This window comes from Tissierella sp., from assembly GCF_031460495.1.
Taxonomy (GTDB): domain Bacteria; phylum Bacillota; class Clostridia; order Tissierellales; family Tissierellaceae; genus JAVKTS01.
Genome location: NZ_JAVKTS010000002.1, coordinates 517255 through 574594 on the forward strand (window position 1 = coordinate 517255; position 57340 = coordinate 574594).

At 30.9% G+C, this 57340-nt stretch carries 76 protein-coding genes and 1 pseudogene (2 of these 77 running past the window's edge); 1 reads left to right on the plus strand and 76 read right to left on the minus strand.

Annotation, left to right across the window (positions count from 1 at the left end; genetic code table 11):
* From RIN63_RS06500 to RIN63_RS06700, 41 genes and pseudogenes are all read right to left on the minus strand, one after another.
* Positions 1 to 84 carry the 5' portion of a FapA family protein gene (locus tag RIN63_RS06500; RefSeq protein ID WP_310443895.1) on the minus strand. The gene continues 1293 nt to the left of window position 1, outside the view, so the window shows 84 of its 1377 coding nt (coding positions 1–84); it begins with the start codon at positions 82 to 84; the stop codon falls past the left edge of the window.
* Positions 85 to 94: 10 nt separating this feature from the next.
* On the minus strand, positions 95 to 844 hold the full coding sequence (locus tag RIN63_RS06505; RefSeq protein WP_310443896.1) for a FliA/WhiG family RNA polymerase sigma factor: 750 nt from the start codon (positions 842 to 844) through the stop codon (positions 95 to 97).
* Between the two features lie 20 nt (positions 845 to 864).
* The gene (locus RIN63_RS06510) at positions 865 to 1353 is read right to left on the minus strand and encodes a chemotaxis protein CheD (protein WP_310443897.1); all 489 of its coding nucleotides are present in this window, start codon (positions 1351 to 1353) and stop codon (positions 865 to 867) included.
* A gap of 1 nt (position 1354) precedes the next feature.
* On the minus strand, positions 1355 to 1969 hold the full coding sequence (locus RIN63_RS06515; RefSeq protein ID WP_310443898.1) for a chemotaxis protein CheC: 615 nt from the start codon (positions 1967 to 1969) through the stop codon (positions 1355 to 1357).
* Between the two features lie 11 nt (positions 1970 to 1980).
* Positions 1981 to 2412 carry a chemotaxis protein CheW gene (locus RIN63_RS06520; RefSeq protein ID WP_310443899.1) on the minus strand — a complete coding sequence of 144 codons (432 nt, stop codon included), beginning with the start codon at positions 2410 to 2412 and terminating at the stop codon, positions 1981 to 1983.
* An 11-nt stretch (positions 2413 to 2423) separates the two neighbouring features.
* On the minus strand, positions 2424 to 4439 hold the full coding sequence (locus tag RIN63_RS06525) for a chemotaxis protein CheA (protein ID WP_310443900.1): 2016 nt from the start codon (positions 4437 to 4439) through the stop codon (positions 2424 to 2426).
* Between the two features lie 2 nt (positions 4440 to 4441).
* Entirely contained in the window at positions 4442 to 5488 is a 1047-nt protein-coding gene (locus RIN63_RS06530) for a chemotaxis response regulator protein-glutamate methylesterase (protein ID WP_310443901.1), read from the minus strand.
* Positions 5489 to 6154 carry a flagellar brake protein gene (locus tag RIN63_RS06535; RefSeq protein ID WP_310443902.1) on the minus strand — a complete coding sequence of 222 codons (666 nt, stop codon included), beginning with the start codon at positions 6152 to 6154 and terminating at the stop codon, positions 5489 to 5491.
* Positions 6155 to 7045, minus strand: coding sequence for a MinD/ParA family protein (locus RIN63_RS06540; RefSeq protein WP_310443903.1), 891 nt, complete (start codon positions 7043 to 7045; stop codon positions 6155 to 6157).
* The gene (locus RIN63_RS06545) at positions 7029 to 8126 is read right to left on the minus strand and encodes a flagellar biosynthesis protein FlhF (RefSeq protein WP_310443904.1); all 1098 of its coding nucleotides are present in this window, start codon (positions 8124 to 8126) and stop codon (positions 7029 to 7031) included. Before RIN63_RS06545 ends, RIN63_RS06540 begins: the two co-directional genes overlap by 17 nt.
* Entirely contained in the window at positions 8127 to 10154 is a 2028-nt protein-coding gene (gene flhA, locus RIN63_RS06550; RefSeq protein ID WP_310443905.1) for a flagellar biosynthesis protein FlhA, read from the minus strand.
* 11 nt (positions 10155 to 10165) lie between these two features.
* Entirely contained in the window at positions 10166 to 11254 is a 1089-nt protein-coding gene (gene flhB, locus RIN63_RS06555; protein WP_310443906.1) for a flagellar biosynthesis protein FlhB, read from the minus strand.
* Positions 11255 to 11268: 14 nt separating this feature from the next.
* Positions 11269 to 12036 (minus strand): flagellar biosynthetic protein FliR, encoded by a 768-nt coding sequence (gene fliR, locus RIN63_RS06560; RefSeq protein WP_310443907.1) that lies wholly within the window; start codon positions 12034 to 12036, stop codon positions 11269 to 11271.
* Positions 12037 to 12047: 11 nt separating this feature from the next.
* Positions 12048 to 12317, minus strand: a complete 270-nt coding sequence (gene fliQ / locus RIN63_RS06565; RefSeq protein ID WP_310443908.1) for a flagellar biosynthesis protein FliQ — start codon at positions 12315 to 12317, stop codon at positions 12048 to 12050.
* 10 nt (positions 12318 to 12327) lie between these two features.
* Complete coding sequence (gene fliP, locus RIN63_RS06570; protein WP_310443909.1) at positions 12328 to 13089, minus strand: flagellar type III secretion system pore protein FliP; 762 nt, start codon at positions 13087 to 13089, stop codon at positions 12328 to 12330.
* The gene (locus RIN63_RS06575) at positions 13070 to 13570 is read right to left on the minus strand and encodes a hypothetical protein (RefSeq protein ID WP_310443910.1); all 501 of its coding nucleotides are present in this window, start codon (positions 13568 to 13570) and stop codon (positions 13070 to 13072) included. Before RIN63_RS06575 ends, fliP begins: the two co-directional genes overlap by 20 nt.
* 4 nt (positions 13571 to 13574) lie before the next feature.
* Positions 13575 to 13937, minus strand: a complete 363-nt coding sequence (locus RIN63_RS06580; RefSeq protein WP_310443911.1) for a response regulator — start codon at positions 13935 to 13937, stop codon at positions 13575 to 13577.
* 15 nt (positions 13938 to 13952) lie between these two features.
* A complete protein-coding gene (fliY, locus tag RIN63_RS06585; protein WP_310443912.1) occupies positions 13953 to 15167 on the minus strand; it encodes a flagellar motor switch phosphatase FliY in 1215 nt (404 codons plus the stop codon).
* On the minus strand, positions 15157 to 16155 hold the full coding sequence (fliM, locus tag RIN63_RS06590; RefSeq protein ID WP_310443913.1) for a flagellar motor switch protein FliM: 999 nt from the start codon (positions 16153 to 16155) through the stop codon (positions 15157 to 15159). The genes fliY and fliM overlap by 11 nt, the downstream gene beginning before the upstream one ends.
* Before the next feature lie 13 nt (positions 16156 to 16168).
* Positions 16169 to 16585, minus strand: coding sequence for a flagellar basal body-associated FliL family protein (gene fliL / locus RIN63_RS06595; RefSeq protein WP_310443914.1), 417 nt, complete (start codon positions 16583 to 16585; stop codon positions 16169 to 16171).
* 22 nt (positions 16586 to 16607) lie between these two features.
* On the minus strand, positions 16608 to 17330 hold the full coding sequence (locus RIN63_RS06600) for a flagellar motor protein MotB (RefSeq protein WP_310443915.1): 723 nt from the start codon (positions 17328 to 17330) through the stop codon (positions 16608 to 16610).
* The gene (locus tag RIN63_RS06605; RefSeq protein ID WP_310443916.1) at positions 17330 to 18115 is read right to left on the minus strand and encodes a motility protein A; all 786 of its coding nucleotides are present in this window, start codon (positions 18113 to 18115) and stop codon (positions 17330 to 17332) included. Before RIN63_RS06605 ends, RIN63_RS06600 begins: the two co-directional genes overlap by 1 nt.
* A 3-nt stretch (positions 18116 to 18118) precedes the next feature.
* Positions 18119 to 18331, minus strand: coding sequence for a flagellar FlbD family protein (locus tag RIN63_RS06610; protein WP_310443917.1), 213 nt, complete (start codon positions 18329 to 18331; stop codon positions 18119 to 18121).
* Positions 18332 to 18388: 57 nt separating this feature from the next.
* Positions 18389 to 19762 carry a flagellar hook protein FlgE gene (locus RIN63_RS06615; RefSeq protein WP_310443918.1) on the minus strand — a complete coding sequence of 458 codons (1374 nt, stop codon included), beginning with the start codon at positions 19760 to 19762 and terminating at the stop codon, positions 18389 to 18391.
* 78 nt (positions 19763 to 19840) lie between these two features.
* A complete protein-coding gene (locus RIN63_RS06620; RefSeq protein ID WP_310443919.1) occupies positions 19841 to 20221 on the minus strand; it encodes a TIGR02530 family flagellar biosynthesis protein in 381 nt (126 codons plus the stop codon).
* A 35-nt stretch (positions 20222 to 20256) separates the two neighbouring features.
* On the minus strand, positions 20257 to 20649 hold the full coding sequence (locus RIN63_RS06625) for a flagellar hook capping FlgD N-terminal domain-containing protein (protein WP_310443920.1): 393 nt from the start codon (positions 20647 to 20649) through the stop codon (positions 20257 to 20259).
* Between the two features lie 12 nt (positions 20650 to 20661).
* The gene (locus RIN63_RS06630) at positions 20662 to 21999 is read right to left on the minus strand and encodes a flagellar hook-length control protein FliK (RefSeq protein WP_310443921.1); all 1338 of its coding nucleotides are present in this window, start codon (positions 21997 to 21999) and stop codon (positions 20662 to 20664) included.
* Positions 22000 to 22033: 34 nt separating this feature from the next.
* Positions 22034 to 23281: a hypothetical protein gene (locus RIN63_RS06635; RefSeq protein ID WP_310443922.1), complete on the minus strand. Its 1248-nt coding sequence runs from the start codon at positions 23279 to 23281 to the stop codon at positions 22034 to 22036.
* A 14-nt stretch (positions 23282 to 23295) separates the two neighbouring features.
* Positions 23296 to 23739, minus strand: a complete 444-nt coding sequence (gene fliJ, locus RIN63_RS06640; RefSeq protein WP_310444106.1) for a flagellar export protein FliJ — start codon at positions 23737 to 23739, stop codon at positions 23296 to 23298.
* 9 nt (positions 23740 to 23748) lie between these two features.
* Entirely contained in the window at positions 23749 to 25080 is a 1332-nt protein-coding gene (gene fliI / locus RIN63_RS06645) for a flagellar protein export ATPase FliI (protein WP_310443923.1), read from the minus strand.
* Positions 25081 to 25084: 4 nt separating this feature from the next.
* Positions 25085 to 25864 (minus strand): FliH/SctL family protein, encoded by a 780-nt coding sequence (locus RIN63_RS06650; protein WP_310443924.1) that lies wholly within the window; start codon positions 25862 to 25864, stop codon positions 25085 to 25087.
* Complete coding sequence (fliG, locus tag RIN63_RS06655; RefSeq protein WP_310443925.1) at positions 25857 to 26861, minus strand: flagellar motor switch protein FliG; 1005 nt, start codon at positions 26859 to 26861, stop codon at positions 25857 to 25859. The genes RIN63_RS06650 and fliG overlap by 8 nt, the downstream gene beginning before the upstream one ends.
* Before the next feature lie 12 nt (positions 26862 to 26873).
* Entirely contained in the window at positions 26874 to 28409 is a 1536-nt protein-coding gene (fliF, locus tag RIN63_RS06660; RefSeq protein WP_310443926.1) for a flagellar basal-body MS-ring/collar protein FliF, read from the minus strand.
* A gap of 25 nt (positions 28410 to 28434) precedes the next feature.
* Positions 28435 to 28731, minus strand: a complete 297-nt coding sequence (gene fliE, locus RIN63_RS06665) for a flagellar hook-basal body complex protein FliE (RefSeq protein WP_310443927.1) — start codon at positions 28729 to 28731, stop codon at positions 28435 to 28437.
* Positions 28732 to 28735: 4 nt separating this feature from the next.
* The gene (flgC, locus tag RIN63_RS06670) at positions 28736 to 29176 is read right to left on the minus strand and encodes a flagellar basal body rod protein FlgC (RefSeq protein ID WP_310443928.1); all 441 of its coding nucleotides are present in this window, start codon (positions 29174 to 29176) and stop codon (positions 28736 to 28738) included.
* Between the two features lie 2 nt (positions 29177 to 29178).
* Positions 29179 to 29580: a flagellar basal body rod protein FlgB gene (flgB, locus tag RIN63_RS06675; RefSeq protein ID WP_310443930.1), complete on the minus strand. Its 402-nt coding sequence runs from the start codon at positions 29578 to 29580 to the stop codon at positions 29179 to 29181.
* A gap of 349 nt (positions 29581 to 29929) precedes the next feature.
* Positions 29930 to 30709, minus strand: coding sequence for a GTP-sensing pleiotropic transcriptional regulator CodY (gene codY, locus RIN63_RS06680; protein WP_310443931.1), 780 nt, complete (start codon positions 30707 to 30709; stop codon positions 29930 to 29932).
* 132 nt (positions 30710 to 30841) lie between these two features.
* A complete protein-coding gene (gene topA / locus RIN63_RS06685; protein ID WP_310443932.1) occupies positions 30842 to 32926 on the minus strand; it encodes a type I DNA topoisomerase in 2085 nt (694 codons plus the stop codon).
* 24 nt (positions 32927 to 32950) lie between these two features.
* Positions 32951 to 34045, minus strand: coding sequence for a DNA-processing protein DprA (dprA, locus tag RIN63_RS06690; protein ID WP_310443934.1), 1095 nt, complete (start codon positions 34043 to 34045; stop codon positions 32951 to 32953).
* Between the two features lie 6 nt (positions 34046 to 34051).
* On the minus strand, positions 34052 to 34402 hold the full coding sequence (locus tag RIN63_RS06695) for a hypothetical protein (RefSeq protein WP_310444107.1): 351 nt from the start codon (positions 34400 to 34402) through the stop codon (positions 34052 to 34054).
* Between the two features lie 45 nt (positions 34403 to 34447).
* Positions 34448 to 34546 (minus strand): annotated as a pseudogene (locus tag RIN63_RS06700) (ATP-binding protein); the annotation flags it as partial.
* Between RIN63_RS06700 and RIN63_RS06705 the strand changes: the two are divergent.
* Positions 34525 to 34980 (plus strand): helix-turn-helix transcriptional regulator, encoded by a 456-nt coding sequence (locus RIN63_RS06705; protein WP_310443935.1) that lies wholly within the window; start codon positions 34525 to 34527, stop codon positions 34978 to 34980. The pseudogene RIN63_RS06700 and the gene RIN63_RS06705 sit on opposite strands and share 22 nt — an antisense overlap.
* Before the next feature lie 61 nt (positions 34981 to 35041).
* On the opposite strand, the gene RIN63_RS06710 is transcribed toward RIN63_RS06705, so the two are convergent.
* The 35 genes from RIN63_RS06710 to RIN63_RS06880 form a co-directional block, all read right to left on the minus strand.
* Entirely contained in the window at positions 35042 to 35209 is a 168-nt protein-coding gene (locus RIN63_RS06710) for a hypothetical protein (RefSeq protein WP_310443936.1), read from the minus strand.
* A 97-nt stretch (positions 35210 to 35306) separates the two neighbouring features.
* Entirely contained in the window at positions 35307 to 36230 is a 924-nt protein-coding gene (locus RIN63_RS06715) for a M28 family peptidase (protein WP_310443937.1), read from the minus strand.
* A gap of 23 nt (positions 36231 to 36253) precedes the next feature.
* Positions 36254 to 36385: a hypothetical protein gene (locus RIN63_RS06720; RefSeq protein WP_310443938.1), complete on the minus strand. Its 132-nt coding sequence runs from the start codon at positions 36383 to 36385 to the stop codon at positions 36254 to 36256.
* A gap of 127 nt (positions 36386 to 36512) precedes the next feature.
* Positions 36513 to 36695 (minus strand): hypothetical protein, encoded by a 183-nt coding sequence (locus RIN63_RS06725; RefSeq protein ID WP_310443939.1) that lies wholly within the window; start codon positions 36693 to 36695, stop codon positions 36513 to 36515.
* 167 nt (positions 36696 to 36862) lie between these two features.
* Entirely contained in the window at positions 36863 to 37081 is a 219-nt protein-coding gene (locus RIN63_RS06730; protein ID WP_310443940.1) for a hypothetical protein, read from the minus strand.
* 144 nt (positions 37082 to 37225) lie between these two features.
* Complete coding sequence (locus tag RIN63_RS06735; RefSeq protein WP_310444108.1) at positions 37226 to 37858, minus strand: phosphodiester glycosidase family protein; 633 nt, start codon at positions 37856 to 37858, stop codon at positions 37226 to 37228.
* Positions 37828 to 38415, minus strand: coding sequence for a D-Ala-D-Ala carboxypeptidase family metallohydrolase (locus RIN63_RS06740; RefSeq protein ID WP_310443941.1), 588 nt, complete (start codon positions 38413 to 38415; stop codon positions 37828 to 37830). The genes RIN63_RS06735 and RIN63_RS06740 overlap by 31 nt, the downstream gene beginning before the upstream one ends.
* Positions 38415 to 38804, minus strand: a complete 390-nt coding sequence (locus tag RIN63_RS06745; RefSeq protein WP_310443942.1) for a phage holin family protein — start codon at positions 38802 to 38804, stop codon at positions 38415 to 38417. Before RIN63_RS06745 ends, RIN63_RS06740 begins: the two co-directional genes overlap by 1 nt.
* Before the next feature lie 70 nt (positions 38805 to 38874).
* A complete protein-coding gene (locus RIN63_RS06750) occupies positions 38875 to 39315 on the minus strand; it encodes a hypothetical protein (RefSeq protein ID WP_310443943.1) in 441 nt (146 codons plus the stop codon).
* A 6-nt stretch (positions 39316 to 39321) separates the two neighbouring features.
* Positions 39322 to 40206, minus strand: a complete 885-nt coding sequence (locus tag RIN63_RS06755) for a hypothetical protein (RefSeq protein WP_310443944.1) — start codon at positions 40204 to 40206, stop codon at positions 39322 to 39324.
* Positions 40207 to 40218: 12 nt separating this feature from the next.
* Positions 40219 to 40674 carry a hypothetical protein gene (locus tag RIN63_RS06760; protein ID WP_310443945.1) on the minus strand — a complete coding sequence of 152 codons (456 nt, stop codon included), beginning with the start codon at positions 40672 to 40674 and terminating at the stop codon, positions 40219 to 40221.
* 4 nt (positions 40675 to 40678) lie between these two features.
* Positions 40679 to 41206 carry a putative phage tail protein gene (locus RIN63_RS06765; protein ID WP_310443946.1) on the minus strand — a complete coding sequence of 176 codons (528 nt, stop codon included), beginning with the start codon at positions 41204 to 41206 and terminating at the stop codon, positions 40679 to 40681.
* The gene (locus RIN63_RS06770) at positions 41207 to 42226 is read right to left on the minus strand and encodes a baseplate J/gp47 family protein (RefSeq protein ID WP_310443947.1); all 1020 of its coding nucleotides are present in this window, start codon (positions 42224 to 42226) and stop codon (positions 41207 to 41209) included.
* Positions 42226 to 42621 carry a DUF2634 domain-containing protein gene (locus tag RIN63_RS06775; RefSeq protein ID WP_310443948.1) on the minus strand — a complete coding sequence of 132 codons (396 nt, stop codon included), beginning with the start codon at positions 42619 to 42621 and terminating at the stop codon, positions 42226 to 42228. Before RIN63_RS06775 ends, RIN63_RS06770 begins: the two co-directional genes overlap by 1 nt.
* Positions 42618 to 42932, minus strand: coding sequence for a hypothetical protein (locus RIN63_RS06780; RefSeq protein ID WP_310443949.1), 315 nt, complete (start codon positions 42930 to 42932; stop codon positions 42618 to 42620). The genes RIN63_RS06775 and RIN63_RS06780 overlap by 4 nt, the downstream gene beginning before the upstream one ends.
* Complete coding sequence (locus tag RIN63_RS06785; RefSeq protein WP_310443950.1) at positions 42929 to 43870, minus strand: hypothetical protein; 942 nt, start codon at positions 43868 to 43870, stop codon at positions 42929 to 42931. The genes RIN63_RS06780 and RIN63_RS06785 overlap by 4 nt, the downstream gene beginning before the upstream one ends.
* Positions 43867 to 44544: a LysM peptidoglycan-binding domain-containing protein gene (locus RIN63_RS06790; protein WP_310443951.1), complete on the minus strand. Its 678-nt coding sequence runs from the start codon at positions 44542 to 44544 to the stop codon at positions 43867 to 43869. The genes RIN63_RS06785 and RIN63_RS06790 overlap by 4 nt, the downstream gene beginning before the upstream one ends.
* Before the next feature lies 1 nt (position 44545).
* Positions 44546 to 46282, minus strand: a complete 1737-nt coding sequence (locus RIN63_RS06795; protein WP_310443952.1) for a tape measure protein — start codon at positions 46280 to 46282, stop codon at positions 44546 to 44548.
* On the minus strand, positions 46279 to 46413 hold the full coding sequence (locus RIN63_RS06800; protein ID WP_310443953.1) for a hypothetical protein: 135 nt from the start codon (positions 46411 to 46413) through the stop codon (positions 46279 to 46281). The genes RIN63_RS06795 and RIN63_RS06800 overlap by 4 nt, the downstream gene beginning before the upstream one ends.
* 38 nt (positions 46414 to 46451) lie before the next feature.
* Entirely contained in the window at positions 46452 to 46853 is a 402-nt protein-coding gene (locus RIN63_RS06805) for a phage tail assembly chaperone (protein ID WP_310443954.1), read from the minus strand.
* A 47-nt stretch (positions 46854 to 46900) separates the two neighbouring features.
* Complete coding sequence (locus RIN63_RS06810; protein WP_310443955.1) at positions 46901 to 47374, minus strand: phage tail tube protein; 474 nt, start codon at positions 47372 to 47374, stop codon at positions 46901 to 46903.
* A gap of 17 nt (positions 47375 to 47391) precedes the next feature.
* A complete protein-coding gene (locus tag RIN63_RS06815) occupies positions 47392 to 48438 on the minus strand; it encodes a phage tail sheath C-terminal domain-containing protein (protein ID WP_310443956.1) in 1047 nt (348 codons plus the stop codon).
* A 13-nt stretch (positions 48439 to 48451) separates the two neighbouring features.
* Positions 48452 to 48862, minus strand: a complete 411-nt coding sequence (locus RIN63_RS06820) for a DUF6838 family protein (protein ID WP_310443957.1) — start codon at positions 48860 to 48862, stop codon at positions 48452 to 48454.
* Positions 48852 to 49268: an HK97 gp10 family phage protein gene (locus tag RIN63_RS06825; protein ID WP_310443958.1), complete on the minus strand. Its 417-nt coding sequence runs from the start codon at positions 49266 to 49268 to the stop codon at positions 48852 to 48854. The genes RIN63_RS06820 and RIN63_RS06825 overlap by 11 nt, the downstream gene beginning before the upstream one ends.
* Positions 49265 to 49600, minus strand: a complete 336-nt coding sequence (locus tag RIN63_RS06830) for a hypothetical protein (RefSeq protein ID WP_310443959.1) — start codon at positions 49598 to 49600, stop codon at positions 49265 to 49267. The genes RIN63_RS06825 and RIN63_RS06830 overlap by 4 nt, the downstream gene beginning before the upstream one ends.
* A complete protein-coding gene (locus RIN63_RS06835) occupies positions 49597 to 49938 on the minus strand; it encodes a hypothetical protein (protein ID WP_310443960.1) in 342 nt (113 codons plus the stop codon). Before RIN63_RS06835 ends, RIN63_RS06830 begins: the two co-directional genes overlap by 4 nt.
* 35 nt (positions 49939 to 49973) lie before the next feature.
* Entirely contained in the window at positions 49974 to 50243 is a 270-nt protein-coding gene (locus RIN63_RS06840) for a HeH/LEM domain-containing protein (protein ID WP_310443961.1), read from the minus strand.
* 10 nt (positions 50244 to 50253) lie between these two features.
* A complete protein-coding gene (locus RIN63_RS06845; RefSeq protein ID WP_310443962.1) occupies positions 50254 to 51201 on the minus strand; it encodes a DUF5309 family protein in 948 nt (315 codons plus the stop codon).
* Between the two features lie 3 nt (positions 51202 to 51204).
* Positions 51205 to 51825, minus strand: coding sequence for a phage scaffolding protein (locus tag RIN63_RS06850; RefSeq protein WP_310443963.1), 621 nt, complete (start codon positions 51823 to 51825; stop codon positions 51205 to 51207).
* Between the two features lie 174 nt (positions 51826 to 51999).
* The gene (locus RIN63_RS06855) at positions 52000 to 52305 is read right to left on the minus strand and encodes a hypothetical protein (protein ID WP_310443964.1); all 306 of its coding nucleotides are present in this window, start codon (positions 52303 to 52305) and stop codon (positions 52000 to 52002) included.
* A gap of 77 nt (positions 52306 to 52382) precedes the next feature.
* Positions 52383 to 53063, minus strand: a complete 681-nt coding sequence (locus tag RIN63_RS06860; protein ID WP_310443965.1) for a copper amine oxidase N-terminal domain-containing protein — start codon at positions 53061 to 53063, stop codon at positions 52383 to 52385.
* Between the two features lie 33 nt (positions 53064 to 53096).
* Positions 53097 to 54107, minus strand: a complete 1011-nt coding sequence (locus RIN63_RS06865; RefSeq protein WP_310443966.1) for a minor capsid protein — start codon at positions 54105 to 54107, stop codon at positions 53097 to 53099.
* Entirely contained in the window at positions 54107 to 55507 is a 1401-nt protein-coding gene (locus RIN63_RS06870; protein WP_310443967.1) for a phage portal protein, read from the minus strand. The genes RIN63_RS06865 and RIN63_RS06870 overlap by 1 nt, the downstream gene beginning before the upstream one ends.
* Before the next feature lie 12 nt (positions 55508 to 55519).
* On the minus strand, positions 55520 to 56794 hold the full coding sequence (locus tag RIN63_RS06875) for a PBSX family phage terminase large subunit (RefSeq protein WP_310443968.1): 1275 nt from the start codon (positions 56792 to 56794) through the stop codon (positions 55520 to 55522).
* Positions 56782 to 57340: the 3' portion of a hypothetical protein gene (locus RIN63_RS06880; RefSeq protein WP_310443969.1), read on the minus strand. It continues 152 nt past the right edge of the window; the window shows 559 of its 711 coding nt (coding positions 153–711); its start codon lies off the right edge, out of view; it ends in the stop codon at positions 56782 to 56784. The genes RIN63_RS06875 and RIN63_RS06880 overlap by 13 nt, the downstream gene beginning before the upstream one ends.

Here is a 57340-nt window from a genome sequence, read left to right on the forward strand (position 1 = left end):
GCTATAGTTATCTAATAAAGTAATATATGCATATAATCCATCCTTGCTAATTTCGAGTATTATATCATTGCTTATTTTATACATACTCCACCTCCTATAATCTTCTACCTACACCATTTTTCTCCAAGTGATTTCTTATTTTTAAAATAGATTTGCTATGTATTTGTGAGATTCTAGATTCAGATAATTCCATAACATGACCTATTTCTTTATAGGTTAATTCATCATAATAATATAAGGAAATAACCTTTTTTTCATTTTTTGATAGGGAATCTATTGAATTTGCTAACAATCTCTCTATTTCTTTTTTTTCGAAAGCACCTTCTGGTGTACTATTGTCTTGAGAAATATTATTGGAATAATCGCCACCTGATATTAAAAACTCCTCCAAAGAAGAAACATTAAATGTAGACATATCTGACATTAACAATTCAAGTTCTTTAATAGTAATATTTAAGTGTTCTGATATTTCATAATTATTAGGTGTTCTCCCTAATCGATTTTCAAGCAAAGATATTGCATTCTGAAGATCTTTAGATTTTTTTCTCAGAGATCTGGGTATCCAATCTAGTTTTCTAATATTATCAATTATTGCGCCTTTTATTCTTATTTGTGCATATGTTTCAAATTTGATGTTTTTAGTAATATCAAATTTATCAATACTATCTATCAACCCAAGTATACCATAACCTAACAAATCATCATATTCAATTTTACTTCCATAAAAGTTATACATTCTTCCAGCCACAATTTTAACTAAACTAACATAGTATTCTATTAATTTTTTCTTAAGTTCTTTATCTTTAGTCTCAGAGTATTCTATCCATAAATTTTCTATATTCATATCATTTCCCTCCATGGGAACTATATTGTTTTTTCTCCATGGCCAATAGTTCTAATATTCAATGAACCATCGATTGAGCTTAATACTATAGTTCTTCCAAAGTTTCCCCCAGTATCTTCTGAAATTATTTTAATGTTAAGCTCACTTAATTTTGCTTTCGTAGCCATAATATTTCTCTCACCTATTTTTAAAATATCATTATTTGAATTAAAATTAAACATTTGTGAGCCCCCTGCAATTTTAGCAACTAAATTGTTTTTATTAGCTCCAATTCTTATCATTGATTCAATTAATTCATCAATTCCAGTATCTGCAAACTTAGCAGCGTTTTGATTATTTTTTATATCTTTACTGGATGGCAACATAATATGGACTAATCCTGCTATTTTATTCATTCTATCATATAAAGTAATACCTATACATGATCCTAACCCTAAAGTAGTTAATACATTTGGTGCCTTAGTCACATTAAGATCTGCCATTCCCACCTTTATAGTTTCAACATTCATTCTATTTTACCCCTAACGCAGTTAATATTTTATCAAATGATGATAGGTCAGGAAGAAAGAATAAGTTTCCAGCTACAAGGTTCTGATCTTCTTCAAAAATAGTTTCTATCATCAGAGCATGGTCTGATACATGACCAAATTGAATTGCTGGAACACTTAGGATGGCACCAGCCATATCAATCGACATTGAAGGAATGGATATAAATATCTTTAACCCTGTAAGTGAAGATAGGGAGTTTGCATAAGAAGATGCTATAATATTACCTACTTCAGATATAGCTGATAAATCCATTTCATCAAGTTCATTATTATCTTTCTTTCTGTTATACAATATATTAGATAAATTAATTGCAGAATCTATATCCAATGCAAACATAATATTTCCTACTACATCTTCAGAAAGTCCAAAATATATCCCTATTACTAAATTTTCTTCTCCCCCTAATACTTGAGCAACATCTTTAAACTCCAATATTCGCACATTTGGAACACTCATATCTACTTTTTTTGATATCATATTTGACAAGGCTGTAGCAGCATTTCCTGCTCCTATATTTCCAAGTTCCTTAAGGATATCAATCATAAAATTGTTTAGATTTTCAACATTAATTGTCATTAATTACACCCCTAATGTTCTAAAATTTTTGATAGTTCCAACAATATTATTAATCTATCATCTGTTTTTCCTATACCATGTATATATGATAAATTATCATTTTCATTAGTATTAGGAGCATTATCAATACTGTCGTTGTGGATTTCCATTACCTCAGAAGAAGAATCAACAATTAATCCAGCAAAAATATCATCATGGGATACAACGATAATTCGTGAATTGTTATTTACTTCAGTAAGTTCCATTCCAAGTTTTTGTCTTAAATCAATCAAAGAAACTACTTCACCTCTTAGATTTATTACACCTTTAACATACTTAGGAGCATTTGGAATTCTAGTTGATTTCTGCATTCTTTCTATAGAAATAACCATATCTATAGGGATTCCATAATATTCTTTGTTCAACTTAAATATAACATATTTATTATCTATCGATGATGACATTTAAATCCCTCCTATATTAATGAATTAACATCAACAATCAATGAGATACTTCCATTACCAAGGATGGTAGCCCCTGACAAATACTTAACTGAAGACAAATATTTACCTATACCTTTGATAACTATCTCCTGTTGACCAATTAAATTATCAACTATTATTCCTGCTTGTTTTTCACCTTTCTTTACTACCACCACAACCAAATCTTCGCTTTTTTCATTATAGTCAATATCTAATACATCTTTTAACCTTATTATAGGCAGAGTCTTTCCTCTATATAGAAATATATCCTGACCTTGCACATCTCTAATTTGTTCGTCTGAAATGTTCGTAATTTCAGTAATAGAACTTAAAGGAATTGCATATATTTCTTCATTTAATCTGACTAATAGCGCCTGGATTATAGCTAAGGTTAAAGGGATTCTAATGATAAATTTAGTACCCTTATCTTTAACACTCTCTATCTCAATATTACCATTAATAGACTCAATCTTGCTCCTAACTACATCTAATCCTACTCCACGTCCAGATACATCTGAAACCTTATCTGCAGTACTAAATCCTGCTGCAAATAACAAATCAATACAGTCTTCTATTGAGAGATTTTCTGCTTCTTTTTCATCTATGATACCTTTGTCAATGGCCTTTTTTCTTACCAAATTATAATCTATGCCTTTTCCATCATCTTCAACTTCAATAACTACATTATTACCATCTGGATATGATTTTAATGTAACTGTACCTTTTTCAGATTTTCCTACTTTTAACCTGTCATTAGGCATTTCAATTCCATGATCAATTGAATTTCTAATTAAATGAATTAACGGATCACCAATTTCATCAATTACTGTTCTATCAACTTCAGTCTCTTCACCACTCATTTGAAGATCAATTTCTTTACCTAATTCTTTAGATAGATCTCTTACTAATCTTGGAAATCTATTAAATACTCTTTCTATAGGGACCATTCGAACTTTCATTACAGCATCATGCAAGTTTGTAGTGATTCTTTCTAAGTATTCGATGGCTTCAGTCATATTCTCTCCTGAACTATTATCACTTAAATCATCCATTCTGGTTTTTATAATAATAAGCTCACTTACTAAATTCATAAGATTATCTAATCTATCGATGTCTACTCTTACAGTTTTTCCAATCTTCCCTGCATTTCCTTGATTAGTTTTTTCAGATTTATCAGTATGGTCAGCATTTGGTAAAATTGAGTCCTCATGTAAATTAGTTTCATTAATTTCTAAAAAATCATCAGAATTAATAATATTGAAATTGCTTACATCAAAATTTGAGACATTAATACTTTGAATTTCAGAAATATTATTTAACTCTTTAACTAATATTGATTTTTCAGTATCACTTACTAAAATAACAGAAAAATTATACTCAAATCTTTCATCTTCTATATCTTCTACAGGTGGGTTAGAATATGCAACTTCTCCAAATGTCTCTAAAGTACTAAATATAATAAAAGCTCTAGCTGACTTTAGCATACATGTTTCACTGAGATAGAAGTCAATTTGAAAAACATTTAACCCTTCTCTAACAGCTTTAGAAATTGAATCTAAAACATAATTATCAATCTCTAGCATGTCCATTTTTTCAATAATATCTTCTTTACTGATTATTTCTTTGCTTAACAACATCGATAATTTTTTAATTAAAGTTTCATTTGATTCAGTAATTTCAGAGCCTTCTTCCACAATTTTATTTACTGAAGAGTCTAATGCATCAAAACATTCAAATAAGATATCGATTACTCCTTCTGAAAGCTCAATCTCATTGTTTCTTGCAGCTTGTAAAACATTCTCCATTTCATGAGTTAAGTTAGCCATATTATGAAATCCCATAGTTCCAGACATTCCTTTAATCGTATGAGCAACCCTGAAAATTTCATTGATATGTCCTAAGTGAGAAGGATTCTTTTCTAATTCTAACAAAACTTCATTCATGCTTTGTAAATGTTCCTTCGCTTCTTCCACAAAAATATTTAAGTATTGGCTAATATCTAAATCCATAATTACACCCCCACCTTTTTCATTATTATACCAGCTATTTCATTTAAAGGTAATATCTCATCAATTAATCTTGTAGATATGGCAGCTTTTGGCATTCCAAATACAACAGAACTAGCTTCATCTTGTGCAATAGTATAGCTATTGGATTCCTTCATTTGTACAATACCCTTTGTCCCATCTGAACCCATGCCAGTTAAAATTATGCCTATCTTAGAGAAATTACTGATTTTAGAAACTGACTCCATTAAAGCATCTACAGTAGGTCGTAACCCCATTACCTGCGGCTTTTTATTTAATCTAACTACCAAATCCTTACCCTCTTTAACGATTTCCATATGAAAATCCCCAGGGGCGATATATGCATGTCCCCTACATAAAACATCTCCTTCTTCAGCTTCTTTTATTTTTATACTTGAAGTCAAATTTAGCCTATCAGCTAATGACTTAGTAAATTTCGGGGGCATGTGTTGAACAACAACTATGGATGCATTAATATTGCTAGGAAGCTCTGGTAATAAGGATTGAAGAGCCCTCGGTCCACCAGTTGATGTTCCAATAGCAATAATATTAGTAAAATTCTTTTGTATTTGTCCATGTTCTATGATAGGTGTATCCAACTTATCTATTCTATTAATTGGTTCTCTATTACATAACTTAGATTTAGACCCAGCTTTAACTTTATCTATGATTTCCATTTTTATATCAGATTGACTTAAACTAAAAATATTCGTGGGTTTTGCTAAAAAATCTACGGCTCCTTCATCTAAAGCCTTAAGGGTTAATTCTGCTCCTTGGGATGTCAAACTGCTAATCATGATTACAGGTATCTTAAATTTTGTTACAATATGTTTTAATGTTGTTATTCCGTCCATTAAAGGCATTTCAATATCCATTGTCACTAAATCAGGCTTCAATGAATCAATTTTTCTTAAAGCTTCTTCACCATTTTTTGCAGTATCAATTACAGATATATCGTCATCAGAATTTAATATATCTGCTAATATTTTTCTCATCAATGCTGAATCATCTACAATTAAAACTCTTATCATTTAAACCAATCCCTTTAATCTTAGAATTCTTTCCTGCTCAAATATATATTTAATTATATTATCTCTTATACCTTCTTCAATGTCTTTAAATGATACTCCTAAGCTATATTTAAAATTTAAACTATCAATTTGATTAATCCTTACTACTACAGCTCTAACAGTTATTAGTGAATCATGAATAGTAAATGAGCAATGAACTTCATCTCCTAACACATGATCATAGTTACAAAATAATTCCATTCCCCCACCAGAAATATTAATAGTTTTACATTCCTCACTTAATATTTCACTTATATCATTCTCAATAATTTCAAAATCTTTATTTACTTTAATAGAGTAGGGAAGCCTAAAATATTTGCGCAACTGAAGTTTTTTTATCTCTGATATCTTTTTTAGTTTTATAGTATATATTGATGTATAACTTCTAGACATCACTTTAGCATTAAAATAATGTATTCCTTTTTCTTTTACATTATATACAACTTTAATACTGTCTCCCTTATGCAAAAAGACTAAATTATTATTCTTTAAAGGTCCACTAACTATTAAAATATCTGATTCAATAGAGTCTAAAATTTGGGAAGGGTAAGCAATTTCGTGATTTTTATATGATTTTATTAGTTCAATCTTAGTGCCAATTTTTAAATCGTCTGCAGCAAATTCCACTTAATCACCTCTTCTTGAAAAAATATCAAATATTTTTTTTGCAAAGCTTAACTTAATATCCTTCTTAACTAAAGCTTGATTATCTAAAAAATTCATAGCCATAGTATTAATTCTTTTAGAAATCGGACTGTTTGGATGAGAAACGGTAAATGGTATTTGATTTCTAATACCCTGAGTAACAAGTTCATTTCTTTCTATATACCCCAAATAATCTACTTGAACTCCAAGAAAATTATTAGAAGTATTAGACAACTTGGTATATATCTCCTTGCCTTCATTTCTACCAGAAACTAAATTAGTGACTACACTTATATGGCCTTTATACTCAGTATGTATTACAGATTTTATTAAGGTATAGGAGTCCATAAGTGAAGTTGGATCAGGCGTACATACAACAATTAACTCAGACGAAGTCATAATGAAATCAGTAACAGCAGGAGAAATACCTGCTCCTGTATCAATAATAATGTAGTCTACAGTAGATTGCAAATTTTCAATCTCTTTCATTAACTTTAAAATATTATCATTATCAAATAACTTCAACTCTTTCAATCCTGATCCACCTGAAATAATCTTAATACCCTCAGGTCCATTCCCCATAATATCGAATATAGTTTTGTCAGACAAGACAATGTCGGCTAAAGTATAATTCATATTCACACCTGCTAATATTTCAATATTACTTAACCCTATATCAGCATCTATTATAACAACCTTATAGTTTAACCTACTTAAAGAAATAGAAAAATTGATAGCGAAATTAGTTTTCCCTACTCCTCCTTTACCACTAGATATAGAAATAACCTTTGCCTTGTTTTCTTTATTAAGATTTTCTTCATCTTTAATAATATTTGTGTTCATTATTTTTCTTAACTTATCTGCCTGATCCATGATGGTTTTTCTCCTCAATAAGCTTTTCTACAATATCCTCTATGCTAACTATTTTAATATCATCTGGCACATTTTGCCCAGTTGTATAATATGAGAGTTCTTTATTAGAAAAATATTTAATGTTTAAAATATTTCCATAGTTTTCAGCTTCATCAATTTTAGTAATAATTAGCTTGTAATTATCTATAAAATTATACTTGTCCAGTAAATTATTTAGTACCTTAAAGTCTATGGTTGCATTAATTAACAAAAAGACTTCTTTATTTTCAGTAGCATTCATAATTTTTTTCAACTCTTCTAATTGCAAATAATCATTATGATTTCTTCCAGCTGTATCAACAAAAATAACATCTTTCGTATTAAAGCTATTTAATGATTTAGTCATATCATCCGTATTATATGCTATTTCTAGAGGTAATTGTAAAATTTCGCTATAAATCTTTAGTTGTTCCACTGCAGCAATCCTATAAGTATCAGATGTAATTAGTCCAATATCGTATTTGTTCTCAAGAACTAAATTAGCAGCTATCTTAGCTAAAGTTGTAGTTTTTCCAACACCGGTGGGACCAATAAAGTATATGATCTTTTGTTTCTCATTAATTTGTATGGATTGAGGACTACCTAAAATCTCTGATAAGCTATATCTAACAATCTTTTTAATAGTTGCGTTATCTTTTTCTTTTAGATTAAATTGTTCTTCGATTTCCTTTAGTAGTTTACTTGAAATAAAAGGATCTACGCCATTGTTAATAAGTCTTTTATTCCATTCATCCATAATTAGTACTAGGTCATCACTGTCATTTTTATTAACTGGTATATTTTTCATGATATTTTTTAATTCAATTAGTTCTTCGTTAATATTATTTAATTTAGACTCATAATTATTAATGGATTTTACTTTTAATAAATCCTTCTCCTCAAAGGCAGCTGTAATTTCAACTAGAGGCTTCTTTAAAAAACCCCAAAAGCCCTTAGCCCTGATAGTTTTAGTGTTTAGTACAACAGCATCAGGGCCTAACTCCATCTTTAATTTTAACATTGCTTCATGAGCAGTTTGTCCTATATATTTCTTGATTTTCATCTATATACCTACCACCCCAACAGATTGAACTTCAACATTTGATTCAATCTCATTATATGATACTACTATTACATCTCTAGTCATTTGCTCTGTTAATTTTTTGAAATATAGTCTCACTATTGGTGCTGTTAATACTATTGGTTGTTCACCAATAGATGTTAGTTTTTGCATTGTCTTAAAAGTATTGTTAAGAATTGTTTGTGCTTTGTTTGGATCAATGGATAAATATGATCCAGTCTCAGTCTTGTTAATAGAGTTCATAATAAGCTCTTCTACTGAGTTGTCTAAAGTAACCACATTAATACTATTATCATCTACATATTTATTAGTTATATATCCTGACATTCTTTGTCTAACATATTCTGTCAATAAATCTGTATCACTAGTTATATTACCATAGTCTGCTAATGTTTCTAATATTGTAACCATATCTCTGATGCTAATTTGCTCTCTAAGTAAATTTGATAATACCTTTTGAACTTCACCTAATGATAATATCTTTGGCACTACTTCTTCTACTACTGCTGGATATTCTTCTCTAACATTTTCTATTAAAGTCTTAACATCTTGCCTACCAATTAATTCGTAAGCTCTCTCCTTAATTACTTCAGTTAGATGTGTAGCAATTACTGAAGGAGGGTCAACAACTGTATAACCAAATATTTCAGCCTTTTCTCTCTCTTTCTCAGTAACCCATTTAGCTGGTAATCCAAAAGCTGGCTCAACAGTATCTATACCTTCTATATCCCCTTCTCCCATTCCAGGGTCCATAGCTAAATAATGATCAAAATATACTTCACCCTTGGATGCCTTAACTCCTCTTATTCTAATTAAATATTCATTTGGATTTAGTTGAATATTATCTCTTACTCTCACTATTGGTACAACTAAGCCAAGTTCCATTGCAATCTGACGTCTTATCATAATGATTCTGTCTAAAATGTCTCCCCCTTGACTTACATCTGCAAGTGGGATAAGCCCATAACCAAATTCTAGTTCTATGTCATCAACTTTCAATAATCCTAATACATTTTCTGGTCTTCTTAGTTCCTCTGCCTCTGACATTTCCTGTATAGGTTCAATTAGTTGCTCTTTACTAACTTTTTTAGATTTTAATCCAGCAGCTATAAATATAACACCTAGTAGAATATTTGCTACCACAGGTAAAGGTGTAAATATACCTAAAGCAAACATAACTCCTGCAATTATATATAATATTATTGGATTATTACCAAACAATTGTTTAATTAAATCCTGGCCTAAGTTAGAATCAGATGCAGCCCTAGTTACAATTAAGCCAGTAGCGGTGGAAATAAGCAGAGCTGGAATTTGTCCTACAAGTCCATCTCCTACAGTTAATAATGTATATCTTTGGAGAGCCTCATCTAGAGCCATTCCCTTTCCTATAATACCAATCAAAAACCCTGCACCGATGTTAATAATAGTAATAATAATACCCGCGATTGCATCGCCCTTTACAAATTTGCTGGCTCCATCCATAGCCCCATAGAAATCAGCATATGTTTGCACATCTTTTCTTCTTTGCTTTGCTTCATCTTCATTAATTAGTCCTGAATTTAAATCAGCATCTATTGCCATCTGCTTACCTGGCATAGCGTCTAATGTGAATCTAGCAGCAACTTCTGAAACACGTTCTGCACCTTTAGTTATAACTAAAAAATTTATTAAAACGATAATTAAAAATATTATTAAACCAACGATATAGTCTCCCCCAATTACAAAGTTTCCAAAAGCCTCTATGACATTACCAGCATCTGCATTTAAAAGAATACCTCTAGTAGTAGAAATATTAAGGGCAAGTCTATATAATGTGGTGAGCAATAATAAAGATGGAAAAACTGTAATTTTTAATGCATCTTCTGCGTACATGGACAGTAATAAAATCAATAAGGATAGAGAAATATTCAAACTTAGTAAAAAGTCTAAAACACCTGTAGGTACAGGTATAATAATAATAAGTATAATTCCAATTATGGCTAAAGCAACTAAAATATCACCTAACTTCATTATCTATCCTCCTAAAAATTATCCTTAAGACTATATACATAAGCTAAAACTTCAGCAACTGCTTCATAAAGTTCCTCTGATATCATATCACCAATTTCAGTGGAATCATATATAGTTCTCGCAAGGATTCTATTTTCTACAATTGGTACATTGCTTTCTTTACCAATCTTCTTAATATTTTGTGCGATCATGTCTGCACCTTTACCTAGTACATAAGGAGCATCGTAGCTATCCTTGTCATATTTTATAGCTACTGCATAATGAGTAGGGTTTGTAATAATAACATCAGCTTTTGGTATATCCTGCATCATTCTACTCATTGCCATTCTTCTTTGCTTTTCTTTGATTTTTCCTTTAATAAATGGATCGCCTTCAGATTGCTTATATTCCTCTTTAACTTCTTGCTTTGTCATTTTAAGATTCTTTTCATGTTCTCTCCATTGGAAGAAATAATCCATAAATGCTAGAATAAGTAATACTCCTAGAATACGAAGTACAAAATCAAACATCAGATTTGAGAAATCTATAAATGAGTCAAAACTTTCCATGCTTGAATACTTAATTATTCTAGTTATTTGATCGTTAGCATATTTAACTGCTACATAGCCTACTAATCCAATCTTCAAGATTGACTTTAAAAGTTCCATAAGAGCGCGTTTTGAAAATATTTTTTTAAAACCTTCTACAGGATTTAACCTGTCAAATTTAATTTTCAAGGTTTTTGAAGTGAATAAAAAACCTACTTGAAAATAGTTAATAATTAATGAGGATAAGAATGCTACTGCTAAAATTGGTGAAATAACTATTAAAAACAAAGTTAGTATTTTTAAAGAGTTGATCATTAGATTATTAGGGTTTAAAAATGTTTCAATGCTACTAATTTCACTAAAAATATCCATCATAAATTGTTCTAATTGATTAGTAATAAATCCACCAAATAATTTTAATCCGAAAAAACAAGAAAACAATATTACTACAGTATTGATTTCTTTGCTTTGAAGTACTCTTCCTTCTTCTCTAGCATCTCTTCTTTTTTTTGGACTAGGTTTTTCTGTCTTTTCGTCAGATGCAAATAATTGTAAATTTATTTTTAAAATCATATCATCAACCTTTTTTAAATCTTTAAGAAGTTATAAATATCATTAGTAATTATATCAAAAATACCCTGAGCAGCATTGAAGAATACTGGCATACTAATTAGTATAATTAACAATCCAATCATTACCTTTAGAGGCATACCAACTACGAAAACATTCATCTGTGGTATAGTTTTTGATATAATACCTAGTATTACATCTGTCAGAAATATAATTGCAACTATTGGCGTACTGAGCTTAAATCCTATTTCAAAAGATTTTACCAAAGTATTAATGAGAATATTTATAACATCACCTGTATATTGAAAACTACCGATAGGTAAAAATGTATAACTATCTACTAAAGCAGTAATTATAATATGATGTCCATTAATACCTAATAATAATAAAAAAGAAATAATATAATAGAAATTTCCCATCAAAGGAACTTGAACCTTATTTTGGGGGTCTATTACATTTGCCATACCAAATCCAATTTTCATATCGCCAATTTGGCCCATTACATAAAAAGCTGAAAAAAAAGCATAACTTATGTATCCTATTATAATTCCAATAATTAATTCCTTAACTAATATCAACACCAACATATCATTTGTAAAATCATATGAAGAAGGTAGTACCAATGATATTAATAAAGATATAGAAAGAGTAAGACCTATTTTCATGGTATTTGGTATATTTTGCGAACTAAAAAATGGAGAAAATATAAAGATCCCAGAAGTTCTAACCATAACCAGTAAAAATAACTGAAACTCATTCAAAAGCAAATCAATAATTTCTTCCATTAGAGCCACCCTTAGTAAATATATAAATTAATATTAGTAAGTAATCCAGAAGTAAATTCAGTAATTAGTTTAATAATCCATGGACCGAATATAAGTATAGATATAAATACTGCCACTATCTTTGGAACGAATGCCAATGTTGCCTCTTGAATCTGAGTAACAGCTTGAATGACGCTAACAATCAATCCTACAATTAAACTTATTATTAACATAGGAGCTGCTGTGAAAAGAACAGTTCTAATAGCATCTTGTGCTAATCTTAACATATCCACATTATTCATTTAATCACCCCTATTTAAATCCAAGTACTAAGGATTTCACAATCAAATTCCATCCATCTACCAATACAAACAACAATATTTTAAAGGGCAATGATATAATCACTGGAGGCAACATCATCATTCCCATTGCCATTAAAGTACTGGCTACAACCATGTCAATTACTAAAAAAGGTATATAAATAATAAATCCTATTTGAAACGCTGTCTTTAGCTCACTAATAATAAATGCTGGTATAATTACATGTGTAGGTATCTCGTCGATATTGTCTACACCATCAGTATCACTCATACTCAAAAATAAACCTATATCTTTATCTCGAGTTTGTTTAAACATGAAGCTACGTATAGGTTTCATTCCTCTCTCCAAAGCTACATCTTGAGTAATTTCTTCCCTTAAAAAAGGCTGAATAGCTTCATTATTTATATCTGTAGCTATTGGAGCCATTATAAAAAAAGTTAGAAATAAAGATAATCCAATAATAACTTGATTTGGAGGTGTTTGTTGTAACCCTAAAGCACTCCTGATGAATGATAAAGAAATAAGAATTCTTGTAAAGCCAGTCATCATAATCAGAATAGATGGAGCTAATGTAAGAATAGTTAAAACAAAGAGGAGCTGAAGTGAAAATACATAATTTTGAGGTTCATTATTATCTTCTAGTGAAATGTTGTTTCCGAATAATGAAAAATTTGATTCTGCTGAAACAGTAGTAGAAAAAATCATCACTAGAGTAATAATAAAAATAACTATTTTAATACTTTTCTTCATCATTCTCGTCTTCCTTATCTTTATTTGTATAAGATTTATTAAATAAATCTTTTATTTTGCTATGCACCTTATTACTAGTGTTATTCTTATTTAAATGTTTAAGTAGATAATTGTCAAAGTTCTCTAACTCTAAAGAAAAATCATCTTCTTCAATTATATCAATTACATTTGAATTGCCATTTGATGTCAATAAAATATAAATTTTCTTATTAATTTTTACAATCTGTATCTTATAACCATTTTGTATATTCATGACATCTATCAAAGTAGTATATTTACTTCCACCAAATCCCTTATAATTCTTAGCAATTAGTCTTGTGCCATATAAACTCAAGATAATAACTAATACAAACATTGCTAAATAAAAAACAAGTTGGAAGACAATCTTTGTTAAAGATATGTCTTCATATCCAGTTCCATATACAGGTAAAGAAAATATAACAAAGACAAATGAAAACAATAATACATTAAAAATTTTTTTCATTCTATTAACTAAGAGCCTTTTTAACAGCTTCTACAACTCTGTCTGCTTGGAAAGGTTTCACAATAAAGTCCTTTGCTCCAGCTTGTATAGCTTCAATAACCATGGCTTGCTGTCCCATAGCAGAACACATTACTATTTTAGCACTATTGCTAATCTTTTTAATTTCTTTGACAGCTTGAATACCGTCCATCTCAGGCATGGTAATATCCATAATAACTAAGTCAGGATTTAACTCTTTGAATTTTTCTATAGCTTTCAGCCCATTATCAGCCTCTCCAAGTATTACAAATCCATTTTTTGATAAAATATCCTTTATCATCATTCTCATAAATGATGCATCATCTACGATTAAAATTCCATTTGCCATTTCAAAACCTCCTGTTTATACTTTCTCAATAATTTTTTTGTTCGAATTTTCTATTTCTGTTACTCTAACACCAAAATTATCATCAATAACTATGACTTCACCTTTAGCAATGTATTTACCATTGGCATAAATACTTAACGCTTCTCCTACTAACTTGTCCAATTCTAAAACAGTTCCTTGTCCAAGCTCTAATATCTCACCAATTCTCTTACTTGTCCTACCTAATTCGACAGTAATTTCCACTGGAATATCTCCTACTAAATCAAGAGATTCATTATATACTAGATTAGGATTCTCCTCAAAAGTCTGAAATTCTGGTTTTGTTATAATTACTTTTTCTTCTTTCCTACTAATACCATTATAACCAACATTTGTCGTTCTATCAACAGGTCTTGAATAGTTTTGGGAAATATTGTGTCGTTTTTCCTCTTTATTTGCTAAAGAAGGTTCCTTGAAGCTTATATTTTCTGGTTCACTTATGAAATCTGGTACAACTACATCATTATTAGAACTAGATGTACTCATCAAGCTATCCACCAAATGTTTTCCAAACTCTAAAGGTATTAACTGCATAATATTACTATCTATTATATCTCCAATTACCATCTTAAAAGAAATCTTAATAATTGAAGAATTTGAACTTAATAAATCTATTTGATTTTTCCCCTCTGCAAGAGTCATTTCCAAAGATCTCGGAGGCTCAATGTCAATTTTTTTCATAAACATTTCGGATAGTGAAGTTGAAGCGGATCCCATCATTTGATTCATAGCTTCACTTACGGCACTTAAATCTAATTCAGTCAACTCTCTTGTAGTATCAAAATCATCTTTACCCATCATTAAATCAGTAATTATTTTGGCATCATTAGAGTCTAGAATTAGAACATTTGAACCCTGTAAACCAGCCTTATAGCTCACATCTATAGCCACAAGAGGTAACTTGTATTCATCCGCTAAATCATCAGCAGTTGTTATTATTACTTTTGGAGTAGTTATACTTACCTTTTTATTTAATAATGTCGATAAAGTAGTAGCTGCAGTTCCCATACTTATATTACCAATTTCACCTAATGCATCAATTTCTAGTATCGACAATATATCTTCATTATTATTGTCAATGTTATTTTCATTATCATCTTCGTCTTCATAGAAATCAACCTTAACATCATTATTTGAATCACCTTTTAACAAAGCATCAATTTCTTCTTGAGATAACATATCACTTGCCATTAATAATTTCACCATCCTTTACGACTTCAACTATTTTTACAGCCATTCTGTTATTCATAGCACCCATCTCACCTTTAAATTTTACATTACTCCCTACCTTTATAGAAATAGTATTATTTTCACTGCTGTCTAATCTAATAACATCTCCAATATGAAGATTAACAATATCTCTTACAGGAGCAATGGTTGAGCCTAATTGTGCTACCATCGGTACTCTAGTTTGTAAAATTCTCTCTTTAATTACTTTTTCTTCTACTATAGAGTGCTTTTCAGTAGAACTACTAAACCAAAACTTAGTATTTAACTTATCAAGAACTGGTTCCAATAATATATATGGGATGCAAATATTCATCATTCCTTCTGACTGACCAATTTCAATACTCATAGTAATTAAGGCTATTGTTTCGTTTGGTGGGACTATTTGAGCGAATTGAGGATTAGTTTCAATTTTATCTAAAGATGGTTTCAATTCAATAACATTTGTCCATGCTTCCTTAAAGTCTATTACTATTTTTTGCATCATATTTTTTAATAAAGATAGTTCTATTTCAGTAAAATTTCTTGTATCTTGTTTTTGTGACCCGTCTCCGCCTAGTAGCCTATCAATTATAGTGTAGATAATATTTGTTGATATATCTATTAGTATCTCTCCATTTAAAGGACTGAAATCAATAATACTTAGAAAAGCAGGATTAGATAATGCATTACTAAATTCACTATAGGCAAATTGGTCTACTGTTAATATAGTAATCTTTACTGGCGCCCGTAGATATCCTGTCAAAAATGTTTGCATAAATCTACTAAAATTCTCATGTATAGTTTCTAAAGTTCTTAACTGTTCTTTAGAGATTTTCTGTGGATTTTTAAAATCATATTTTCTTGTCTTCTTTGAATTATCAACTTCTTTAATTTCTTCAACATCTACTTCACCAGTACTTAAAGCATTGAGAAGGGCATCAATCTCACTTTGTGACATTACTTCAGACAATTGGCTCCCTCCTTTATTGAATTATAAAATCATTAAAATATATATTAATTATACTCTCATCATCAAACAATTTTACTATATTTGTCTTAATTTTATTTTGTAAATCAATTTGTCCTTCTTCTCCTCTTAATTCTTCTTCTGTTAAGTTAGTAATTATCTTATTTACTTCATCCCTTACTAAAAATTGTTTTTCAGTTAGGTTCTCAAGTGTTGTTTCACTTACAGTCTCTATTGTAATCTTAGTTTTTAATATTCTTTTACTGTCTTTAATATTACAATATAGATCTTCTAAGGTAATGGTATAGGTTTCAACCTTTTTTCCCTTTTCTTCTCCAGAATTTCTTGGAAAGAAGAATATGCCCACAGCTATACCACCAATTAATGCTACTAATAAAACTAAAACAATTATTATAGTAGTGTTCTTCGACATATTACCACTCCATTCTATTTTACTATGGCTCTAGTTCCTCATAAACATCTCTTAATATAACAATGTCTACCCTTCTGTTCTTTCCCTTGTTTTCAATTGTATCATTAGGGGCTATCCCTCTATAATAACTATACCCTGCAGAAGATACTCTGCCTCCATCTATTTTTTCTACTTCAACTAAATATCTTAATACATTTGTTGCTCTTGCAGAAGACAATTCCCAGTTTGTAGGAAACTTAGGAGATCTAATGATTGGGTCTGAATCTGTATGACCCTCAATTTTTATCTGTTTGTTTACAAATTCTTCTCTATTAAGTATCTCCGATACAGATTTCAAAATTTCTAATGATTCCTTTTTAATATCTGCACTACCAGAATCAAAGAAAACATTGTCCATAAATCTAATTACGATTCCTCGCTCCTCAGGCTGAATTATGATTCTATCTCCTAACCCCAGAGTGTCAGCGTACTCCTCTAAATCCGCTAGAAGATCTTGAAGTTCAGATTCCACATCTAAACTATCTTGAATCGGAATTAAAGGAGAATCCATGGTAGTCCCTCCACTTAAAACACCAGCACCGCCTTGAAAACTAATCATAATTGCCTTAAACTTTTCAGCATCAATAGCAGAAAAAGAAAATAATAATACAAAGAAACATAAAAGTAAAGTAACCAAATCACTATATGTAGTAAGCCATTCTGGGGCTCCACCACCTGATTCTTCCCGTCTTTTTCTTCTCGCCATTACGCTCCCTCTTTCTCTGAAACCTTTTTAAATTCTTTTCTTAAATCTGGTGGTATAAAGGTCTTTAGTTTTTCTTCTATAATTCTTGGATTTTCACCTGCTTGTATGGATAATAATCCCTCAATCATTAGTTCTTTTACTAAAACCTCTGATTTACTTCTAATATTTAATTTTTTAGCTAAAGGTAAAAATATTATATTAGCTAAAGCGGAACCGTAAAAGGTTGTAATTAGTGCTACAGACATCTGAGGTCCTACACTAGATACATCATCCAAAGTTTTTAACATATTTACTAGACCAATAAGAGTACCAATCATTCCAAAAGCTGGTGCAAAGGCGCCCATGGATTCCAGCATCCCTTGTCCTTGACTATGTCTTTCTTCAAGGAATACTAACTCTGTTTCTAGAATATTTCGTACAAGTTCTGGATCAGTACCATCTACAATTAACATAATACCCTTTTTTAGGAATTCATCATCTAATTTGGAACCATATTCTTCCAGTGATAGCAGACCTTCTTTTCTTGCAACATTTGCAAGAGAAATAATTTCTTGTATTATTCCATTGACTGAAATTTCCTTGTGTAAAAATGCTTTTTGAAATACTTTACCAATCCCTGATAAAGTATTCATAGGATAAGCTAACAAAGTTGCTGCAAGTGTGCCCCCTAGGGTAATAACTATAGATGGGAAATCATAATATGACCCTAAATCTCCAGAAACCATAATACCCCATAAAGTGAAGCCAATACCTAAAAATAGCCCTAATATCGTCGATATATCCAATTACTACACCTCGTTTCCATCATATCTTCTTTCAAAATTATGAATCATTGCCTTATAACTAGCTACTTTATTTATTACTTCATCCACAGAATCAGTAACTACAATTTTTTGTCCATTAGTAAGAGTAATAACAGTATCTGGAGTTTCTTCGATATATAGAATAAGCTCACTATTTACAACAAATTCCTTATCATTTAGTCTCTTTACTTTAATCACTAGTATCCCACCTTTGTATGGAATAGGGTAGATAGAGACCTACCCTATTCTGTTAAATTATCTCTTCATATTTACTAATTCTTGTAACATTTCATCTGAAGTTGTTATGATTCTAGAATTTGCTTGGAATCCTCTTTGTGTAGTTATCATCTCTGTAAATTCAAGGGAAATATCTACATTAGACATCTCAAGTGTTCCAGGGCTTATAGCTCCAAATCCGCTAACACCAGCACTACCAAGCTGTGCTTCCCCTGAATTCCTTGTATCAATAAAGAAGTTACTTCCTAGCTTTTGAAGTCCCATTGGGTTATCAAATTTAGCTAACATAATTTGTCCTAATGCCTTTCTTTCCCCATTAGTAAATACTCCAATAACTGTCCCTGTGGCGTCAATAGAGAATCCTTCAAGAGAACCTGATGTATTGCCATTTTGGGCATATGGTTTAATGTCCATTTCATTCGCATATTGAGTCAGACTTTTAGTTGTATCAGGATTATTTGGGTCAAATAATGTTATATCTTTAAATGTTGCTGAAAGAGGAGCTGATGGAGTTATTGTTCCACCGTCTTTATCTCTGTCAAATTGAACACCATTTAAATTAAGTTTTATTTCTGCTATTGCGTCAGCAACACCACCAACTGATGTTAATTTTCCATTTGAATTAAATGTTATATCTAGTAGGTTTCCAGGTATTGGATCAGTTGCTGATTCTGTATAGTTTCCTGTAGCCATATCTGTAACTCTCTTAACAGACATTTGCCATTTATGATCTAGTGTGGTGCTATCTACTGACTCTTTCTTCATTTCAAATGTTACTTTATAAGAATTTCCAAGAGAATCCACTACAACAGTATCTATTAGATGCCCATCTTTACTTAAATCAATTTCAGTATTGGAATCTAAGTTTCCTCTAAAGTGAATTAACTCTGTAGCTGTTGGAGCCTTTGTTTCCGACTTATTTATCCTTATATTTGTTACATCTGTCAATATCTTTCCGTCTTCATCTGCTGCATATCCTAAGACCTTATATCCGTCTGCAGTTACTAAATTTCCATCTCCATCTACAGCAAAATTACCTGCTCTTGTATAATATCTGTTGTTAAAATTTACATCATCTGATACTATAAAAAAGCCTTCCCCATCTATCATTAGATCTGTAGGGTTATCTGTTCTTTGTCCAGGTCCTACTGTGTGTATTGTAGAGATTGAACCTATTGCTGCACCCATACCTACTTGCTGAGGGTTTGTACCACCCTTGCCACCAGTTGGTGCACTAGCCCCTCTTACAACTTGACTAAATACCTCTTGAAATGTAACTTGTCCTTTTTTAAATCCAACAGTATTAACATTGGCTATATTGTTACCAATTGTATCCATCTTGCCTTGATGTATTCTCAAACCTGATACGGCTGAGTACATTGACCTCATCATGATTTCATACCTCCATTTTATTTAGCAGTTTTAGACCTTCTATCAGTCGGGCCTAAATAACTTCCTTATAAGGTCCAGTTATATAATTACTGCTCCATCAATATTTGTAAATACATTATCTTTTAATTGTTCTCTATTAACAGTTGTAATTATTGTTTTGCTATTAACACTTGCAATAAATGCTTTGTCGTCTAGTAGTATCAATGCTTCTTTGACACCTTTAGTTTTTGCCTTATGAATAGCAGTTTCTAATCTATTCATATCTTCTGTACTTAAATTCACATTTCTGCTATTTAATCTCTCTACTGCATGTTTAGAAAACTTTATTTGCTCATCCTTGCTTTTAATTCTCTCTAAAATTTGGTTAAAATCCTTAGTAGAACTATTTTGCTGTGTATTTTTTAATGCTGCTGAATTAATTAATCGATTTTCAAGCTGTCTAATATCTATTTTGTTCATTCTACCAACTCCATATTAATCTTCAATTGTATTACTTACTCAGATGTGTTTTCATCAACTGGATCTTTAATCATATAAGCGTCCATTGCTTTTCGAATGTTCGTAATCTCTTTTAATATCTCTACATTCGCTTGTATTTGATTAGTATTCATGAGATCCAATGAATCAAGCATCTCTTCTGATTTACCATCCATTGTCTTGTTTAAAGTTTGCATTTGCTCCAATGAAGAAAATTGTGCTAACTGTGCAATAAACTCTCTATCCTCCATAGGGTTTAGTGGATCTTGATTAGATAATTGTGTTGTCAAAAGTCTTAAAAAAGCATCCTTATCCAAATCATTTTTTGCAGTCTTGGTTTTGTTGGTATTTGAGTTATTATCAGTTGCTGCAAATTTATAAATATATTCTTTATCATTATTTACTTCCATTTAGTTCTCCTCCTAGGCAAATAAGTTTAAGCTGTTTTCAGAATATGAATCTATTACTTTACTTCTACCTTCTATGGAATAGTCTTCATAATCAGCAATCTTTTTATTATCTTGGGACTTAATTTTGATTTTCTTAGCATTCTGGTTGAATTTAAATTGACCAGAGTTATGTTTATCAAAATCACTTCCACTTCCAACAAAAACTTCAAATGTCTTTATTTCTAGACCTGTATCTTTTATTCCTTCTTTAAGTTGGAACAAATTTGTCTCAATAGCTTCCTTAGTTCTTTGATTATCTACCATTACTTTGGCAATTACTTCTCCCTTAATAACCTCTATATTCATAGTTAGTTCACCTAATGCTTCAGGCTTTAGGCTGATTTTAATTTCATTCTTTAAATCAGAGAAGTTTATTTTTACTTTGTCAACTATTTGCTCAATAAGGTTATCTCTATTTACTGCAACTGTTTCTTCTTGTTGATTCATCTTACCTTCAACAAATTTTAATCCATTTTTTTCAATGAATACAAAAGGTTTGTCCTGTAATTCAATATCATCTCCACCCTGAGTAGCTACTAATGGGTCTTCTTGGTTTTCTGAGGAATCCTTTGAACTGTTTTGTTGATTAAGATTTTCCATGTCATTTATATCAATTTTATTGGATAAATTAGATGAAAAATCTACTTCTTCAGTTGCAACTTCTTCAGTACTTGATGAATCAACCTTATTAAACAAATTAACAATTCCAGAAGTCTCAACTTCTTTTTTACTCGTTAATTCTACATTCTTATTATCAATATTTAATCTTAAATTATTGTCTGGCTTCTCTTCTAGTTTGCTAATATTTTCTTCATCAAGCGACTTTAATATTGCTTCCTCTGAAATTTCTTTTTCAGCATTTAAATTATCTATTGATTCTGTCTTATGCTCTAACTCTTCATTTTCCACAGAGATATGTGTTTTTAAAGACAAGTCTGTATCTACTTCAAGAGATAGCTCTAGTTCTTCACTTTCTACAGGGATATCTTTGACCACAATTAAATTTGATAGTAGAAGCATTGCATCATCTAATAGGACTTCTTCATTCTCGTGAGTTTCATCAAGCTCTAATTCATCACCATTTATATCATCGATTTTCTTACCTTTACTATCAATATTGCTTAAATTACCAGAGTTCTTAGTATCATTGTATTTTGAAGTTCTATTATTCTCGTTGATGACACTATTTTTACTATTAACAGATTCAATAGTTGAAGAGAAATCTTTTGACTTAATAGGTGATTCTGCTTTAGAGAGATTGTTGGTTGATGGCTTTACTGAATGTTTAAAATCAATTATTTTAACTTCCATATTTTCACCTCCTTCAATATATTTTCTAGATTACTTAATTATTTTCTTTTGGCTTGGCCAAAAGCTGAGTAATCTGAGAAGCCTTATTAGGCTCCATAAAATCTAAAACCTTAGATAAGGTTTGATTTTTCATGTTAGATAATACATCTACAATGATGACACTATCGGATAAATCATATACATTTTCAGAGTTTAACTCTAGTGATGTGATTATGTTGGTACTTGTCATCATTTCTTCGACAATATTTGCTACATTAGAAGGTGACATCTTCTCATAAATTACAACTAAGTCTTTTATTTTAGTGTTATACTCATTTAGAAATTCCATTGCACTGCTTATATCTCTAGTAATATTTGTATCAGACTTTGTTAGTGCTTCTTCCCGTATAATTGCAGAAAACAATTCTTCTAAAAATTTCTCATCTTTTATATTAATTAATAGTTCTGCAGATTTTAATACTGACAAATTTTTATATATAGTACCTAACTTCTCCATATTATAAGTATCAGTATTTCCTATTATATTTAAAGCCATATCTATAGACTTTGTTTCATATAGTTTCCCTAAATCAATTAAAGTATTTTTAGTATTTGTTTTTTCGAAAATAATTCTTTCAATTAATGTTCTTTTATTTTCTTTAAATGCATTTAAAATATAGTTCTTTATTTCATCGTCTGTATAAAAAATAATTTCGCCTAATTTGTCAGTATTTAACTTATCAAGTATATTTAAGAATTCTCTATCAGAGAACCTTTCTTCTGCTTCTAGTATGGATAATAAAATATCTTGTTTTTCAATTCTAGATACCTCTGACAAAAATTGTTCATTTTCGTCTTTCTGAGCATCATCATATAATGAAAACAAAAGATCCTTTCTAAGTTCTATGTTACGTACTTTGATAACTATTTCTTCAGCCTTAGATGTTGAAATAGCATTCATACCCCTAATAAGATCAGTATATAATTTTTCATCATCTTTCTTAATTATATAAATCTTATCTGCAGATATATTTGTGTCCATATCTAAAAAATATCTCGATAAATACTCAATTTTTTCATTTCTCTCTGTCTCTGTCGGGTAATTACGAAAATGTTCTCCTACAACTCCAGGCATTTTCATTAATAAACCTTTTACTTTGGTTTGAAAGGTTTTATTATTAGCGTATATTAAGCTAATAATAGCTAAAGGAACAGCTACAAAAACAACTATTAAAATAGTAAGAATTTTATATCTTTTTTTGCCTTTTTTCTTGACTGTTGTTTCAATCACATCCACATCCATAAACCTACCCCCCGCTATTGAGTGGAAATATTAAATGTTACTATTCCATCAATTACTTTATCTTCTTTTTTCTTAGATTCAGAAAGAAATTCATTATAATCATTTTCCTTTAATTTCTCAAAAGATTTTCTTTCCTGCATTGCAACAAGAAGTTCTTCTTTGGCTTTCTCAAGCTCTTTTTTAATTTCTATAATGATATGTTCTTGATTTTCAATATTTGATGATATATCTTGCAGATAATCATTATATAATTTTAAATTAGCAATACTAATATTGTTAATAGTCTCATTTTTCTCTGTTATTAACTTATTCTTATGAAAGTAAAAACTTTCTAGTATTTCTTCTGCACTAATAAGCTTTTGATTGACATTCCCATATTCTACTTTTTTAAAATTCTCAATGTTTTCCTTATAATTTAAAATTCTCTCAAGCTTGAAACTATATCCTGCCAGTTGAATCTACCTCCACTAATTTAAATTAAGTTTGCTAATGATATTTTCCATCATTTTTAAAGTATCTTCAAATGTTGGTGCAGTATTAGTTTCTTGTTTTAAAAAGTTATTTATGTCATCTATTGAGTCTATAGCAATATCAATTTTTTTGTTTGCACCCTTTTTATATGCACCAATATTAATTAAATCCTCTGCTTCATGGTAAACTGCCATAATATCTTTAATAGAACTTGCCAATTTCATATGTTCTTTGCTTGTAATACTTGGCATTACCCTACTTATACTTGCTAAAATATCGATAGCTGGGTAATGATTCGAATTTGCTATCTTTCTAGATAGAACAATATGTCCATCTAAGATTCCTCTAGCAGTATCAGTTACAGGCTCTGTTAAATCATCACCATCTACTAACACTGTGTACAGACCAGTTATAGTTCCTTTATCAGATGTTCCTGTTCTCTCTAGTAATTTTGGCATCATAGCAAATACAGATGGTGTGAACCCTCTAGTTACAGGTGGTTCACCTATTGCTAATCCAATTTCTCGTTGAGCCAAAGAAAATCTTGTTAATGAATCCATTAGTAGCATTACATTTAATCCTTTGTCCCTAAAATATTCTGCTATAGCTGTTGTTACTAAAGCACCTTTAACTCTAATTAAAGCAGGTTGATCGGATGTTACAACAACTACTACGGATTTTTTTAAACCTTCATCTGTCAAATCATTTTGTAGAAATTCATTAACCTCTCTACCTCTTTCACCAATTAATCCTATTACATTTATGTCTGCTGTACTATTTCGTGAAATCATTCCCATTAAAGTACTCTTACCTACACCTGAACCTGCAAAAATACCTACTCTTTGACCCTTACCACATGTAAGTAGCCCATCTATTGCCCTTACCCCTACAGATAAAGGTTCTTCAATAATACTCCTATCTAATGGACTTGGTGGTGAATTTGATACAGGATAATATTTATTTGACCTAATAGGCCCTAAGCCATCAATTGGATTACCTAATCCATCTAACACTCTTCCTCTTAATTCATCGCCAACATTTACCCTAAGAGTTTTACCACTACCTACAACAACACTTCCACTAGCTATACCTTCCATTTCTCCCAATGGCATAAGAAGTATTTTATCGTCTTTAAAACCTACAACTTCAGATAGCACAGGTTTATTACTTCTATAAGGGTATATATAGCATAACTCCCCAATAGTAGCCATTGGACCATTAGATTCAATAGTAAGTCCTGCGACTTTAGTAATTTTTCCTGTATACTTCATAAATCTTTTATCTTTTACAGCTGTAATATACTTTTGAATATTTATTGTTTTTTCCATTTCATCACTCATTATTTAGTATTGTAGTTAATAATTCCCTTACTTCATCAAGTTGATTCTGTATACTGACATCAATATTTCCCTTAGATGTTTCTAAAATGCAATCTCCTTTTTTAAACGATATATCATATCTAATCACTAACTCTGATATCATGCTTGCCTTAGCTAATATAATATCTTTTGACATTTCTAATATATCGAAATCTTCCTTTGCTACAATGATAGTTAATTTATCAGTTATATCTAAATTTTGAATTCCATTTAGTACTAGATCAATAATGGTGTCACTTTCTTCTTGAATTTTATCATTTATGATTTTTTCATAGATACTCATTACTAATTCTACAATATCTGCTTCTAACTCTTTCAATAAACTATCTTTCTTATTTATATATTGATTTTTAATTTCTAAAGCTTCTTTTATTAAACCCTCGGATATGATTTTCCCTTCATTATATCCTTTATCGTACCCCTGACTTAATCCCAATTCATATCCTTCCTCATGACCTGTTTTATAACCCTCATTATAACCATTATCCTTAGAGTCATTAAATATCACCTTTGATCTTTCATAAGCAGATTCTATCATTAACTCACTTTGTCTCTCCGAATCGTCTATAATCCTTTGGGATTCTGTTCTAGCTTCAGTTATAATTTTTTCACACTCTAAATTAGCTTCATCAATTAGTTTGATCTTAATTTCGTCTTCTATATGATTCGAATTATTTGAATTATGTGAAGGTTCTGTTTGAATCACTCTAAAGGACTTTATTATGCTAGGCAATTATTTCATCTCCTCCTCTAGGAGTAATTATTTCTCCATCCTCTTCAAGCTTCCTAATTATATTAACAATATTCTGTTGAGCGTCTTCCATATCTCTAATACGAACTGGTCCCATAAACTCTATATCTTCTTTTATCATTTCTACTAAACGTTTTGACATATTTGCAAATATAATACTCTTAACTTCCTCACTTGCCCCTTTAAGAGCAATAGCCCATTGAGAATTGTCAATTTCTCTGGTAATCCTTTGAATACTTCTATTGTCAAGAGTAATAATATCCTCAAATACAAACATTCTTCTTCTTATCTCCTCACTTAACTCTGCATCTCTCATGTCTAAGTCTTCCATAATAAATTTCTCAGTACCTCTGTCTACAGAATTAAGGATGTCAACAACAGCTTGTACTCCACCAGTAATTGTAAAATCTTGTTCTAAAATATTGGAGAATTTGTTTTCTAAAACACTTTCAATTTCTCTAACAACTTCTGGAGATGTTCTATCCATTATTGCAATTCTCCTAGTAACATCTGCCTGTTTTTCCGCTGGTAAACTGGCTAGAATTTGAGCTGATTGAGCAGGTCCTAAATAAGATAATATTAAAGCTATAGTTTGAGGATGCTCATTCTGTATATAGTTTAATAGTTGATTTGGATCAGCTTTTCTAATGAATTCAAAGGGTCTAACATGAAGGGACGAAGTTAACTTGTTAATTATATCTAGTGCTTTGTCCGATCCCAGTGCTCTTTCTAATACATCTTTAGCATAGTTGATTCCGCCCTCTGAGATATATTCTTGAGCTAAACAAATCTGGTAAAATTCTTCTATAACCAATTGTTTTTCATCAGGCGAAACCATCCTCATATTAGCAATTTGTAGGGTTAATTCTTCTATTTCTTCATCATTTAAATGTTTAAATACCTCAGCGGATTTTTGTGGCCCCAAAGCTATTAGTAATATTGCTACTTTTTCTTTCCCGCTAAATTGTCTTTTAGACATATTTAATCGCTCCTATTCATTTAACCAATTTCTAAGCAACTGAGCAACCGATTCCGGCTTCTTCTCAATAAAATTATCTATTTGAGCCTTCATTTTAGATTCTTCAGCATCAAAGTCAATGTCTGCAACATCTAATTCATTAGAAGACACTTCTTGTAACAATCTTGCCATCTCTTCCTCAGCGGCTATGGCAGCTTTTCTAGCTTTTGCTCTTGAATATAAGATTACTATAATTATAGCTATTAACAATAAAATAAATGCAAATATTCCAATATATAACCACTTATTTGATTCTTCTAAAACAGTAATAATATCACTATTTTGCTTGTTAAAGCTCGCTGCTTTAACTTGAACTTGTTTTGTATCCAAACCAGTTGCAGCAAATATTAAATCAGAAAATTCCTTTTCTCTTTCCGGAGTTAATTCTCCTTCCATTAGAGAATCTTTATTTAACAGTACTGCTACAGTAATACTTTCAACTTGTCCCGGTGCTTTCCTTATTTCTTTATTTATCTCATTAAGCTCATTATTTATAATTCTACTTACTTTATCATATCTACTAGTACTATTATTTAGCATCTGATAATCTTCCACATTAGTTTCTGTTCCTGGAACTCCACCCTCTACTCCTCCTACCATATGTTCCTCAACTTCTTCAAGGGAACGAATCAATCCTTCTTCATTTCCTTCTATAGGTGGAGAAAATTCAACTATTGTAGTTTGTTCTATATCCATGTTAATTTTAACGCTAGACATTACATCTACATTGCCAGATCCTACAATATTCTCTAAAAATTTTCTTATACTTTCATTAATCTTTGTCTCTAAATTTTGTTTGATTCCGAATTGGTCTACATCAAATACATCTTCGGTATTTTCTTCACCCAATAGCCTGCCTTCATCATCTACAACTCTAACATTCTCTGGATCCATATTTGTTGAACCGGCAACAAGATGCTTTATTGCATTTACTTTTTCAGTAGATAATTGCTTATTAGTACTTTTTACAATAAAGACAGAAGCTGTTGTTTTGTTATTCTCATCATTATTTAACACAAAATTTGTTGTTTCTTTTTCATCCACATAAACTTGCGCACTTTGAACTCCGTCTATCTCAGATATAGTAGATGCTAATTCACTCTCTAATGCTTTTTTCATTCTTTGCTTTTTATCATAATCAGTCATTGTCCAACTGCTATCACTAAAGGCATCCATAAATGTATATCCTTCTTTTGGCAAACCATAAGTAGCTAGCTCAATTTTAATACGATTTTTATTCTCTGCTGGGACTAATATACTCTTCTGATCATTACCAGATTTCCAAGGCGTCCCCATCTCATCTAATTTGCTAGTAATTTGCCCCATATCTTTAAGACTTAAATCACCATATAAAACCTCATATTTTGTTCGTGTTAGACTAAGTATAAGTGTAGTTATAACAAAAATAATCAGTATACTAGCTAAAACTAGAGTAATTCTTTTTTTCTTATCCATTCCATTCCAATATTCAGTTAATTGTAGACTTATTTTATGTATAGATTCCTGCACTATTGCACCCCATCTCTAATTCTTATTAAATCTGAATTCTTAATATTTCTTTATAAGCTTCTACGATTTTATTTCTTATGCTTAGAGTGATTTGCAGAGCAACATCAGCTTTTTCAGAAGCAATAGATAAATCATGTAAATTGTCAACCTCACCTAAAGCTAACATCCTTTTATACTCAGTACTATCTACTTGCATTTGATTAACCTGGTTTAAAGCAGTACTTAAAAAATTGCCGAAAGATTCTTTGTCTTTAGAATTGTTTGATATCTTTTCTCCCTGATTCCCTAGATTAAATAAATTATTAACTCTATTTACTTCCATCTACTTACCTCCTACCAATTTCTAATGCTTTCATAAGCATTGATTTAGATGCATTCATTGCAGTAATATTAGCATCATAAGATCTCTGGGCACTTATTAAATCAACCATTTCTTTAACCACATCAACATTTGGCATTTTTACATATCCGTTCTCATCAGCATCTGGATGACCAGGTTCATAAACCAGCTTAAAAGGTGAATCATCTTCTACAATCTTACTAATCTTTACACCCTTTTCATTATTGTCATCTTTGAACTTTGATAAATATTCAGAAAATGGAGTTCTTTTATTCTCTGTAAAGACAGCCATTTGTCTTCTGTATGGAAGCCCCCCTGTGCTCCTTGTGGTATTTGCATTGGCCATATTTTTTGCTATTATGTCGATTCTAGTTTTCTCAGCAGTTAGAGCAGTTGCAGATATATTTATTGAATTAAATATACTCATAATTACTTACTCCCTTCAGTAATAACATTTTTAATTTTATCAAATTCACTTGTTACTTGTTTTATTAATGCCTCGTACATAATAGTATTCTTAGCTAAATCAGCAGATTCAGTATCAATGTTAACATTATTCCCATCTATTCTATAAGATAATGACTTGTCCACTGAAATACTTGGTGAAAATTTATCCGTGCCCCTTGTAATATGTTTTTCATTAGTTTTGGTTAGGTTAATCCTTTGACTAGCAATAGAATTTTTTAATTGGTCTTCAAAAGACACTATTTTTCTCTTGTAATTTGGAGTATTCTCATTAGCAATATTATTACTAATTATTTTGTTTCTCTCCCATGTACCGTCTAAGGCCTTCTTATAAAAGTCAACATTATTATAAATCCCTTTTAACATGAAATCACCTCTTATCTTCTAATAATACTATAATACACTAAAACGATAAATTATTCTACAATTTTAGACTAAATAATTGCTAATTTATATAATAAGATAATTATTACATAGAGTGGTATATATTTGCAACTATAAATTGACAATTATATACAAATTCACCCCAAAGTCCCATTTCACTATTGTCGTAATTTCGATTTTTAAATTCAGTAATCCTTACATAAACTAACATATACTTACAACTTTTTAATTGAATGCTATTAAAATCTTTGCTTAATTTGTTCTTAAAATACTATTATAACTAAAAAAACTGTTGACATATTATAAATTGTCAACAGTCTTTTCAATAATATTAATCCTTTGTTTTTAGTAGTTCACCTAACAATTTATCATTTAAGATTTTAATATGTGTTCCTTTCATTCCTAATGACCTAGATTCAATCACTCCTGCGCTTTCAAATTTTCTCAAAGCATTAACTATAACAGATCTAGTTATTCCAACTCTATCTGCAATCTTACTTGCTACAAGCAATCCTTCATTGCCATCTAATTCATTAAAAATATGCTCCATCGCTTCAAGTTCGGAATAAGATAGAGTTCCTATAGCCATTTGAACTATTGATTTCTTGCGAGCTTCTTCCTCAATCTCATCGTTTTTAGATCTCAATATTTCCATACCTACTACAGTAGCGCTATATTCTGCTAGTACAAGATCATCTTCTGTGAAATCCTTGCCAAATCTAGCTAAAACTAAAGTCCCTAATCGCTTGCCTACACTATTTATTGGAATTACAGTAGCAATTTTATCTGGGTAAGCACATTCAGACACTTGGTCGAAAACACAATCAGTGACTTCTCTCATATTTTCCTTTGTTTCACCATACATAAGTAATTCATCATTATATTTCTTCGGAAATCTCTTTTCCTTTACTATTTCTGATTGAATTATATCACAATCAAATCCAGCTGCTAGTTCATAACCTAATACTTTTCCACTAGTGCTAGCTATATATACATTTGCATCTAGAATACTACTTAAAATTTCGCTTAAATCTGAAAAAGAAACTGCCTTAGATCCATATCCTTGTAATGATTTGTTTAACCTTCTAGTTTTTTGTAATAAACTTTCCAAAACTAAATCCTCCTTTATGTTTTTCTATATTAATCATAGTTAAATAGTATTATAGAAACTACTATTAAATAAATCATCATTTACATACATAATACTATAAAACTGACAAAATGTACAGAAAATTTTCATTATTTATACTTTTTCGACATTTGTATACCCACAATCCTCATTAGTACATTTTATTTTCTTTTCTTTTCTTGATTTCTTTTCTACCATTAAACTTCCACACCTAGGACACTTTTCTTCCATAGGTTCATCCCATGAGACAAAGTCACAATTAGGATAATTATTGCATCCGTAAAATATCCTTCCTTTTTTCGATTTCCTTTTTACTATATTCCCATCACATTTAGGACAATTAACTTTAAGCTCTTCTACGATTGCTTTAGTGTTTTTACATTCAGGATATCCAGGACATGCTAAAAACTTTCCAAATCTACCATGTTTTACAACCATGTTCCTTCCACATTTTTCACAAATTACATCTGATACCTCATCTTCAATTATTATTTCCTCAATCTCATCTTCAGCCTTTTCTAAAATAATTGCGAAATCTTTATAGAATCCCTTAACTACATCTACCCAAGATAAATCTCCTTCCGCTATATTATCAAGTTCTTCTTCTAAGTTAGCTGTAAATTTTTCGTTTACAACTATATTAAAGTACTCCATGAGTAGATCATTCACCAAAAGACCTAATTCTGTAGGCACAAAATACTTCTTTTCTAATATTACATAGTTTCTTGCTAATATAGTTGCAATAGTTGGTGCAAAAGTACTTGGTCTGCCTATACCCAACTCTTCTAATGCCTTAATTAATGAAGCTTCAGTGTATTTAGGGGGTGGTTGAGTAAAATGTTGATTCGGTATAATATCTTTAACATTCAACTTATTATTAATTTCTAATGCAGGGATTTTCATATCTTTCTCTTCTTCATCGCTGGTTATATACACTTTTAAAAAACCATCAAAAGATAACTGAGAACCAGTAGCCTTAAATATAGAATTGTTACTAATAATTGACACGGATATAGTTTTATATATAGCAGCTGTCATTTGAGATCCTACTAATCTCTCCCATATTAATTTGTATAATTTGAATTGATCCTTTGTCAAAGATTCTTGAATTGATAAAGGTGTTTTTATTATACTAGTAGGTCTTATTGCTTCATGCGCATCTTGAGAATTCTTTTTAGATTTGTTAGCGTAGTTATTCCCACCTTTTGTATATTTATCTCCATAGTTCTCTTTTACAAAATTGCTTATTGCTAAAATTGCTTCATTTGAAATTCTTGTAGAATCAGTTCTCATATAAGTTATTAAACCTACTGATCCTTCACCCTTAATATCTATTCCTTCATATAGTTGTTGAGCAATAATCATAGTTTTTTTAGTAGAGAATCCTAGTTTTTTAGATGCGTCTTGTTGCAATGTACTTGTTGTATATGGTGGATAAGGATTTCTTTTCTTTGTCCCTTCTTTTATATCCTTAACAAAAAAATTCTTCTTGTCAATATTATTTAAAACATTGTCAACATCAAATTTTGTATTTAATTCAATTTTCGTTTCTTTATTATTAATGATTTCTCCATAGTATAATGCCTCAAATAATTCTTTATTGTTTTCTAGTTTAGCCTTTATACTCCAATATTCTTTTGGGATAAAGTTCTGTATCTCATCATCTCTATCGCAAATAAGTTTTACAGCAACTGATTGTACTCTTCCTGCACTTAATCCTTTTCTAATTTTTCTCCATAATAAAGGACTAATCTTATATCCCACAAGTCTATCTAATATCCTTCTTGCTTGCTGAGCATCGACTAGGTCTATATTAATCTCTCTAGGATGTTTTATTGCGTTTGTTACTGCATCTTTTGTTATTTCATTAAATTCAACTCTAATTTTATCATTTTCATTGATACCTAAAATATGAGCTAAATGCCAAGAAATTGCTTCACCTTCTCTATCAGGGTCAGTAGCAAGATAAATTTTATTTGATTTTTTTGCTAAATCTTTCAATTCTTTTATTACAGGACCCTTACCCCTTATAGTTATATACTTAGGTTCAAAATCATTATCTATATCAATTCCTAAGCTACTCTTTGGTAAATCTCTTATATGACCGACTGAAGCTATAACCTTATAGTTTTTTCCTAAAAATTTCTCTATAGTCTTTGCTTTAGCAGGTGACTCAACGATTACTAAATTTTTATGCAATATATACACCTCCAATAAATATATCTAGGAAATAGTAAATACCCTACTAGATAATTCTCTAATTGCACCTTTCAGTTCTAACACAGTTAATAAACTAGTTGCAACCTGTATATCCATTCCTATCTTGTATGCAATAATATCTGTATGAACTGGCCCTGATTCTAAAATTCTAATTATTTTCGTTTCAGTTTCGCTATAATTGGAATAATCAATTTTATTACTCTTATTTACCATAACCATTTGTTTCAACTCATATATTTCTTCAATAATATCATCCATTGTCAATAGTGGCTTAGCTCCATCTTTTATTAGTTTATTTGTTCCACCACTAAATATACTATTTATATTACCTGGTAATGCAAAAACATCCTTTCCTTGATCAAGTGCGTGGTGTGCAGTAATTAGAGATCCTGATTTTTCCTGCGCTTCTATAATAATTACTCCTTTTGATAGTCCACTTATTATTCTATTTCTCTGTGGGAAATTATAAGCTAAAGGTGGTGTACCTAGAGGAAATTCTGTAACAATAGTGCCTTCTCTTTCAATTTCTTTATATAAAGAGAGATTTCGCTTAGGATATATATTATCAATACCATTTCCTAATACTGCTATGGTTTTACCATCATTTTCTAAAGTTGTCTTATGTGCAATAGTATCTATGCCAGAAGCTAATCCGCTTATAATAGTCACTCCCAATTCAACTAATTCCTTAGTAAACTTTTCACATGCCCATTTTCCATATGAAGTTGCCTTTCTTGAGCCAACGATAGCAATTGCAATACTATTATTCAAGAAATTATTACCTTTTATATACAACACTTGAGGACTATCATTTAAATATCTTAATCCTGTAGGATATTCTTCATCAAATATAGTTACAATATCAATATTCTGTTTTTCAATATTCATGAACAAACTTTTAATATTATCTATATTCCGATTATATAATATTTTTTCCTTTACTTCGTCTCTTATACCCTTCATTGCTCTAATTTGTTTACTATCTGATGCCCAGAACTCAGGTAAATCAGAAAAACCCTCAACAACATTTTTAATATTACTATTTCCTATACCCAGACTATTTAACCATATAAGAATTTCTCTTGAAGTGAAATCCATATCATTTTACCCCCAATATTTGTTATCTAGAGTTCTATATCTAACAGCTTCCAATATATGAGAATCTAGAATTGATTCTTCTCCATCTAAATCAGCAATAGTTCTAGATACCTTTAATAATTTATTGTATGTTCTTCCACTAAATTTGTATTTTTCAAATGCTAATTTCATGATTTTTTCTGAACTTGGAGAGAGTTTGCAGTACTTTCTTATATCTTTATTTATTATCTGGGAATTGTTAAATATCTTATCATCTCTATAACGTTCTAGTTGCAGGTTTCTAGCCTTTTTAACCCTTTCACTTATAATTGAAGAGGATTCTTCCTTCTTATCACCTTTCAAATCCTTGTAGTCCACGGGAGAGACTTCTATATGTATATCTATCCTATCTAGTAGAGGATTGCTAATCTTACCCAGATATCTGTCAATACTTCCTTGTGAGCAGGTGCACTCATGTAAGGGATCTCCTAAGTACCCACATGGACAACCTTGCGTTAGCAAAACACAAAACTATTAACATAGAATGTAATATTAATGATATTAATGACCTTCCTGAAACAACATTGGGGGATCGTATCAGGAAGTTAAGATTGCTTATGTATTTGACTATCAAAGATCTATCAATAAAAAGTTGTTTGTCAGAGGAAACAATTAGTAATATTGAGAAATCTCGGACAACTCCTAATATTAGCAGTTTGAATAAGTTATGTCAAGCATTAAACACTAATAATACATATTTATTAGGAACTGATGATTGGGCAGAGGAAACTCAAAGTGAAATAATATATAAGTACAGAATGATATCAGGGTTGTCCCAAAGACAATTGGCCAAGAAATGCAATCTTCATTTTTCTACTATCAAAGATTATGAAAATGGAAAAATAAAACATCCGGATACATTAAAGATTATCTACAAAGGAATAGGTTATATATAAGATTTTTAAATGAGTAATTATACCTATATAATTTATGTCTATATAATAGGAAGAGATTATTTTAAAGCTTACCATATTCACTCAAAGAATTGTATAACTCTACCAAAGAATCTGGTGATATCTTTTCTGCTCTTTCTATTATATAACGCTTTTCATCTTCTTTAAGATCTTCAATACTTTTTGCTATATCTGCTAATCTTTTAGCTATAAACAATAATTCTTCACTCATAAAATCAAACCTCTCATAAGTTAATTACAATATTAAACTTACCCAATGTTTATTAATCAACACAAATAAAAAACTATGGATTTAATTTCATAGTTTTTTACTTTATAAGATTACATATTTCTTCTGTTAAATATTCAATGTTTTCTAATTTTAAATATTTATCTTTATTACAATGTACATTAGGGATATAGTAACCTTTTCCTAGCTTACTTTTATTACTGAACACTATCCCTATTGCACCTTTATTCTTAAAAGTAAAATCATCCGATAAAGGTAATACTTTATATTTATATCTATTAACTTCGATTCCAGTAGACTCTTGTAATTTTTCTTGGATTTCTTTAGCAAATTCATCTTTCTTTCCATGAGTTATTAATATAGTACCTCCAGCTCCTACACAATCAAAGTTAATTAATTTCTTGTTATCTAATGATACTCTATTTCTCTTCCAATATTTCTTCATAGCTGCAGAACCTAATAATCCCCATTCTTCATTGTTGAAAAATACAAATGCAACCTTATCTTTATCTATACCAAGCTCTAAAATCTCATGAGCTATATTCATTAATGTTAAAACTCCAGAAGTATTGTCATTATAGTTATTTTTATTTGGTATGAAAATACCTATCATCAGCAATACATAAGGAATGCTTGCTAATAAATCAACTCGATGTTCTAATCCAAATATATTAGCTGCTATTACCATTAATGTTGAGTACAATAATATCATCATCAATATAGCTAAATTAGCTAGTATAATACTTGTATTTCCAAATAATTTATACACAAATCTTGCATACTCAGGAATTTTTCCTGGAGTATCATAATGAGCTGTATAAATGTATTCTGCTCTTTCTATATCTCCTACTATTATATTTCCTTTTAATATCTCAGAATCCCATCCTAATTTATTAGTTTCTTCCTTTATATATGCTCTAAGTTTACTCTTTTGCCATGGAAAAAATCTCACACCATAATTTAATATAATTTCTTCTTTAACGCGCTCTAAATAGTTAGTCATAAATACCTCCCTAGTTGCAATAATTACTGTTTAAAACCACTTCCTAGACTCATAACAATATTCATAAAAATTGGTGGAAAAAACTTAATAAATATAAGTACTAATATTAATCCTATAACTAAATCAACACCTGTTACTTTTCTTCTTGATCCCATAATATCCCTCTCTCTATATAAAATATAGATTTATTATACAATATAGAGCAGTTTTAATCCATTAAAAGTAATTTTCATAAGTAAAAAAAAATAAAGACTAGAGATTTCTCCCTAGTCTAAATTAATATTATTGACGATTTCTATTGGGTTTACCTGCACCGCTGCCTCCAGTACCGCCACCAGTGCCTCCACAGCCATCATCGTTGTCCTCTGTTGGTATGTTTGACCCTGCAAAACTTGTCGTTGCAAACTGACTGAGTAATACAATACTCATGCAAAGAATTATTAGCATTTTTTTCATTTTAAACATAATACCATCTCCTTTAATTTGATACTATATATATTCTATATAATATTTGCTTTTCCTTCTTATTATTATAAGCAAAATTAAACAAATTACTTCGTATTTTGACGAATAAAAAAGCCCTAGATTTTGCTCTAGGGCCTCACTCTTAATAAATATCTATTTCTCAGAATTTAAGGCAGGATTTGCTCATCACATTTGCCACCAGGGCGACCACCATTATCAGCTCCTCCAGTACCACCACTAGTACCTCCAGTGCCCCCAGTTGCACCACCATCATCATAATCTTCGCTCGGTATGATATTATATTTTGCAAAACTTGTTGTTGTAAACTGACTAAGTAATACAATACTCATGCAAAGAACTATAAGCATTTTTTTCATTTTAAACATTATATCACCTCCTATAATTTGATACTATAAATATTCTACAAAAAACAGAATACTCCTTCTTCTTATTATAAGCAAATTCATACAACTTCCGTCATTTTTGGACAAAATAATAAGGCCCTAGATTTTTAGTCCAGGGCAATTTTTCTACCAAGTCACTACCGAATATAATCTTCTAGTAGTGCTATATATTAATTTACTATTTACTTTTAACGCAGTAGATCCTCCTGCATCTAGTGTGATTCCTATACTACATCCTAAGTTTTTTAATACAGTCTGTCCTGTCTGAATGGAGCAATTCTTTCTAACTGCTATTACTATCTTTTTCTTAGTAGGATTATATCCTATGAGTGGTCTATTAGCCGACCTCCCTATATCAGAATAAATTCCTACAAAACCAGAACTTACCATATTGATTTTTGAAAGTACTGAACATCCACTTACTGCGAACCATACATCTTTTTCTCCATTTATATTAAGCAGTTCTTTCACTTTCACTGTACCATCTTTATACACTATGAGAGTGCCTGCTGCTTTGTTATGAGGTTGTCTATTACTTAATACTTTCCCCTCTGATACTAGAATCCCCAAAGGGTAAGTTACTCCGTTTACATGATGCCATTGATAACCACTCGTAGCAAAATTAGGTAGATTTATTTTGTTAGCTGCTTTATCCTGGATAGATATTCTTAAATCTAAAGGATCTATCTCTACTACATCAGTAACTCCGCTTTTATAGTGCTTAAAATTTAGTTTTTTTTTGAGTTTAATTCCTCTAATGTTTTCTTTCCAACTATACCATCTGCGACTAACTTATTGTCTTTTTGAAATTTCCTTACCTCTCTATCTGTAGCAGTGCCAAATATACCATCTGCTACACCTACATTGTAACCTAATTTATTTAATTTTAATTGCAATTCCTTTACATCATTACCTCTACTGCCTTTTTTCATACTATCAATTCCTTTCTTTGTTCTTAAATCCCATTTGTTAGGAATTTCTCTTACATCTAAATGAATGAAAGTATCATATATCCCTATTCCAGTAAATCCTATTGCATCTGCTATATCTCTAATAGTTTCTATATCCAATTTTTGATTAGTAATACTTATATCTACTGCTTTTCCTAGTAAGTGTTGGCTATTAGTAGAACCTTTAACCTTTTTATTGTGCTCAAGAGTTCGATAGGCTGAATTAATTATCGTTGGCAAGCCTAACCTATCTCTTAATTGTTGTAATTTATCCAATAGATTGCTATCAAGTTTCACCAATTGACTCCCATCTTTGCATTGAAATTCATGCAAAGAAAAGTCTTTAGATATTTTTATTCTATTCATTATTTGCCACCACTTTTTTCAAACAGACTTTTAAAAAAGTTAATAAACGGATCTACACTCTTATCGTCATCTGCTAATTTAAAATGATTTAAAATAGAGTTAATTTCACTCACTAAATATCCAGTATATAATACATATAAAGCACTTATACCTAGAGCCCCAGGCATTAAGAGTGCTACTGGGATTGAATAAACTAACAAAATAAATAATAGTAATTTTCTAGCTATCCCTAAAATTGCTTTAGAACTAGAAAAATCAATTTTGGGATTAAACTTTGCATTAATCCAACCTATCGTAAAATCAATAATATTCGCCCCTAAAATTAAAGCCAAAAAATAAACTAACTTGGTACTATCTGATTCTAAATAAACTTGTAACCATTCTATCATTTGCATATTCCTCACCTTTCTATTGTTTTATAAAATAATAAAGAAGGGCATAAAAAAAGCCCTTCTAGGGTTATTCTATATAAGTTTGTTTCTTACTCTTAGATATACCACTAACATTTATATCAAACAATGCTTTTAAATTTTCTTGTGATGTTAGGGATTTAGTTTTATTGTAATTTGGTATTTCTGGATTACCTCTCATTTGTAAATCAAACATAACTTCTTGAATATTACTTACTGAATATGTTTCAACATAGTTATTGTCTATATCTATATTTATTTCATTAACTGTATCAAATATTGTTACATTATCATTTGGTAGATATTCTTGAAGCAATTCGATATCAGTAATTTTACCATAACTTGTAATTTCGTTATCCTTACTTATTTGATTATGTCCATATATTATAAACCCTGCTTGTGTCATATCTCCCCTTGCAATTTCTTCTGGTATCACATCTGTTATATTTCCTAATATTTTTATATACATATTATCATAATCCCCTTTCATAATTAATTACTTTAACATAGTTAACCCATATACTTTTTCCATACTTGATAACTGTGTTTGTTTTAAACGCACAAAATTAGTTTTATTAAATTCTGCGATATAAGATTTAAAAGCAATATTATCAAATTTCATAGAAGCTACATACAACGATGTGTTAAAACTATCCATTGAAGTAAGCTGCATTTTTTCAGTAAATAGTGGATTAGCGGTGCTTTGTCTTATATCAGCTAGTGTTTCTGGGTTTTTCTCGTACAAAACATCTCTAGAAGAACTCCTGCTATTACCACCATACAGTTCACTGTCAGAACCTCCTACCAGTTCTGGGTCACTATAACCACCTATATCTATGGAAACTCGGGTTAATGCAGCTAGTGTAATTTTATTTCTTTTTTCTATATATATAGTGTATGTGTCTGGGTATTCTTCATCGCCTCTAACATACGAATAATAAGATATATACATATAATTATCGTTTGCGTTAATGCCTGAACCACTAGAGAACGGTGGAGTACCACCAATATTTTTTGGAGAACCTATAACTGTGAATGTTTCTGGGTTTATAACAATAAAAGTTGCTGTATTAGCCCTCAAAGTATATAATGCTTTATCTAAACTAGTAATATCAACACCATTATTAGTTATTCCCATTGCACTTGTTCTAATTTTAGCTAATGTTGAAGGATTTAACTCACTAATGTATTTATCCATAGAACCATCATTTGAAGTGAGATTATAATTCACGAATAGCCTTAGTGTTTTTAACCCCTCTACTTCTTTCCACACACCATCTATACCAACCCACATCTTTTCTACTTCTTTCCATACCCCACCTATACCTACCCATGCCTTATCTAAATCTTTCCATACTCCACCTATTCCTACCTTAGTCATATCATCACTTCCTTATGGTTTATACTTGAGCCATACAGCCCCGTTGGGTGCTGTACCAGTAGCATCAGCTGTAGATAGGATTATGTTTCTTATTTGAGCAGTTGTATAGGAAGTATTGGCCTGTGCTACTACTGCACCTGGTAAAGTTCCAGCAGTTATCATGCTAGCTGGGTGAGAAGTAGGATGAGAATAAACTGTATCTGTAAACTTAGCATTTTCAGGTACATCTGTGAGTACTCTTGAATTGTCTACTTTACCATCTATATCCCCTTCAATTTCTGTAAACTTTTCTTCTATTGTTTTGCCATCTTGCAGTTTTATGTCTTCAGCAGATAAGTCGGTTATACTGTTTTCTATCTGCTTTAAGGTAGTATCAATAGTATCAAAATTTTCATTAATCCCTTCAATATTAACATAGTCATTGCCTTGCTGTTTCTCTAAATTATAATTGGGTGTTAGTTCTGCCATCTTATCACCTCTCTCTTAATTGATCCCATGTGTACGAACTTGCTTGATTCCATGTCATGTTAGATATATCATTCCAAGTGTTAAAGGTATATTCAAATGTAAATGCTAAGTGAGCGGGTTTAATTTCTTCAATAGTAATTGTCAAATCTGCCATGTTAGCAGGAATACCTTTTGTTCCAACAAACTTTACAATAAAACTATAATTAGAAGGATCTTCTATTACTTCAACTTCACCATTAGAATATGTCCTAGCAACTTCTTTGATCATTTGTTTAGTTACTGTACCAATTCCTCTGATTTTTGCGCTTATTCTCTCTCGTCTAAATTCATCAGATTTAGATACATCAACTTTTATTCCATATATTTTTTCATACCTACTTAGTAAAGCAGTAGCTGTATTTACGAAACATTGATTTATAGTCTCATCAAACTTATTCGCCAAGGAATTTATATTAACACTCAAAATACTCTGTAGCTCTTCCATGGTTGAGTTGTCTTTGTAATAATCAGGCAGTAAATTTATTAAATCCAACTATATCACCTCATTTAACTCTACTGATCCTGCAATGGGCATTTCAGTATCTAATATCTCTATATTCACTGTATCATCATTTACAAGAAGATTAGAGTAATCAGCTATACCTTGGGTGGATAGGAGTAAGCTTCCTATTCTTGCATAACTTACGCTATATGTCTTGAATACAGTCTCTTTAAGATAATCTGTGAATGATTTAATAAAATCATTTTTAACTTCAACTAAAGATTTAGAGCCATCTAATATTATATTAACTACTACATCTATATCTTTCCCTGTAGGGCTATCCACTGTAACTGCTACACATATAGGTCTTAAAGTTTCAATATGTTCGTATACTATTTGTTCTAGAGTTTCATCTACTTCCATATTGCTATCTACAATTAATAATTTTACAGTTCCATTCCCATTCCAAAGTGGAAACACTTTTATATCCCCTACACCAGGTACTTCCAATGCCCATTTCTTATAATCATCAACATTACCAGATGTACTAGGAGTTTGAATTTGAATGTAAAATCTAGACCTTAAATTTTCATCTGTCTCCTCATCTTGTCCTGAAGAAAATATATCAGTTAATGTGGCAGTTATTCCTGATATATTATCAATGTTTTCAAGCGTACCAGTGTAAATATTCCCTATCTCTCCATATTGCTCACATTCTGCTTTATAGATATTAGGTGATATTAACTCCCGAATGACATAAACAGTGTCGTTCAATCCCCATCTAGTACCTATATCAATTACACCTGTAGTTTCAATCTTTCTTATAGCTCTAGTTGGCTGTTTTCTAGTAATCCCATAATCAGCAACAACTCTATCTAAATATTCACCAACTGCAGTATCACCACTTACTAAATCAATAAAATTATTAAGCATGAAATAGGTCTGTGCTAACTGATAAGCACAAGGAGCAAGAGCATCATAGATAATAGATCCTTCTCTTTTATCTACATCACTAGTAGCTCTACTGAGCATATCAGTAAGTATATTTTCATAGGTCATATCTTCAAACACTATAGGTTCACCTCCTTGGTGATAGTGATTTCTCCATAGATACTTATTACATCAAAGGTGCAAATCATTTCATCACCTTTAACTACAAAATTAAAGTTATCTACACTTTCTATTCTTTCATCTTTCAATAAGCACTCCTGGATCCTTCTTTTTAATTCAATCTTTCCATATATTTGATCTTTACCTATAAGACTTTCAACTTCAATTCCATAAGAAAAGCTATATATCCCGTACTCATACTTTTCAGTACTTAGTACTTTATATATAGCTTGTTTTAGAGCATCTAGTCCGTCTGTATAGCCTTGTATTTTATCATCATTTAGTTTATATGTCTTACTTACTTCAATATCATCTGTGATTTCTAAATCAATGTCAATTTCACTTCTAGGTATCATTTAATCACATCCTCTACTTTGTAGGACCTAGTCATTCCATCTATAGATAGTTTAATCGTACATCCCTTAGAAATAAATTCTTTATCTATTATTTCGACTATATAAAATTCTTGGCCACCATGATTCCTAATTAATCTTACTTTATCACCTATAGATATAAAAACTTTTAGATTCCCTTCTATAAGTTCATTAGGGATAACTAATTTATCGCTAATTTTTACACCATCAGCTACTACAGTACCCAGCATAATACTGCACAATTTAATGTTGTTAAGGTAATTTTGAACTATAATTTTTATCTCTTGTATCATATCATCACCTCTAAGTCCATGGTGTGAACTGGTAAATATTCATGAGTGATAGAATTAACTATCAATCTTTTATCGAGTTTTATATCTTCTATTTGACCATAAAAGCTGCTTCCTGCTCTTACTCTAGTATCTCCTAAACATTTCAGGTTTAATGTCTCTTGCTCTCTGTTATAAAGCTTTAAAAGGATATCAGCCTTAGACTTTATTTGCGAAGGGTTTCCATTCTTATCTAGAACATCAAAATACTGCAATAACCCATATTCACTAATAGAATTACTGTCCTTAGTAACATAAGTATCCCTCTTGCCTGTTTTCTCATTGTCACTTACTAATTTAATTTGATTGTAAAAATCATCATCAATTGATTTCTCATATTCAAAGTCATAAGCTAAACTTTCATCACCTAATATTAAGTTAAGAGTCAAATCCTCTAAGTCTCTGATAGCAATGGAGCCAAATTCATCTCTTAGGGTGTATTTCTCCCCTGTACTAATTAATGTATCACTAATAGATGTATAAATAATATCTATCCATGTTTTATTGTCTTGGACACTCACTGGTAGTTTGAACTTAGTATCAATAATATCTCCAAATCTTAAATTAAAATAATCACACATCTTCTTGGTTAGTGATGTAATAGTATCATTCTTTACAACTATAGTATCCTTTGCTTTAGCATATCTGAGTTGATCATATGCTGTTATGGTCATTTCTTTCTTTTTATTTCTTCCATGCTTAAATACAACTCCATAAAATACCTTATCTTCTTTATATTTAAACCTTACTATACTTCCATTGTTAATCTTTAGATCATCATCAACATAGGAGAATTCTAGTTTACTACACCCATTATTTAACTTATCTGTATAAGATACTTTTGTTACAAGTTCACTTATTTCATAAATCTTCTTATCAACTTCAACTAGAAATTCCATCATGGTATCATCAACCTTTGACCTGGATAAATTAAATTAGGATTCTTTATTTTATCTTTATTAGCATTCACAATTTTAGTGTATTGGGTTCCATTGCCATAATATTTTTTAGCAATAGCCCACAAGGTATCACCAGATACTACAGTATGATAGCCATTACTTTTGGGATTAGGTTTTTCAGGTATAATAGGTTTAGTACTTGCTGTTTGAACTGCAGTATTGAGTATTTTAGTCTCTTTAATAACTACAGATTTTTTACCATATTTTCTATACTCTAAAAGCTTAAAACTAATATACTTATCTCCTTCTTCTCCTGCTTTTTCAACTTCACCACACTCCTCTATTAACACTAAAGTATTAATATCGTTTCCAATACCATTGCTAGCAATAAATCTTACCGGAGTAAGCTTATCTCTCCATTTTTCAAATAGTTTTATATAATAATCTGCAGCTTTAAAATCTCCAGCCGTCTCAACATAATGTATAGGATTTGAAGGGAATTCACATTCAAAGCTATACTCTTTCAACTCCATATGAGTAGGTATTGCAATTTGTCCTAATTTTAAAATCTCATATTTTTCAATAGCCTGTACACTAGATGTATCCATCTGCTCTGGATTAGTAGGGAGCCTATATGTTTTATTGTCATAATCAAAGAATATCGCATAATTACTCATATTAATAAGCCCCCTCTGCAGCTATTGCTATCTCTTCTTGTAGTATCTTTCTAATCCTTCCATGAACTTTATCTACATCAGCGGCTTCGTGTACATCACCAAATGATATTTCTATATTAGGTGCCAATGTAGCAGTGCTAAACTTATTTATATAATCTCTTTCTGCTACATCTCTTAAATATTGCAAATCTTCATCTGACATATCTACATCAACTTTTTTATTTTTGCCTTTACCCTCGATAGTTAATGGATTGTTAGATGTTCCAAAGTCACCAAATGGATTAGTTAAGCTGCTAAGCTTATCTTTCCCGCTATTATAGATGTTCTTACCTATATCAGAACCTTTCTTGGAAGCATCTGATAAATTTACATAATCAATTAATTCTTTGTTGCCCCAGTAACCACTTAGTTCATTAACAGAGCCTATATTAACACCAGGTATTTTATTTAGTGCATCAATAATTAGATTTACACCTTTTATAATAAGATTTATGGCTCCAAATACAACTTTTTCAACTGCATCCATTATGCTTATGAATGAATTACTAATAGCTATACCTGCGTTTGCAAAGGCTCCTATTAACCAACCAATAGTCCCACCTATGAATCCAAATACTTCTTCAGTTGTTACTCCCACTGCATTCAATGCAGCCATAACTAAACCTATAGCTAATATCACTAGGAATATAGGACTTGTTATCATAGTCCATAGAGCACCTTGAAGCATTAATGGAGGAATCATTGCCCATAGCTTTGTTATTATACCTACTAGAAGATATCCACCTATAGCTGCCAATACCGGGCCTATAAAATCCCAATACTGTGCTGATATATCAAGTAGCCAACCAATACCAGTAGCTAAGAGATTAATCCCAGCAATAACATTATTTACACCTGTTTGAAATCCTTCAGTATTAATAAGTTTATTTACCTTAGCAATAACAGTATCAAAGGCTTTTAACCCACCGTTTTTAATCTTAGTCCACACATCAGCAAAAGTCATTGGCATAGTCGCAAACTTTTCATTGATATCATCACCTGCCATAAACATAGCATTTTTAATAATATCTGCAGTAATAGCACCATCAGAAGATACCTCTTTAAGTTCACCCTTTGTTAGACCTGTGTATTTCGCTATAGCATTATATATCATTGGAGCATTTTCCATGATAGATACAAGTTCATCTCCCATAAGTCTACCAGAAGCCATGGCTTGAGATAATTGTCTCATTGCTCCTTGTTGCTCTGATGTATCAGCTCCACCAACTTTAAATCCTTTCTGAACTAATTCTGTAAAAGCTATCAATTCATCATTGGAAGTGAAAGCATCCCCTGCAAGTAACCCCATTTTCGATATAGCACCTGCCATCTCACTATATAAGCCTTTGGATCTATTAGCTGCAGCAAAGATTTTCTCCTGGAGCTCCAATTGAGTTTGCGAACCATCATTAATCAAATCAAGCCTAGCACTTGTATTAGTAAATTCATCAGCAATAGACATTCCTTTTATGGCTCCTGCTGTGAGTGTTGCTAAGCTTATAAATTTCCCTAACCCACCACTTGCTTTACCTGCACTAGCTCCAGTTTGCTCAAGTTTCTTATTAAATTTATCTGTAGACCCACTGGCTTTTAGAATTTTATTTGTTGCTTCATCTGTTTTCCTATTCACTTTATCAATGGTAGTTGAGTAACCATCATAAAGCCTAAACATTGCTTTTAAAGTAGCGATATTTATCACCTCTTTCGGCTTGCTTTAGCCACTTCTTTTTTCTCATTTTCTACTCTTACCTGTATGCTTGCATAGACGAAAGCTTTTTCCTTGTCATCCATACTATCTAATACAGATGGTAGTATGTGTAATTTTTGCAAGGCAAAGTGAGCAAGATTAAATTCAGCATCACCTTGCTTTATTCGTTTTTTACTTCTTCTATATCCTCATTAATGTCTTCATCTAGTCCACTTAAATTTTGTACTTCTTGTGCTAATACTGCATATTCTCCTATTAATAACATGTTTTTTAAGCATTCAGTTTCACCTAATCCATACGACTTTTGCAATTCTTCATTAGTCAAATCAGGGAATACTACTGCACTTGCAGTTAATGCTTGCACATATTCGGTTCGGTTAAAAGTTTCAACACCTTTTTTGTCCTTCTTAGTATATTTCTTAATAAGCTGCTCATTCTCCTTTTGTGTAATTGGTCTAATTATAAAAGGAACAGGTTTGCCATCTTCCATAAATCTATTTGAAACTACAACTTCTTTATTTTCAACTTGAACTGGATTTAAAAATGCTTTTAATGAACTCATCAATATTCTCCTCTCAAAATAAAAAGAGTAGGTTTTTAGCCCACTCTTCATCTATAATTTTCTGGTAAATTAAAATAACTTAGTCCTTCTAGATCGTCATAGGTAAAATCAGTGTCTATTGTAATAGGGTCATCTGACTGATCATCTAATGTTGCTACAGGAATTGTCTTTAACAATACATTTAATAATACTACTTCTTGAGTGCCTATAGTAGATTGCTCGTCATAATTTTTTGTTTGAAGTTTCAATCCACCATATTTTCCTTCTTTAATGTACTTAATAGCAAGCCTAAGCATATCACTATTCATAAAGTACATTGTCATGCTTCCAGTACCTTCAGCTCCAACTACTTTATGTTGTGTCATTCTGTGTCCTAGCATCCTTCTAGACTGAATAATTAAATCTAGTTGAGCCTTTATATTAGATATCTCAAATAATTCTCTATTTGAGCCATCTATTGTGATAAAAACCTTACCCTCTTTAGAGGATATAGTATCAGCTAATCTTGTATAGTTTGACATTCTCTATTCCTCCTTTCTTATGATAAATTAACAGTAATATATATCTTCTCTATACTGTCTACTGGTTGAATAAAACAGTCAATAACAACTGCATCACTATCTACACCTTTTTCAACTTTCACATCTTCAGCAGTAAAGTTTTGTATTGCGTTTAGTCTTTGAAGCTCATTAAAGTACTCAATTAATGTAGCTCTTAGTATAGACCTACCATCTGCATTGTTATTAACTTTACCTACATAGTTAGATTCAAATATTACTGTAATATCGTTATTAATTCCATCTATAGTCCTTATAACTCTATTTTTAGTGAACTGTTTACCTTTATCCACTGTAACAGTAGTTAGTGAGTTGATATCATATACTGCAGTTACATTTTGCATGCTATCAACTTTAAATATAAACTCTCCTGCTGTAATAGCTGCCTCCATTTCAGTCTTAGTCATCCTAGGTGCAACATCAATAGCACCTACATATTTTCTTCCAGTATTGGACTGATTTATATTAGCACCTGCAGTAACACCCGCTACCCATGCAGTAGTTTTTTTCTCTGTTAATTCTGTATTGTCTGCCAATATTACACCCTGAGTAACATTTATAATACCCTCATCATCAGCCACATAATTCGCCAACACACCTTGTACTTTAACACCTTCTGTATCTCTCATGGCTTTTATCCATGTAGCAATAGCAAGTTTATTAGCATCATAGGTTAATCCATCATAAGGATAGCAAATAGTATTAAAATCTACTGTCTTAAGTGAGGCCAATGCAGCTGTTATAATTTCCTCTGTATGTTCAGCAGCTCCTAAATTGTATAATAAAACTGTCTTAGCACCTTTTAAAGCTTCATTAACTAAAAGCTTATCTGCTTTTGTAACACCTTCTGGATACTCATTTTCTGTAGCTGTAATTCTGTATATATCTCCAACATCACCTACACTCATTTCTTGTAGTAATACCACTGTTCCTCTATCTCCTAAGGTAATAGATAATGGGGCATTAGTTAAGAAATTAATATAGGCACCAGGTAATATTTTATTCTGACTTGTCCATGATCCTGCCATAATATCTTACCTCCTATAAATTAGTTTTAATATCTTCTACTTCTTGCATCTTCTCAAATTGTTCTACTTTTATTTCTGAATAATTGATATTGAAAGTAAAATGCAATACATTGTCCGTAATAGTTGCTTGCTTGCTTAATGCTCTATAACTACCTATTAAGTCCATTTCTCTAAATAGATTTAGTTTAACTTCCTGACAATCCTCTTTCAAATCTTTTAATTTACTATTACTGAAGTATGCAATGTCAAAAGATAGTAAACTATTAAATTTTCTATTCATTCTCTTTTCATAATCTTGCTCTATCAGGTCTATTAAAAAAGATGGTTTTTGAAAATTCTGGGGAATATCATCAACATAAACAGTATATGTCGGATATAATTCTAGTAATTTGTTTACGATCTCTTGCCTAATATTACTTATCATGTTTTCTATTCACCCTTTCAACTTCTTCTTTAAACTCCCTCTCTAAAGCTTTGTCTACTTTGTTAATTGCTTTCTCAAGCATATATTGTCCTTTTACAAATCCTACTGTTTCACCTTTTCTACTTACTATCCTATGGCCATAGTTTACATATGAAGCATAATCCATTATATTTACCATAGTCTTAGTAACTCCACCAGTTCTTGACTTAACAGCTGGAGCTGATTTCCATCCTTTTCTCATATATCCAGTGTCAACAGGAGTATTTCTTTTTACATCTGCAACACCTTCATTTACAGCTTTATTCAAGACTTTAATATCAATATCTACTATATCATCAAGCATAGCTGCAAGTTCTTTTCTAAACTGTTGAATAGCAGCTTTATTATGCCTTTCGTTAGTGTTCATATAGTATCATCTCTTTTAACACTGAATTCCATATGAGTAGAATAAGGAAATCCTTCACCTACTGCAAGAGTAACTTGTTTACCATTTCTTTGAGTTACTATTACCTTGTCTCCCTCTTTTAAATCGGTTTCTAGGCTACAAAATAAAGTATATGAGTTAATTATCGTTGGCACTCCTTCCGAGCCTGTATCGGTCAATGAGCCTTTGCTATATTGACATTTAACATTGTTATGCATTTCTTTTTCTACATTCTTAGTAACTCCATTGACAACTTCATCAACCCACCTGTAGATATCCATCCTATCTTTCCATAGTCTTTCAAGTGGACTCATTTCCTTAGCCTCCTAAAGGATTGTAAAGCTTTCTTATTTGATTCTGATAAACCATAGATAGTATCTTTGGAGGTTTTATCATCTACATTGTAGGTTATAGATGTATCCCCTTCTTTTATGGACTTCACATCAAACACAGAAGTAGTTCCATTTTCAGCTTCATAATTAATAATGCTTTGTACTTTCTTCCTGATGAAAGGCTCTAACTCAATGGGCAGCTCTGTAAGGTTACAGTAATTCATAACTTCTTGAATAGTATCTTTAATTATTAGATCTTTAGTTTCATCAGATATTTTTAGATTTATTTTAACTTTTGCTATTAATTCATCCGTAATCACTATATCAACTCCTTTTTAAAAAAAGGGAGCTGATATTACTCAGCACCCTCTAATAGTTTAATTAAATCTTCTTTCTTCGCCTTAGGATCGTACTCTATTTCTTTTTCATCAAGCAAGGCTTTTATATCTGCTATTTTTAGTTTAGATATATCATTATCTCTTTCTGTTTCCTCAAATTCATAATCATTATCTTGTAAAAATTCTATTACTCTTTCATCTTCTGTTACAAGTTCTCCATCTATGAATTTACAAAGGATGCAGTTATTCTCTGCATCCCATATTATCCCATGACCTTTAAACTTCATGTCATCCCTCCTATGAAGTTTTTAGCCCAGTGATAGTACCATGCATGAATGCAGGACCATGATCTAGACCAAACTTTCCATATATTTGTCCATCTTCTGAAGCACCGACTTTAGACAACTCTTCATAGAAGAAGTTACCTTTTTGTGGTACTGGTTGGAATACTGGAGCTAATACTGACATTTCAGATGCTAATACAGTACTTTGTGGCATAAATCTATTCAATGAAATACCTATATTCCCAAAATCCGTCTCAATTTGTTTGATGTTAGTTCCACCGATATTTCTATCTGTAGGAGCTAATGAGTAAAGTGTTGTTATGATTTGCTTTTGCAAACTATTAACCCAAAGCACCATATTAGAGAAAATAGCACCATTATCAAACATTTCTTTGAATAATGCTTGCATCATTTCTTTAGTAAGCGTTGCAGCAACTTCGTTGTTAATATTGTTGCCAGTAGCACATAATTCAATAAGACCTCTTGTCTTATTGGCTACTGCAGCAGATGTTGCTTTTTGGTAAACACCATTGATAAGAGTGTATTCTATATCTCTAGCAATTTTCTTCAATGTAGTTGCAATTTGGAAATCTTTTTCATTTGGTGCATTGTTTTTTTGGCCTGCAGTATTTAGTCCACTCATTCTTCCGCTGTTTGAAAGTTTCTCATAGGAAATAGATACTTTCTCTTGGAATATTTGGGTAACATTTGTATTTTGATCTCTAACAAAACCTGTTGCTGCTGGAGCTGTTAAAGATGCTGTTTCTGTAATACCTGGTTGTGCAGCTGCTGGCATTGAATATTGAGAATCTGTAGGGAACTCAAAATTCTCTGTTTGAACTCCTCCTGTCATTCCACCGATAGCGGTAAGAATAGGAGTATTTAGTTCATCTGCAGTATATAAATCACCCGCATAGTTTGGTAAATTCCATGTTGTACCTTGTCCTGTTATATTAGCCATATTTTATTCCTCCTCATTTAAATTAAATAATTGATTTTTAGCTGCTACCCTTTGAACAAATGGTGTTTTAGGGTCATTGATAATTGTTTCTAATTCTTTTCTTTTCCCAGTAAGTAGTTGAGATCCTCCAGTATTATTAGGGTCCCTTCCTGTTACTACTGGAATAAACAAATCTTTATATGTTTCCTTAATACTTGTTAATTGCTCATCAACACCTAATACAGTTCCATCTTCTGATATAGATAACTTAGTTTTATCAAACTTAGTCATCAATAAATCAGGGTATTTTGTATCAGTTAGCTTGGTTTGAATTGCAGAATTAATTGTTATGTCTTTAAGCTTAGCTTCATAAGTTTCCTTAGTTGCTTTATTTGCTTCTTGAAGATCTGTAATAGTTTTCTCTAGATCCTCATTTCCTTTAGCTTTACCCTGCAAATCTTTAAGCTGTTTGTCTCTGTCCTTAATTTGCTGTTCTAAGTCTTTCTTGGTGTCATTGAGTGTATTAAACTCACTCTTTGGTACTGCATACTTTGGAAACTCTGTATTTACTTCTTTTAAGAGCTCATCTGAATTTAATACTCCATCTTTTGTATGTTTTTCAATTAATACTTTTAGCCATTCCATTTATAAATTCCTCCATAGATTTTTATTCCGACTCTCTCGGTATTGGGATTCTGCTAGTTATTCTCATAGCTGAGTGTGTAGTTTAATGTCACTTTCGGACATAAAAATAAGACTTAATAATAAGTCTTTTAATTAGAAGGGGTTTAACCTTCTCTAGATAAGGATCACCTCCTTCTATTTAAATATTTCTGGATTATCTTTTATTACTTGATGCAATCCCATCGCTATTTCATCAACAATGGTCTCCTCATTAGAATTTGACAAATCTAAATTTCTCTCCCTGATAACTCCATGCATTAATTCGTGTAAAAAGGTTTGTTCATTTCCTTGCTCATCTTGCATTTCAGAATTAATTTGAATATTATGATGCTCATAGTCTATAATTCCATAGCACACTTTACCATTCAATCCTAATGTTTTAGTAGTTAATTCTACACCGTAATCCATGCTTCCTATTCTTACTTTATTTGGTATATTCATTTATTCACCTCCAAATAGACATAATAAAAGCACTCACATAAGTAAGTGCTAGGATTTTATTGCATATTAATTAAGAGTTATTCTTCCCATTCAAACTCAGAATCAGGAAGTAATCCCGTCCCATCAGTTTCAGTATCATTGTCTGCAGATATATCATTCTCATAGATTATTTCTTCATCAGTTATTCTATTCGCATAATCAGGAGTTGCCCAATATTGCCCATCAAAATATACCACATCACCACTTAATAAATTACTAACTAAAGTTTTAAGGCTTGATGTACTATACAAGACATAATCATCGTATACCTTTACTTGAGTTCTATCCATTGGTTTAGATATAATTATTACAGTTCTTGAACTATTATCCCATTGAACATCTGCATTTAATGATTCTGCTATGAACCTAGCTGGAACATAAGTTGAACCATTTACTATCTTAGGCTCAATTAATAGTTTTATATTTTCCCCATTCTTTTGAGCTACTTTAGACCCTACTGTTAAAATAATATAATTATCATTATCTGTTGCTATTATTTGATTTGTTTCATTAACCCATGTGACATTTGCATTTAAGGATTCGAATATTTTTCTCATAGGGACTAATGTTGTTCCATTCTCTATGAAAGGATCAGTGTCAAAGGAAAGTATTTTATTGTCAACCATAACCTTAATAGGAGTATTAGCAGATACGATTGAATTGGTTAAAATTAAAGTCAATAAAACACCTACAATAATTATAAATTTCTTTTTACTCATCACAATAAACCTCCTTTTGAGGTAATTATAACTTTAATACCCATACTTTTCAAGCCATTCTGGATATTTCATATCTGCAGGTACCTTATATGTCTTACCTTCTGAATTTCTTGCAGCTCTTGTACCTATTTCCATGTCTTCATAATCCGGAATAGTTGTAGTTCTACATAAATAATGAAAAGGTGGATAATTTTCTCCTACTATTAATTCTTCTATTTCATGCACCTCTCCATCTTGTCCTCTACAAGTTTCAGATGTTCTATGGTCTAATGTTGCTAGTATCTTATACTTTTCTACTCCATCTTCTTTATATGCAGCTAATGTTCCTTGCTCTATTATAAATGATCCTTCTGTATGGAGTAATCTATAAGCTTCAAATTCCTTTGTACTAAATTTCTTAGCAAAAGCTTTACTTAAAGTGCTAGGGTGTTTCCCTTGTATCAACATGGTAGTAAGAGATTCAGTCAATTGTTGTAACATATGATCCTTTTGTTTCCATAACCTAGTAGAGAAGTTAGCACCATTGAATGGATACTTAATTAATTCTTCAACTGTCCTTGGGTCTATCTGTGCAAACTCTGAATGAAAGCCTTTATAAACATCAATATTATACCAGGTCCTATAATAAGAGTCGGAATATACTTCTTTTAATAGCTTTTCTCCATTATGTTCATACTCTATTGAATATAGTTGTTGAAGTATAGCTTCTATTTGCATTTGCAATGCTTGATATCGTGTTATTCTAGCATTAACTGACATGTTTTTAAGCTCAAGGCTATACTCACCAAGACTATCATTAATCTTGTTTATATAGTTCTTTAAGCTTTTTATACCAATACTATCTAACTTTATTTGAGCCATAGCATAGGTTAAGTTGTTATCTTTAGAATAACGAATATAAAACTTGTTTATGACATTATCTATTTCATCCTTAGCTTGCTCAAATGCGTTTTCTAGTCCTTTATAGTATTCATTTATTGTTTTTTCTCCTGCTAAGTATCTTTGTTCTTGCCTTTTTTCCCAATAGGATTTGTCTTTTGGCATTATTCCTCACCATCTTCAAACATTGGAACTTCAGTAGAGCTGCTTTCTTCCTCAATCTGCTTAATTTCATCCTCTACACTTTCTACCCATGGATGATTAGCTATTATAGTTTTATCACTTATAACACCCTTACTATTTTGGCAATCTGTAATAGCTTGTGATTCATTAATTGCAATATCTCTATTAAATACTATAGTTATTTCCTTCTCTGATACGGATTGCTTAGTAATTCCTAGATATATTTTTATAAATCTTACTAATTCTTCAAATCCCCACTTAAACCACCCTTCCAATGCATTACATTTTAAATCTAATCCACTATAAATGAATTTAAGGGCTATACCTGAGGGACTATTACCTAGTTTGTCGCTATTCTTGTCCACCCCTTGGCCAAAGTCAAAGATATCTTTTTTAAGTGCCTCGTAATGAGTCTTAGCTGCATCAATATTAATATTATTCTCTACCTTATCTACACCTGAATTATCATCGGCATCTATTAATATGCCTTTGTAATAAGCTAAATCCCTTACGAACTCTCCTAGACTTTCACCACCATAGCCTTTTAATATATATACAATATTTTTTATTTCTTCAAGTAAATTACCTATATCTGATCTAGTTAAGTCATAATTATCAACTAAAGTTTTTACGAACTGTAAATCTGGGAGCTCAAAATCATTATTCTTAAAGTATATAAATGGAATCCTTCCCCAACTAGAGGCTATTTTATTAATTTTAAAATGTCCATCATAGGAATTATTTTCATCTAAATACATCTCAGCATCTAGAATGACCTGATTATCTTGCATAACATAATAAACTACATTGTCAGGACTCCAATACTCTATTTTGGTTACATACTTCTTTTCTTTACCCTCATAGGTTTCAATATCATAATATCTAATTAAAGCCTGCAGCTCTTCATGATCATTATCAACCCATATAGGTATTATTTGCTCTGATGGCATCTTTAATATTTTAAAATGACCTTCTGAATTAATATATACATGGAGCCATGCAATGCCTTTATTACTTGCTTCATTTCCTAGCTGCGATAATCTCTTTTGAAATCTAGGTCCTAGTATTTCCTCAACTTTATCTAGATACTTCTCATCATCACATGTTAAAGTATAAGGCTTTAATAATAAATAATTTACCTTATCATCTACTAGGGTCTTCATAAATCCATGAGCTAACTTATTATTAGCTTTTGTTTCATCTTCTACAGGCCTCTCATCCTCATAGCGATACATTTTACGATTAAGGATATCATTCTCTACTTTGTAGTAGTTTTCTCCTTTAATCATTAACCTTCGCTCTTTAGATGCATTAAACTCATCTATGTGAATCTTAATGATTTCTTCTGTAGATAATATATTTGTGCTATTATTGAATTTCATTTTCTCACCTCTTTATTTTAGGAACTTGATTCCATTACCTCTGAATATTATTGTGTAACAGAAATATCTCACTGCATCCATTGCGTGGTCATGTTGCTTTATTGGTTTATCCTCACCTTTTTCGGATGCCTTAGCATCCCATATATAAGAATTGAATTCTAATATAGTATTTACACACTCTTTTGCAAATGCTATCTTTTCTTGATTAAGTAGCATAGCTACAAATCTAATTCCATCTAAAACTTCATTCTTAGCCTTTTTAATGTGATATCCTCTTTTTCTAAGCTCTGCTATAAAAGATGCAGCACTGGGATCTATTATTATTGACTTAGCTTTTATATCTCCTAGAAAATCTTTTAGATCATCTGCATACTCTCCATCTGTCTTTTGGCTAGCTTCATCTCTACCACTATAATAATATTCTTTTATACATATCCATTGGCCAGTTCTATTTTTGCACCATAGAAGGAACACTGTTGCGTTCTGAGTACCATAGTCAATACTTACATAATAAGTATCTTTTATTAAATCTGCTATAGTTTCTACAACATGCTTTACACTATCAAACATGTCATATATTACACCCTCTGCTACAACCCACAGGCCTAAGATATAGCGTTGATAGAATACTCCCGAATACATTGCCCTATATCTTTCTTTAATCTTCTCTGATAGGCTCAAATTATCATCCATAGTGAAATGTAAATGGATTAAGTTCTTCTCTACTAGCTTATCTATCCAGTTTGTTTTAAACCAATGATATGGTCCATCTGGATTGCAGTTAAACCAAAACTTAGAACCATCAACAGAACATCTACCAGTAGCTTGATTAACAAATGACTCAGGCATAAGTGCAACTTCATCAAAGAATACACCAGCAAGAGTTATCCCTTGAATTAAATCCTGAGACCTTTCATCTTTACCACCAAAAATATAAAAATAGTTAGTAATATCACCCTTACTAACTATAACTAAATTATCTGCTCTATGATCTTTAACTTTATAACCTCTAGACCTAAGCATAAGTTTTAACCAGAATAAAACATTCCTTCTGAATGATCCTATAGTTTTACCACACATACCAAAGTTTTGTTGATCGAATGTTTCCATAGCCCACATAACAAAGGATAATGACATTGAAAGAGTTTTTCCACTTCTTATAGCTCCATCTGCTATGATTCCATCTTTGTCTTTTACTGGAGAATTATCCATCCACCAGGTTAATACTTTTTTCTGTTTTAGTGAGAATGGTTTGAATTTGAATATAGCTTTCTTTAATCTTGCCATATATCATCAACCTGTCCCTTTAATGCATCTATAAAACCATCATCTTCTGTAATGTCTGCTTCATCTTCTTTCGCCTTAGCTTTATCTAACTCTAGTTTTTCTTTCTTAAGCTGCAGCTCTATATCAGTTTTATATTTACTAAATTCAAATTTATCTTTATCAAGCTGCAATCTCTCTGTGTCTCCTAATGTTTTAGCTTTAGTTTCTATAAGTTTTCTTAGTTGGTCCATACAAGCATTGATTCCAGATATTCTATCCTCTTCTGATATATCTTTTTCTACTTTTATTCCAAACATATTATAAAAGAATGTTTTTTCTCTATTGAGCAGCTTTGCTATTTTTAGCCTAAGTAATTTTATTTCATCATCTACATTCACCTCAGGCTGTATCATATTAAACAGTATCTGATCTTCTGTACTAAGCATATCAGCATATATAGATTGATAAGCTCCATGCTTAACACTATTAATATTACCTGGTGGTGCTCCATGGCCTTTTGCATTTTCATTATTTAAGGGTGCACCCTTTTTCTTTTTAGGTGCACCC

Coding starts and splice junctions, on each gene's coding strand:
- flgB (WP_310443930.1), bottom strand. CDS start 29,580: ATGTTAAAAGGGATTTATAATAATGTTGACTTTTATAAGAAGGCCTTA.
- RIN63_RS06715 (WP_310443937.1), bottom strand. CDS start 36,230: ATGACTAACTATTTAGAGCGCGTTAAAGAAGAAATTATATTAAATTAT.
- RIN63_RS06785 (WP_310443950.1), bottom strand. CDS start 43,870: ATGATGGAATTTCTAGTTGAAGTTGATAAGAAGATTTATGAAATAAGT.
- RIN63_RS06820 (WP_310443957.1), bottom strand. CDS start 48,862: ATGATAAGTAATATTAGGCAAGAGATCGTAAACAAATTACTAGAATTA.
- RIN63_RS06545 (WP_310443904.1), bottom strand. CDS start 8,126: ATGAAAATCAAGAAATATATAGGACAAACTGCTCATGAAGCAATGTTA.
- RIN63_RS06750 (WP_310443943.1), bottom strand. CDS start 39,315: ATGAAAGGGGATTATGATAATATGTATATAAAAATATTAGGAAATATA.
- RIN63_RS06775 (WP_310443948.1), bottom strand. CDS start 42,621: ATGATACCTAGAAGTGAAATTGACATTGATTTAGAAATCACAGATGAT.
- fliY (WP_310443912.1), bottom strand. CDS start 15,167: ATGGCAAGTGATATGTTATCTCAAGAAGAAATTGATGCTTTGTTAAAA.
- RIN63_RS06855 (WP_310443964.1), bottom strand. CDS start 52,305: ATGAATATACCAAATAAAGTAAGAATAGGAAGCATGGATTACGGTGTA.
- RIN63_RS06505 (WP_310443896.1), bottom strand. CDS start 844: ATGAATATAGAAAATTTATGGATAGAATACTCTGAGACTAAAGATAAA.
- RIN63_RS06790 (WP_310443951.1), bottom strand. CDS start 44,544: ATGAGTAATTATGCGATATTCTTTGATTATGACAATAAAACATATAGG.
- RIN63_RS06600 (WP_310443915.1), bottom strand. CDS start 17,330: ATGGCGAGAAGAAAAAGACGGGAAGAATCAGGTGGTGGAGCCCCAGAA.
- RIN63_RS06815 (WP_310443956.1), bottom strand. CDS start 48,438: ATGGCAGGATCATGGACAAGTCAGAATAAAATATTACCTGGTGCCTAT.
- flhA (WP_310443905.1), bottom strand. CDS start 10,154: ATGAAGTTAGGTGATATTTTAGTTGCTTTAGCCATAATTGGAATTATA.
- fliQ (WP_310443908.1), bottom strand. CDS start 12,317: ATGAATAATGTGGATATGTTAAGATTAGCACAAGATGCTATTAGAACT.
- RIN63_RS06760 (WP_310443945.1), bottom strand. CDS start 40,674: ATGGCAGAACTAACACCCAATTATAATTTAGAGAAACAGCAAGGCAAT.
- RIN63_RS06825 (WP_310443958.1), bottom strand. CDS start 49,268: ATGAACACTAACGAAAGGCATAATAAAGCTGCTATTCAACAGTTTAGA.
- RIN63_RS06635 (WP_310443922.1), bottom strand. CDS start 23,281: ATGGATGTGGATGTGATTGAAACAACAGTCAAGAAAAAAGGCAAAAAA.
- RIN63_RS06725 (WP_310443939.1), bottom strand. CDS start 36,695: ATGTTTAAAATGAAAAAAATGCTAATAATTCTTTGCATGAGTATTGTA.
- flgC (WP_310443928.1), bottom strand. CDS start 29,176: ATGAGTATATTTAATTCAATAAATATATCTGCAACTGCTCTAACTGCT.
- RIN63_RS06845 (WP_310443962.1), bottom strand. CDS start 51,201: ATGGCTAATATAACAGGACAAGGTACAACATGGAATTTACCAAACTAT.
- RIN63_RS06780 (WP_310443949.1), bottom strand. CDS start 42,932: ATGATACAAGAGATAAAAATTATAGTTCAAAATTACCTTAACAACATT.
- RIN63_RS06515 (WP_310443898.1), bottom strand. CDS start 1,969: ATGACAATTAATGTTGAAAATCTAAACAATTTTATGATTGATATCCTT.
- RIN63_RS06805 (WP_310443954.1), bottom strand. CDS start 46,853: ATGAGTTCATTAAAAGCATTTTTAAATCCAGTTCAAGTTGAAAATAAA.
- RIN63_RS06705 (WP_310443935.1), top strand. CDS start 34,525: ATGGACAACCTTGCGTTAGCAAAACACAAAACTATTAACATAGAATGT.
- flhB (WP_310443906.1), bottom strand. CDS start 11,254: ATGATTTTAAAAATAAATTTACAATTATTTGCATCTGACGAAAAGACA.
- RIN63_RS06580 (WP_310443911.1), bottom strand. CDS start 13,937: ATGGCAAATGGAATTTTAATCGTAGATGATGCATCATTTATGAGAATG.
- fliE (WP_310443927.1), bottom strand. CDS start 28,731: ATGGAAGTAAATAGAGTTAATAATTTATTTAATCTAGGGAATCAGGGA.
- RIN63_RS06510 (WP_310443897.1), bottom strand. CDS start 1,353: ATGAATGTTGAAACTATAAAGGTGGGAATGGCAGATCTTAATGTGACT.
- RIN63_RS06525 (WP_310443900.1), bottom strand. CDS start 4,439: ATGGATTTAGATATTAGCCAATACTTAAATATTTTTGTGGAAGAAGCG.
- RIN63_RS06810 (WP_310443955.1), bottom strand. CDS start 47,374: ATGTCAAACTATACAAGATTAGCTGATACTATATCCTCTAAAGAGGGT.
- RIN63_RS06745 (WP_310443942.1), bottom strand. CDS start 38,804: ATGATAGAATGGTTACAAGTTTATTTAGAATCAGATAGTACCAAGTTA.
- fliG (WP_310443925.1), bottom strand. CDS start 26,861: ATGTCTAAAAGACAATTTAGCGGGAAAGAAAAAGTAGCAATATTACTA.
- RIN63_RS06850 (WP_310443963.1), bottom strand. CDS start 51,825: ATGGAATGGCTAAAAGTATTAATTGAAAAACATACAAAAGATGGAGTA.
- RIN63_RS06870 (WP_310443967.1), bottom strand. CDS start 55,507: ATGAAATTCAATAATAGCACAAATATATTATCTACAGAAGAAATCATT.
- RIN63_RS06730 (WP_310443940.1), bottom strand. CDS start 37,081: ATGTTTAAAATGAAAAAAATGCTTATAGTTCTTTGCATGAGTATTGTA.
- fliP (WP_310443909.1), bottom strand. CDS start 13,089: ATGATGAAGAAAAGTATTAAAATAGTTATTTTTATTATTACTCTAGTG.
- RIN63_RS06575 (WP_310443910.1), bottom strand. CDS start 13,570: ATGAAAAAAATTTTTAATGTATTATTGTTTTCATTTGTCTTTGTTATA.
- RIN63_RS06630 (WP_310443921.1), bottom strand. CDS start 21,999: ATGGAAGTTAAAATAATTGATTTTAAACATTCAGTAAAGCCATCAACC.
- RIN63_RS06530 (WP_310443901.1), bottom strand. CDS start 5,488: ATGATAAGAGTTTTAATTGTAGATGATTCAGCATTGATGAGAAAAATA.
- RIN63_RS06620 (WP_310443919.1), bottom strand. CDS start 20,221: ATGAACAAAATAGATATTAGACAGCTTGAAAATCGATTAATTAATTCA.
- RIN63_RS06625 (WP_310443920.1), bottom strand. CDS start 20,649: ATGGAAGTAAATAATGATAAAGAATATATTTATAAATTTGCAGCAACT.
- dprA (WP_310443934.1), bottom strand. CDS start 34,045: ATGGATTTCACTTCAAGAGAAATTCTTATATGGTTAAATAGTCTGGGT.
- RIN63_RS06865 (WP_310443966.1), bottom strand. CDS start 54,107: ATGCCAAAAGACAAATCCTATTGGGAAAAAAGGCAAGAACAAAGATAC.
- RIN63_RS06710 (WP_310443936.1), bottom strand. CDS start 35,209: ATGAGTGAAGAATTATTGTTTATAGCTAAAAGATTAGCAGATATAGCA.
- RIN63_RS06540 (WP_310443903.1), bottom strand. CDS start 7,045: ATGGATCAGGCAGATAAGTTAAGAAAAATAATGAACACAAATATTATT.
- RIN63_RS06755 (WP_310443944.1), bottom strand. CDS start 40,206: ATGACTAAGGTAGGAATAGGTGGAGTATGGAAAGATTTAGATAAGGCA.
- RIN63_RS06840 (WP_310443961.1), bottom strand. CDS start 50,243: ATGAAGTTTAAAGGTCATGGGATAATATGGGATGCAGAGAATAACTGC.
- RIN63_RS06875 (WP_310443968.1), bottom strand. CDS start 56,794: ATGGCAAGATTAAAGAAAGCTATATTCAAATTCAAACCATTCTCACTA.
- fliI (WP_310443923.1), bottom strand. CDS start 25,080: ATGGAAAAAACAATAAATATTCAAAAGTATATTACAGCTGTAAAAGAT.
- RIN63_RS06830 (WP_310443959.1), bottom strand. CDS start 49,600: ATGAGTCCACTTGAAAGACTATGGAAAGATAGGATGGATATCTACAGG.
- RIN63_RS06740 (WP_310443941.1), bottom strand. CDS start 38,415: ATGAATAGAATAAAAATATCTAAAGACTTTTCTTTGCATGAATTTCAA.
- RIN63_RS06720 (WP_310443938.1), bottom strand. CDS start 36,385: ATGGGATCAAGAAGAAAAGTAACAGGTGTTGATTTAGTTATAGGATTA.
- RIN63_RS06615 (WP_310443918.1), bottom strand. CDS start 19,762: ATGATGAGGTCAATGTACTCAGCCGTATCAGGTTTGAGAATACATCAA.
- fliL (WP_310443914.1), bottom strand. CDS start 16,585: ATGTCGAAGAACACTACTATAATAATTGTTTTAGTTTTATTAGTAGCA.
- RIN63_RS06860 (WP_310443965.1), bottom strand. CDS start 53,063: ATGAGTAAAAAGAAATTTATAATTATTGTAGGTGTTTTATTGACTTTA.
- fliR (WP_310443907.1), bottom strand. CDS start 12,036: ATGGAAGAAATTATTGATTTGCTTTTGAATGAGTTTCAGTTATTTTTA.
- RIN63_RS06520 (WP_310443899.1), bottom strand. CDS start 2,412: ATGTCATCATCGATAGATAATAAATATGTTATATTTAAGTTGAACAAA.